Genomic DNA, 44,709 nt, shown 5'->3' on the forward strand with positions numbered 1-44,709 from the left:
TCCTGGCCGCCATAGAGGATGTCGATGCCGGTACCACCATCAAAGGTGTCACGACCGGTGTTGCCGTAAGCGAGGTTCGAGCCATTGGCGAAGTCGACATCATCATTGCCGCCTAGGCCAATATACTGGCTGCTCTCGGTATTGATGTTGAAGTCGGTGCCAAAATCGAAGGTGTTTGACACATCATCCAGCGCCAGGCCGGTGGTATTGTCACCAATGACAAAGGCAGATAGGTCGGCAAAGGTGATGTTGTCCGAGGTAAAGCCACCAATGCCGCCCACGATACGGATCGTGACACCGCCCGCATTAATGGTCGTACTTAAATCAGGATTATCGAAAATAAGCGTATCAGCGGCCGTGGCTGTATCGATGATGAGGACATCGTTTTCCGGATCGAAGGCAAGTGTCTGGCCGTCAGTTAGCTGGGAAAACAGGGTTACGGTCATGTCGCGGGACTCCTTAGCGTCCTTATCAATTTTCTGAACTTAGAAACCAACGGCCTATGCCAGTTGGTTAAACGGGTGGGGAATGCCGGATAACCGCCTAATTTGGGACGGTATCGCCCTCTCCTCGGCGGTTGGATTACCATAGTTCCCCGACAGCGCCATGCTTTTTTGCCGGACATGCGGCCGGGCGGGATTCACAAGCTCGGCAACCACCTCTCTGCGGCCGTTAAAGCAATGCAAACCCGGCGCTCACCAAACAAAAAGGGCGGCCCTCGGGCCGCCCTTTTCCGTATCTATGTCGGTTCGACTTAGACGATGTCGCCAGCCACGATGGCGGCCACACCGGTCAGAACCAGGCCGAGATCGGCGGTGCCGTCCAGGTCGGTATCGACAAACAGGAAGCCGTCGGTGGTGTCATCATCGAAGAAGTACTGAACCGTACCGTTGAACGCGGCGTTAGCTGCGGTCAGCGCGGTGCTGAAGGTTGCACCACCACCGGTGTTGGCATCGGTGAAGTTGGTACCGGTACCAGCATCGCCACCAAACTCGAAGAAGTCAGTGGTGGTGGTGAAGTTCTCAACCGTGTCAGCAGACAGGCTGGTGATACCGCTATCGCCAGCGGCGAAGACGAACACATCAGCATCGGCATCGGCAGAACCGTCGATGGTATCGACGCCCGTGCCACCGGTTAGGGTGTCAGCACCAGCACCACCAACGAGGCTGTCACCACCCTCGCCGCCGAGCAGGATGTCGTCGCCGGTACCGCCATCGATGATGTCGAGACCAGTGCCGCCGTCGATGACCGAGTTACCGGCACCATCCACGATGTTGTCGTCACCAGCATTACCATTAATGGTATCGGCACCACCGGTTGCGTCGGTGATGATGTCGGTACCGCTACCGCCATTGATCACGTTGTCGCCAGCGCCGTCATTGATGGTCAGGGTGCCGGATAGGGCGGACGCATCAACATTCAGGTTTGAGCCGGAGTCGATATCAATGGTCTCAAGACCGGTGGTCCCGGCATCGAGAACAAGGTCATCACTACCGCCCTTTGAGCCGAAGAAGAACAGGAGGTCGTCGCCGTCACCACCATCGATGATCTCACCGGCAACGTGCTCGGCAGCATCACGGATGACGAAGGTGTCGTCGCCAGCACCACCCAGCAGGGTGTCGAGGCCCTCACCACCATCAATGCTGTCATCGCCAGAGCCAGCAAGAATGCTGTCATTGCCTTCATCACCGTCGATGCTGTCATTGCCGTCGCCACCGGAGAGGCTATCAGCACCAGCGCCACCTTCAAGGCTGTCGTTACCGACACCACCGTCGAGGACGTCATCGCCATCTTCACCTTCGAGACGGTCATTGCCGTCAGCGCCGGTCAGAATGTCATTGCCGAGACCACCATACAGGCTGTCATCGCCAGCTGCGCCGGTGATGGTGTCAGCACCTTCACCACCGCGGACAGCGAGGTCTTCGTTGGTGATCAGCGGACCACCAGCAATGTTGAGAGCCGTGGTAACAGCCTGGAAGTCAACTTCGTTACCGCCTGATTGTTGGTGGATCAGAACGTTTTCGAAGCCAGCAAAGTCAGAGCTGAAGTCGACATCGCCGGTCAGCGTGCCAACAGCAGTGTCTTCACCGACGATCAGGGTGTCAGTACCAGCGCCACCCAGCAGGACAGAAGTCTGCGTGCCGTTGGTGACGTTAGCGATGAAGATATCGTCGCCGTCGTTACCGAACAGGGTGTCGTTACCGTTGGTGCCATCGAAGTTGTTCTGATCGATGCTTAGGGTGTCGTTGCCACGACCGCCGAGGATAACGTCTTGGCCAGTGGAGGCAGACAGAATGTCATCGTCAGCACCACCGTACAGGGCGTCGTTACCGGTACCACCGGACAGGGTGTCAGCGCCTTTGTTACCGTAAGCGGTAAGTTCGCCAGCGCCACCGCCGTTGAGCAGGTCATCGCCCTGACCACCGAAGCCGGTGTCATCATCAGCCAGGCTCAGGGAGTCAGCACCTTGGTTCCCATAAAGAATGTCGTTGTTAGCGCCACCGTCGATGCTGTCGTCGCCGGAACCACCGAGCAGCAGATCCTCACCGGCACCGCCGCTGATGCTGTCATTGTCGAGGTTACCGAACAGGGTGTCGTCGCCGCCACCGCCGGACAGGGTGTCATCGCCCTTACCGCCGTACAGAACGTCGTCGTCGTTACCGCCATCGATGCTGTCGTCGCCCTTGTTACCATAGAGCAAGTCGTTGCCATCGCTGCCGTTCAGCTCATCGTCGTCTTGACCGCCATAAAGCAGGTCGACGCCGGTGCCACCGTCAAAGGTGTCACGGCCGAGGTTACCGTAAGCGATGTTGTCGCCGTTAGCGAAGTCAACGTCGTCATTGCCGCCCAGACCGATGTACTGGCTGTTCTGGCTAGCGAGGTTGAATGGCGCGCCGGTGTAGTCGATGGCGTTGGAAACGTCATCCAGTGGCAGGCCAGTGTCGTTGTTACCGATCACCAAAACGGAACCGTCAGCGAAGGTCACGTTCGTGCTGGTGATGGAACCGCGTGGCGCGTCGAAAGTGATGGTGCTGGTGCCATCAGAGATCGAAAACGTGCTGTTGCCGTTATCGGTAACCGTGACAGCGTTAGCTGAAGCGGTATCGATGATCACAACATCGGTGTCTGGGTTGAATGCAACAGTGCCGGAACCCGACAGTTGCGAAAATAGAGAAACGGACATGTCGTAGAAGCTCCTTCGTGTCCTTATTCGAACATTTGGTTAACGCGCCACTGGTCTGTTTTCCAATGGTCTGCAGGCCATTTGCGCGCCTCAACCGCCACCCCAGATGCCCCGGTTTGAAACCTTCACCACAAGATTGATCATCAAAGTCGATGATCGACACTCATGAATTTCGTCACCAGGTGCGCGCCTTAAAGCCCTGAAGTCCGCCTGTACAAACACGCCGATCACCCACGGAAACCGAGGATTATCAACGTACTGACGGGCTTGGCCCCAAGGTACACGGCACCCAAGAAGGCGGGAGCGCGGTCTTAATCGCTGACCCTGATAGCTTTTCAAGGCCCCTAACGCAAGCGTGGATAACATAAGGTATTCTAAGCAGATGGTGCCCCCGGGCCCCGTGTTGCAGCCATGCAACAATGCTCCCCCACAGCGGGGCAAAAACGCTAAAAAACCCGGCAAATCCAAGCTTTTCTCGTGGCCAACCCATCACGATGCTGACTCGTTGGTAATGCCAACAGCATTTCAGACGAGAATCACAGCCTGCCAATTTCATTTGCATGCGATCGACTTAATTGCCGCGCCCTATTCGATGCGGGGCAGCGCCGATCAACGCTTTACTTTCAGGCCGCCTCCGCCATCTCGGGACAGAAGAAAACCAAACTCATCGTCCAATGGCTGCCTTAGCCCTTTCATTCGGGCGCGCCATTGCCTACAACCCCGCTACTGCGCTGGCGCCCTACCTGCCTTCATGGCATTCTGCGCGTTAGTGCACGCTAGCACGGATCAACAAAGGGTCGCTCCCTTTGATGGCGAAATGATCCAGCGAGAAACGGCGTTAAAAATCGCCACGCCAGCCCGGAAAACCGGGCCTTTATATATTGAGAGACGGGTTCAACGGAATTTCGACGAATGAGCAGTACCGCCCTTGCACCGGCATCCGCCGGGCCATCTAACGCCGGCGCGGCCGGTCAACCTGCCCCTGTAGGCAGCACGGATCTTAACGCTGAGAAGGCTATTAAGGCCTGCCGTAGCGTGTTTGCCGTGGTGGCCCTGTTCAGCTTCTTCGTTAACTTGCTGATGCTGACCGTGCCAATCTACATGATGCAGGTCTTTGACCGCGTCTTGTCGAGCCGGTCCGTCGATACGCTCTACCTGCTGACTGCGGTCGCTATCTTCTCCCTGCTGATCCTGGGGCTGCTGGATTGGGTCCGTTCAAAGGTACTGGTCCATATCTCATCGTGGTTGGACGATTCGCTCGGTCGCCATGTGCTTGCCACCTCCATTCGCGCGGCATCGCTTAACGCGGAAGCAACCAGCGTTCAGGGCCTGCGCGACCTTACTCAGCTGCGCAACTTTGCGGCGGGTCAGAACATCTTCCACTTCTTCGATGCCCCATGGGTGCCGCTCTACATCCTCGTGATCTACGCGGTGCACCCGGTCATGGGCATGGTCGCCCTGTTCGGCGCGATTGTTTTGTTCGGCATGGCACTCGCCAATGATCTGGCGACCCGTAAGCCACTGAACGAGGCTAATGGCCGAGCCATCCATCAGATGCAGAATGCCGAGGCCACCGTGCGCAATGCCGAGGTGGTCGAGGCCATGGGCATGCTCGACAGCCTGGTTGGTCGCTGGGATCGTGAGAATCGCGAGATCCTCGCCATTCAGGAAACCGCCAGCCGTAAGGCGGGGTCTATCGGCGCCTTTACTAAGTTCTTCCGCCTGGCGATCCAGCTCGGCATCCTTGGTATCGGTGTGTACCTGGCGCTGGGTCAGCACATCACGCCGGGTGCGATGATTGCTGGTTCGATTATCCTAGGCCGTGCCCTCGCCCCAATTGAGCAAATGATCGGGTCCTGGCGTAGCTTTATTGGCGCCCGCGAGTCATATGACCGCCTCAATAAAATCCTGCAGCGGGACCTGTCTGAGATCCGGGGTGAGATGACCTTCCCCGACCCAACTGGTCGCCTTACTGCCGAGTCGGTGACCTTTGGCATGCGCGGTTCGACCAAGCCGATCCTGCGCGGGGTTAGCTTTGCCCTGGAGCCCGGTGAAGCGTTAGGCCTGATCGGGCCGTCAGCGGCCGGTAAGTCTACCCTCGCCCGCCTGCTCTGCGGTGTTTGGATGCCAACCTCCGGCAAGGTGCGCCTGGATAATGTGGACGTATTCCACTGGAACCGTCGGGATTTTGGTCGGCATATGGGCTACCTGCCTCAGGACATCGAACTCTTCGCCGGAACGATCCGCGAGAATATCGCCCGGATGGGTCAGGCCAGTGATGAAGAGGTGATCGACGCGGCGGTTAAGGCCAATGCCCACGATCTAATCCTGCGTCTGCCCGAGGGCTATGACACGAAGATCGGCCCCGGTGGCCTTGGCCTCTCTGGTGGTCAGCGCCAACGGATCGGCCTTGCCCGTGCCCTGTTTGGCAAGCCAAGCCTGCTGATCCTGGATGAGCCGAACTCAAACCTTGATAGCGAGGGTGAAGCGGCCCTGATGGACGCGCTTAAGACCGCGCGCGATCAGGGTGTGACCATCGTTATCATCGCCCACCGCCCCAGCGTCCTGGCCTTCGTCGATAAGATGCTGGTCCTGCGTGACGGCATGGTTGAGATGTTTGGCGACCGCAATGAGGTAATGGCCAAACTTACCCGTGCGGTGCCCACCACCTCAGCGCCAGATGCGCCAGCGGTGACTGGCGGCACACAAGGCGGTGATAGCAAAGTGATTGGTGGTAACAGCTGATTGAGGGTGACAGCCCCTAGCGCCACCCCATCTATCGAGAGATGCTGACAAGCGACTGGCACTAAGCAGCCAGCAGCAAAACGAGGATCATAATGACCGAAGAGACCAAACAGCCCGAGGCTGAACAACAGCCAATCGCCGGTTTGAAACTCGCCCCAGCTGCCGCCGATCAAGACGGCGAGCAGGCAGCACCGTCGGGCATGACCTCCCCATTCCAACTGGCACGCAAGCCAGCGATGACCGGCATGATCATCGTTGCCCTATTCTTTGGCGGCGTTGGTGGCTGGGCAACCTTCGCCCCACTTGAAAGCGCCTCAATTGCCAGTGGCCAAGTGGCCGTTGATAGTCGCCGCCAGACGGTTCAGCACCTTGAGGGCGGCATCATCCAGGAAATCCTGATCGATGAGGGCAGCATTGTTCAGCAGGGTGATGTCCTAATCCGCCTGGACACTACCCGTGCGGCGGCCAATCTGGAGTTGCTTCGTGGTCAGTACCTGTCTGCCATTGGTTCAAAAGCACGGCTGCAAACCGAACGTGATGGCGCGGATCAGATTGCCTTCTTTGCCGAGCTTGCGGATGAAGACCTGACACAGGAAGAGCGCGCGATCATTGAAGGCCAGCAGAACGTCTTCGACACCCGCCAGCGCCACATGAATGGCCAGCGCGATATCCTGGATCAGCGCGTACTGCAGCTGAACGAACAAATCTCAGCATTCCAAGCGCAGGAGAAAGCCGAGACGGCTCAGCTCGCCCTGATCCGCGAAGAGATCGGCGCTGTTAAAGAGCTCGTTGAAAAAGGCCTGGAGCGTAAACCCCGCCTCCTCAGCCTCCAACGCGCTGCTGCTGAGATTGCGGGTAACCGTGGCGAGTATCGTGGTCGCATGGCACAGGTTGGTGAGCAGATCAGTGAAGTTCGTTCGCAGCTTATCGATTTGGAGAACCAGCGCCTTAATGAGGTCACCGAGCAGCTTCGTGAGACCGAGGACCAAATCTATGACCTTCGCCAGCGCCTAAGCGCGGCTGAGGATGTCATGCTTCGCACTGATATTGTCGCACCACGAAGCGGCACGGTGGTTAGCCTTCGTTTCCACACACCTGGCGGTGTTATCCGGGCCGGTGATGCGGTGCTCGACATGGTGCCAAGTGATGATCGCTTGCTGATCGATGCCCGGGTCAACCCGCTCGACATTGATGTGCTGACAACCGGCATGCAAGCACAGGTTCGCCTGTCGGCTTACAGCCAGCGAACGATGCCCGTACTTGGTGCCGAGCTCATCCACCTATCGGCCGATGCGCTGACTGATGAGGCAACTGGTACGTCCTACTACACCGCCCGTATTGAGGTTGATGCCGATGAGTTGGCAGCGGTTCAGGATGCCAAGCTAGTGCCCGGTATGCCGGCCGAGGTGATGCTGCTGACCGGTCGTCGGACCGCGATGGAGTACCTCTTGGATCCGATCACCAAGAGCATCGAGCGTGGCATGAAAGAGCGCTAGGGCCGTCTGAACTGCCCTGCCCGCTTAGGCTGCGATTCGATCAATCTCATCAAGCAGTGGTGTTAGGCCAGACATGGGCCGACGCTTATCCAAACGCTTGGCCAGATCATGCATGCTGGACTGCCATTTCTTGGCCCCCATCGCCTTGCTCAAGATCTGCTGGTACTGATCCATATCATCACCACGGATGATCTCGGCGATCTTGCGGTTACGCAGATTACCGGCGTTCAGGCTTTGCTCTAGATGACGTGGCATAAGCACCTGCGCACAGCCCATGGCCAGCGCGGTTTCCAGGGTCCCCATGCCACCATGGTGTAAAAGCACAGTAGCCCGCGACAGCACCTCAGACAGCGGCGGCGGCGTATCATGGACCGTCAGGCCATTGTTGCGGAGCGCAACCCGCAACTGCTCTGGCGCATCACGAATAAACGCCTCGGCGGGGACCTTCAGATTGGCAACGGCCTGCAGCGCCTTTCGGGTATTGGCGAAGTCCGCGGCCAGATAGATGAACAGATGCGGCTTGTCCGGCATATCACGAACGGCTGGTGGCTCATCAAGTGGGCCCACCGCCTCGGTTTTCCGATGGCTGCTATAGATATCCAACTCCGGCAAGGTGGTGATGACTTGGGCATCGCCAGCGATTAGCTGACCCAGACGATCAATCGGATCCTGGCCGCGGTCCTTAAGCAGCGCATTCACTTCTTCGGTGATTTGATCAACCGGTTTAATCGGCTCCCCTTCCGGCCGCAGGGGCGGAAAGGCATCAGGCTCATGGGGCGGCACCACAAAGCCATCCCCGAAGGCTAGGAAAGGCACACGCCCACGCACCGCCATTGGCAAGATTGGGCAGTAATCACCGATTACCACATCCGGCTTAACGTGGCTGACGATGCCATCCCAGGCATCCAAAATCGGACGAAGGACATCCATACGGGCATAGCCGCAGATCGCCATGATGTCGGCATAGGTCAGGGCACGGAAGGGTTGCCCCTTAGGAGCCAGTGAAATCTGTGGCGGGATCGGCAGCATGGGAATGCCCGCCTCCCGCACCTCATCAGCGAGGGTATGGATCGTGCGTTGGGCAATCACGGGCTCATAGCCACGTTCCTGCATCCCTTTGGCAACCGTCAGCAGGCGCCGAATATGGCCAAGACCTGCCCCCATCTCCCACGCCAATAGCGCCTTTTTCTTACCCGGCTTTGCCATATGCAGCCCGATCCCAGTCTGGGGTTAATCCGCCTTGCAACCAGCAAGGGGTTTCGCCCACTCAATTTCGTGATATCCAAGCGGCGCAGATCACCCGACACCCGGACCAAACCGGGCGAGCGACCATTACCGACATGACGAACGCCGCTCTCTATTACCATCCCGATGGCTATCGTACAGACGGGAAAAAGCTTATGGGCCGGCAAGCGGCCGGTGAAAGCTTCCTGAAAGGCTTCCTGCACTATGCCGAGGTGGATGAGCTGGTCGCGGTTTGCACCCGGAATGCCCATGCCGAAGACTTTAAGGCGTTCCGGCGTGAGGTCCTGGGCGATGCCGACACACGGCCAGCCAAGGCGATCTCTAAGAACAATCTGAAAGACCTTGAAGCCGTTGGCACCGTGTTCTGCCCCGGCCCAGGACTTGAGGACTATGTCTGGCGTCGGCGCCGCGCGAAGAGCAACAGCTTCTCCGTCACTGGCATCACCCATACCACGGCGAGTGAGCTGGCCATGTCAGCCATTGCCGGCTTACTCACGGCCCCTGTTGAGCCGTGGGACGCACTGATCTGTACCTCAAATGCGGTGCGCAACAGCGTTGATCGGCTGCATGAAATTTATGGGTCTTACCTGGCCGAGCGATATGGGGTGAAGCATGTCCCATGCCGCGCCCAGCTACCGGTTATCCCGCTGGGTATCTTTGCCGATGATTTTGACCTGCCCGACGATCAACGCCTGGGCCATCGCACCCGACTTCGGCAGAAGATGGGCATCGCAGAACAAGATATCGTGGTTCTGTTCGTTGGCCGCTTGAGCTTCCATGCCAAGGCAAACCCAGCCCCGATGCTGATCGCGCTTGAGCAGACGGTGAAGTCACTCGCCCCGGGCGTCCGGCTGCACCTGATCCAATCCGGTTGGTTTGCTAATGACGCCATTGAACGAGCCTTTAGGGAGGCGAACAAAACCTTCGCACCCTCCGTTGTTCATCACCTCGTTAATGGCCGCGACCCGGATTATCGGGCCAATGCCTGGCATGCCTCAGATATCTTCTGCTCCCTCTCAGACAATATCCAAGAGACCTTTGGCCTAACCCCGGTTGAGGCGATGGCGGCACAGCTGCCGCTCGTCGTGACTGATTGGAACGGCTACCGCGATACCATTCCCCATGGTGAGGCAGGGTTCCGGATCGCGACCGTGCTACCAGACCGGGAAGCAGGCCTAGCCTTTGCTGACCGATATGAGGACGGCACGATCTCATACGACCGGTATTGCGCTGAAAGCTCCATGGCGACGGCGGTTGATATTCGCCAGACCACCGAGGCCTTCACCACCCTGGCCAATGATCCGGACAAGCGGAAGGCGATGGGCCAAGCTGGCCGCAAGCGAGTTCGTGATCACTATGATTGGCGCGTTGTGGTGCGCCAGTACCAGGAACTATGGACCGAGCTTGCAGCACGCCGGGCGAAGAGCGAAGCGCCAGACAGCAAACCAACGAAGCCGGACCCTGAGCATATGGAGCTTTGGGGGCATCCAACGCGCCCGAACCCATTCCATATGTTTGCCGGTTACCCAACCCACCAGCTATCGCCTAAAACGCGGCTACACACCGGCCACATGGATACCAATGTGCTCCGGAACGCTAGCAAATCGATCATTCTGAGCGTCGATAACTCGCCCTATGTCGGGCCGAGTCAGCTTGGGCAAAACATCTTCAATCAGGTGCGACATGCCGGTGATGCTGGCGTCACCTTAGAAGAGATTTACGCCGCCAACGCCGATAAGGATCGGGCGATGGCAACCACCACCACTGGCTGGTTGCTGAAGATCGGTGCACTAAGGGTTGAAGAGGCCGCCCTCACCGTTCCAGAGGGCAGCACGGGACCTTAAAAACAGAGGTCGTTTAAGCGACTTTTTTCTGCTTCTTCGGCTTCTCAAAGACGGGCTTACCCGGCTCCCATTTGGGGCTGTTCATCACCGGGCGATGACCATTGACCAGGTTCTTGATCAGCGTGATCTGCGCAGCCATGCATTTCTCAAGATCGTAGTTGTCGAGAATGGTCTGACGCGCAGCATCCCGAACATCCTGCATCCGGTCTGGGTGTTCCATAACCCGCACGACCTGCTCAACCACCTCATCCGGCTTGAAGAAGTCGACCATCAGGCCGTTCTCACCGTCGCGGATAACCTCCTGAACGGGCGCTGTGTTTGAGCCAATAATCAGGCAACCGCTAGCCATGGCCTCCATCATCGACCAAGACAGGACGAACGGGTAGGTCAGGTAGATATGCGCCGATGAGATCTGCAGCACATTGACGAACTTGTCATATGGCACGGCATCGAGGAAATGCGCCCGCTCAAGATCGATTGGGGTTTCTTTCAGCACCTTTTCCTTCCAGGTGCCGCCCTCTTTTGGCTTACGGCCATAGCTGACGCCATCGGCGCCGACCACCACCACCTGGGCTTGCGGCCGTTCCTTCTGGATCTTCTGCACGGCCTCAACAAATTGCGGGAAACCGCGATAGGGCTCGAGGTTCCTGGCAACATATGTCACCACCTCATCCTTACGGCTCAACACCTGTCCATTCGGCAGGGTAAAGGTGGCGTCAGGATTTGGCTGGCAGGCCTTGGTATCTACGCCATCATGGATGACGGATACCTTGTAATGATATTCGGCCGGGTTCTGCTGGTACTGCCAATAAGTTGGCGACATGCCAGCATCCGCCGACTCCAACGACATGAAGTTGACGATGTTCTTCGTCCGGATCCGACAGCGATCATCAACGGACACGTTCTCATCTGGTGAGAAACCAACATCGGCACCGTCAGCGTGATAGTAAAATTCGAAATAGTTAAGCAGCGGGACATTCGGGAAAATGTCCTTCACATACAGCGCCTCACCCCAGCCTGGATGAGCAACGATCACGTCCGGGGTAAACCCCTTCTCCTTAATCGAGATGCAGGCACGGGCAACTTGCTGGCCGTGCAAGATGCCGTTTTCAGCCAGGCGTAGATAGTTGTGGGTCTGGTCCCCTGCCTCACGCTTGGGCTTGTAAACCACATGGGTACAGCCAGGAATGCGGCGGTCGTTGCGCTTCCCGATGAAGTACACCTCGTTCTTCTTATTCGCGGCCAGACGCTTCGCGATGTGCTTGTATTGGCCTGGGCAGTTTTGGTGGATGAACAGGATGCGCATAGCGGTGACTGTCAGCTAGTTTGGTAAGAAGGGACCAAGATCATCAGCCGCAATGTTAGGGCTGGACCGATTGGCCAGTAGCTTGATAGTCGGTGCACACCCAAAGCCGCAACCCTGTTCCAGCGCATAGCAACCTCTCCTGGGGTTAAAGCGCGGATTTTTTCACGAACTGAGCGCGAACCCGTGTCGTCATCCCCACCGGATACCGTCAATCAGGCAGAAACCACACCAACGGATCACCCTGGTGATGAGCTGCAGCTGCGTGGTGCCGGTCGCAAGCTCCTCTTCGTGATTACTGAGGATTGGTTCTTCTATTCCCACTTCATGCCGATGGCACAGGCAGCGATTGATGCGGGCTATACCGTGGCCGTTGCCGCGCGATACACGGACCATCGTAACGCGCTTGAGAAGATTGGGATCACCAGCTTTGAGCTGTCGTTGGATCGGGGACGTTTGAACCCTTTTGGTGCCGTCACCCTCATCTTCAGACTGTTCAGCCTATATCGGCGTCTGAAACCGGATGTGGTTCATCATATCTCCCTGAAACCGGTGGTTCTAGGGTCCCTCGCCGCCCGCCTGGCAGCTGTTCCGGTGATGGTGAACGCCGTGACGGGATTTGGCTTCCTCTTCACCAGTACTGACAAGCGCTTCGGCTATTTGCGCTGGATTGTTGGTTGGATGCTGCGCCGGACGGTGGGCGCCCCCAGCAGCTTTGTCCTACTGGAAAACGAGGATGATGCCAAAGCGCTGACCCAGCAGGGCATTGATGCCGGGCGCATTACCATTGTCGGTGGTGCTGGCGTTGACCCAGAGGCTTTCCCGGCCATGCCACTTGCGATGGAAAACGCGGCAGCTGAAGAGGGCCAACCGCTAAAGCTGGCGCTCGTCGCCCGCATGCTTTGGTCCAAAGGGATCGATGTGGCCGTGGCCGCCACCAAAAAGGCTTGGGATGCCGGCGCCAGTGTTGAGCTGACCCTGGTTGGTGCACCGGACCCGTTGAACCCAGCCGCCATCCCGGAAGACCAATTGGAAGAATGGGACGATGAGCCTGGCATCATCTGGGCTGGCCGCCGGGATGATATCGTTGCCGTCTGGGGGGCTGCCGATATCGCCCTACTCCCGTCCCGTGGCGGTGAGGGCTTACCTAGAAGCTTGATTGAAGCGGCAGCCTGTGGCCGTGCACTATTGACCACAAGCGTCCCCGGCTGCCGGGAGATCGTGGTTGAGGGTGAGACCGGCCATCTGGTGCCACCCAACGATGTTGATGCGCTGACCAATGTGATTGTAGCCCTGGCCGCCGAACCTGGGCGGGCGATTGAGATGGGCAAAGCCTCACGCCAGCATTTTGAGACACGGTTTACCGAGGCGCATGTGACCGGCAGCTTGTTGGACCTGTACGACCAGGCCACCAGCTGGGCCGTTCAGGCAGGGCGGCTATCATGAGCGCACTGACAATCGACCTAAAGGACCTGGTCGCGGCCTATGACCCCGTTGCTTTTGCCTTGGTTGTCTTTGCTGTCTTCCTTGGTGCGGCTTTTGCCGGGCGATTGGCCACTGGTTTTGTCCTAACCCGCCTTCGCCGCCAAGACATCCTGGACCATCCCAATGAGCGTTCAAGTCATGAGGCACCAACCCCAAGGGGTGGTGGCTGGGGCATCCTGCTGGTTGCCTTTCCCATCTGGATTATTGGCTTCACCTTAAGCGGCATGGTTGAGGAGGGTACGTTCCTCATGTTCGGTGCGGCACTTCTCGCCGCCGTGTCATGGATTGATGACCTCCGTACCATCTCAGCGAAACATCGGTTAGCGGTTCAGATCGTTGCGGTTCTGATCGGCCTCATTGCCCTCGCCCCTTTTGGCCCAGTGACCCAGGGATTCCTGCCACTTTGGGCGGATCGTGTTCTGGTGGCGATTGCCTGGCTTTGGTTCCTTAACCTCTACAATTTCATGGACGGCATTGATGGCCTGGCGGGTGTTCAGACCACCTGTGTTGGTGCCGGCATTGCCGCTGTGATCATTGGCCATCCTTTGCTCGCCATCTCACTGCCAACCTATGCCTGGATGGCGGCTGGTATGGCCGGGGCCGCTGCGGGTTTTTTGATGCTGAATTGGCATCCCGCCAAGTTGTTCATGGGAGATGTGGGCTCGGTACCCATCGGCTTCCTACTTGCCTGGATGTTGTTTGCCCTGGCGGCCAGCGGCCATCTACTCGCGGCCATCATCCTGCCGCTCTATTTTTGTGTTGATGCCACCTACACGCTGCTGCGCCGGATATCCCAAGGCAAGCGCCCTTGGGAAGCGCATCGGGAGCATTTCTATCAGCGGGCGGTTCAACGCGGTCTCGACCATGCCACGGTTAGCTATATCGTCTTATTCGGCAACATCCTGCTGATGCTGCTGGCAATGGCCTCGAAGCAGTTTGGGATCATCTGCCTAGCCGCCGCTGTCTTGGTTGTCCTCGGCACTATTTTGACCATGCGCCTCTTCCCGCCACAAACCACGCCACCCAGCGGGATGTGAGCCAATGAGCGTCGCCCAAAGGGTCCTCGTTACCGGCGCCAATGGCTTCATCGGCCAGGCCTTGCTGCCCCTCCTCATTGAAGAAGGTTTTGATGTGGTCGCTGGCACCCGCAACGGCGCCGCCGTTAATGGCAGCACTGGCGGACTAGCGCTCGGGGATATGGCGGATGCAAACTGGAGTGCACCCGAGCTGGACGGCATCAACTCCGTAGTGCATCTGGCAGCCATCGCACACCGTACGGGCGTGGATGCACAGGCCTATGAGCAGGTAAATGCCCAAGCGCCAATTCGCCTTGCCGAGGCAGCAGCGGTGGCAAACTGTGATCGCTTCATCTTCTTAAGCACGGCCAAGGTTTTGGGCGATGTAAGCCCACCCGGCGGCGCCTTTACCGATCAGTCCGCCCCCAACCCGCCAGATGATTATGCGAAGGCAAAACTGGCGGCGGAGACGCAGATCGAAGCCGTCGCTCGCAACACCGATATGACCGCGATCAGCCTACGGCCGCCGCTGGTTCATGGACCCAAACCATCGGGCAATCTGGCCAAGTTGATAGCGGTGATAAACCAGGGCGGCGTCTCTCCCCTCCGCCTCCCCCTGCCCCTTGGGAACACAGCGAACCACCGTAGCCTAATTGGCCGTGAGAGCCTGTGCCGGGCCATTGTCATGGCCTTGAAACACCCCGCGCCAACAGCTGGGCGGTACCTCTTCGCCGATCAACCCGCGATCAGTACGTCCGATCTGCTTAAAGCCCTAGCCGCGGGCCTAGGCAAATCAGCACCGCTGATCAACTTCTCACCAAGGCTTCTCGACACAATTCTGCGGCTGCTTGGACGTGGTGGGATGAGTGATCGGCTGCTAGGCAATTTCGTGGTCGAGAGCGATGGTTTCCAACAGCATTATGGTTGGGAACCTGATGCTGATACGATTGCAGCGCTAAAGAGCATGGCTGCCGAACAAGCCCAGCACTTGCAAAACCAAGGCGCGGACCGCTAAACCCACGGTCAATTGCGGTCGCCCTGGCAACCTATCAGATGACATATCTGGCGACATACAAGGCATGACGAGAGAGATGGCAGGCTGGAACCCAATTCCGATCCGATGGCGCCGGGCTGGCGTGGTGATGATCCACGACCTGTTCATGGCTGCTGCTGCCTTCTCAGCCGCCTTCTATCTGCGGGTGGCCGATGATGTATTCGGTGAATTTGAGGCAGCCTATCTACTGGGCCTCCCCCTATTCGTTTTGGTTTGCGGCATCGCCTTCCATGCCTTTGGCATGTATCGCGGGGTTTGGCGCTATGCCTCCCTGCCCGATTTGGTTGCGATCACCAAGGCCGTCTCCGCAGCCACCCTGACCTTTATTGGTGTTGCCTTCCTGATTAACCGGGTCGATGACATCCCACGGTCAGTGCCAATCATCTCCTGGTTTGTGCTGATGGCCTTTATCGGCGGGCCACGCTTCTTCTACCGGTTGGTTAAGGATGGCAGCATCTCTGGCCTGTTTGACACGGCTAAGCGTGATGGCATTCCGGTCCTTCTGGTCGGTGCCCGCGATGGTGCGGAGTTGTTCATCCGGGCGATGATCAATGACCGCGAAGCGCCCTACCGGGTTGTCGGCATCATTGATGACCGTAACCGCCGCGTTGGGCGAGAGATCCTGGGTGTGCCCGTGATGGGCTCCGGGGACGATCTAGCGGCCGTGGTTGCCAAGCTGACCAAGCGTGGGCAAAAGCCCCAGCGCCTGATCCTGACCCAAATCAATGGCCCAATCACCCCGGACCTGATCCGTGACATGCTCGACCAGGCCTCCGATCTCGGCCTGACCATTAGCCGCCTGCCGAGCCTGACCGACTTCAAGAAGGCCAGTGATGACGGCAAGCTTGAGCCACGACCGATTGATATTGAGGACCTGCTGGGCCGCCCGCAAAAGGCCCTCGACCGCACTGCAATGGCAGAGCTGGTTAAGGACAAACGGGTGGTGATCACCGGGGCCGGTGGCAGCATCGGCGGTGAGTTGGCGCATCAGCTGGCCGGGCTTGGCGCTTCAGAACTGATCATCGTCGATCAAGCCGAATACCTGCTTTATCAAACCAACCTCTCCCTGATCGAGAGCCACCCAGACATGCCACGCCGCAGCTTCATCTGCGATGTCCGTGACCAATCCCGGGTGAACCGCCTGTTCAAAGAGATTAAGCCGCAGGTGGTATTCCATGCCGCCGCGCTGAAGCATGTGCCAATCGTTGAGTTACAGCCTGCTGAGGGTGCCCTCACCAACGCTATCGGCACACGAAATGTGGCCGATGCCGCCCGCAGCGTGGACGCCGAGGCTATGGTCCTGATCTCAACCGATAAGGCCGTGCATCCCTCCAGCGTAATGGGCGCCACCAAGCGCCTGGCCGAGACCTATTGCCAGGCACTAGACCGGGATGAGGATTGCAAAACCCGTTTCGTTACCGTGCGGTTTGGCAATGTGCTGGGCTCCACCGGATCGGTTGTGCCGCTGTTTACCCGCCAGCTGCAGGCCGGTGGCCCACTGACGGTTACGCACCCCGATGCCTCCCGCTATTTCATGACCTTGCGTGAGGCGGTTGAGCTTGTCATCCATGCCTCGGCACATGCCATTGCCAATGGCAAAGAGCTTGGCAAAATCCTGGTTCTGGACATGGGTGAACCGGTAAAGATCGATGATCTGGCGCGCCAAATGATCCGCCTGGCTGGGCTGCAACCCGACCGCGATGTTGAGGTGAGCTATACCGGTCTCCGCCCTGGTGAAAAGCTCACCGAAGAGCTGCTCTACGAGAGCGAGCCGGTAAGCAAGACCAGCGCCGATGGCGTGCTAGTTGCCGATCCGCAGGCCGCCGATCGCGCCTTGGTAAGCCGCCAGTTTGATGAAATGGAGGAGGCCGCACGGGCCATGGATGAACCGGCAGTTTTAAGACTGCTTGAGCGGTTGGTCCCGACCTACAAGACGCCAGATCCATTGCCGCCGATCACAACGCCGGAAGAACCGGTACCCGTGGCCCGCAACGACCAGCAGGGCTAAATTCAGCTCTCGTCACCGCCATAAGGTTCGGTGCCATAGAGCGACTCAAATCGGGTCACATCATCCTCACCCAGATAGGCGCCGGACTGCACCTCGACGATCACCAGCGGTTCGGCGGCGGCGTTCTCAACACTGTGGGTTGAGCCAACTGGGATTAGGATGGATTCATCAATGCCAATGGTCTGAACGCTGTCATTGAGTGTGACGGTGGCCTGCCCCTCGACAACGACCCAATGCTCAGCCCGCTGGGCGTGTTTTTGCAGCTGAATGCGGGCGCCTGGCCGAATGAACAGCCGCTTGACCTGATAACGATCACCAACATGTAGACGCTGGAACCAGCCCCAGGGCCGGTGAACCGTTTGGTGCTGCAATGCCTCCGCACGGTTCTTGTTCTTTAGCTCATCAACGACCTTCTTGATGTCTTGGGAGCGCGAACGGTCCGCCGCTAGGACGGCATCCTCAGTCACGACCAAAACCAGGTCCTTAACCCCAACAGTGGCCACCAGCTTGCCATCAGTTCGAATATAGCTATCGCGGGTATCGATGGTGATGGCATCCCCCATCGCCGCATTACCATCATCGCTGCGCTCAGCGATTGACCAGAGCGCCTCAAACCCGCCGACATCGGTCCAGCCGAGGTCAACCGGCACAACCCGGGCGCGCTTCGTATGCTCCATCACCGCATAGTCGATTGAGATATCCGGCGAGGCGCTCATCGCTGGCTCATCAAGGCGGAAGAAGTCGAGATCATCCCGCCCCTTCTCAACCGACGCCTTCGCCGCTGCTAGAACCTCAGGCGCATAGACCTCAAGCTCATCCAAGAACGCTTTGGCCTGGAACAGAAACATGCCGCTGTTCCAAAGATAACGACCATCGGCCAGGTACCCGATAGCAAGCTCACGCGAGGGCTTCTCAACGAACGCAGCCACGTTGAAGACGTTAGCCCCGTCGCCGGTCATCTCCTGACCCAGCTTAATGTAGCCATAGCCGGTTTCGGGCGATGTTGGGCGGACACCAAAAGTGACCAGATTGCCAGCGGCGGCGGCTTTGGCCGCACTACGCACAACCTCGGCCAAACGCTCACCGCTAGTCATTGCATGGTCAGCCGGCATCAACAGCATCAACGCTGCCTCATCCTTCGCGTGAAGGATCAGCGCGGAAACCGCAGCAGCAAAGGCGGTATTTCGACTGCAGGGCTCAAGAACAATGGCCTCTGGGTTGATATCGGCAAGCCGCAGCTGTTCGGCAATTAGGAACCGATGCGCCTCGTTACAAACCATTAGTGGCGCCCCGAACCCGTCCGCCTCAGGCAGGCGTGATGCCGTCTCCTGAAGCATGGTTCGATCGGTAACTAGCGGCAGCAACTGTTTCGGGTGATGTGCCCGTGACAGTGGCCAGAGCCTCGACCCACTACCCCCAGACAGAATCACAGGGGTCACAGTGGGGGCTTTGGCCCCGGCTTTCGCCTGGGCCTGCATGTCTGGATCAGGGGTATCGAGCGGCATTTTGTTCATGTGCTAAGAGCATGTCTTCTATGTATCCCCTGTTTTAGCAAGCTGCGTGCCGTATTGGGCAAAGTTTCTTCGGCTTGCCCCCTAGCACTAAGGCCCGGCCAGCGTTAAAAACGCGACACTATCCACAGTTAAACCAAGCAGCACCGCATTCTGACGGTGAAGGCAACCATGGACCATTTAGACGAATTGGAAGCACGCTCGATCTACATCCTGCGTGAGGCCTATAACAAGATCGACCCGCTCGGCATGCTTTGGTCGATTGGCAAGGATTCCACCGCCATTCTTTGGCTGGCCCGGAAAGCCTTCTTTGGCCGCATCCCCTTCCCCGTGATCCAACTCGAAACCGAGATGGAGATGGATGAGGTCTATACCTACCGGGACGAGATTGCCGCCGCCTGGGATTTGGACCTGCGGATTGAGCTTTGCCCACCATTCGAAGACATGGACCCGGAGCTACCGGAGGCTAGCCGCCACGCCGCGCGCAAGACCATCGGCCTGTCCAACGCGCTAGAGCGTGACAAGTATCAAGGCATGGTTGTTGGCATTCGCCGGGATGAACAATCCATGCGGGCGAAAGAGCGTGTGTTCAGCCCACGCGGTGATGACGGCGCCTGGGACTTCAAGAACCAGCCGCCAGAGTTCTGGGACTTCTACAAAACCGACTTCCCACCAGAGACCCATGTGCGCATCCACCCGCTGCTGCACTGGACCGAGGTGGATATCTGGAAGTACTTCCGCCGCGAGAATATTCCGGTTGTGCCGCTCTACTACGCAAAGGACGGCAAGCGTTACCGCTCGCTGGGTGAGAAGAACATCACTTTCCCGATCGACAGCACCGCATCAAACCTTGATGAGATCATCGCTGAGCTGGAAGTGACCAAACAGCCTGAGCGCGCTGGCCGTGCCATGGACCATGATTCAGAGGACGCCTTTGAGCGCCTGCGTACCGGCGGCTACATGTAAGGCGGAATGACCATGACCCAACAAACCAACACCGAACGCCTACCACAGCTTCGCCTGGTCGTTGTCGGCCACGTGGATCACGGCAAATCGACCCTTATCGGTCGTCTGCTGCATGACACGGACAGCTTGCCCGATGGTAAGCTTGAGGAGCTAAAGCGCGTCTCAGAACGTCGCGGCATGCCGCTTGAGTGGTCCTTCGTCCTCGACAGCTTCCAAGCGGAGCGGGATCAGGCCGTCACCATCGATACCACGCAAATCTGGTTCAAAACCGATAAGCGCGATGTGGTCATCATCGACGCGCCTGGCCACCGTGAGTTCCTGAAGAACATGGTTAGCGGTGCCGCCAATGCCGATGCTGCCATCCTGGTGATCGATGCGGCTGAGGGTGTACGCGAGCAGACGCGTCGCCACGCCTATCTTCTGCATCTTCTTGGCATGCGCCAGATTCTGGTGGCCGTGAACAAGATGGACCTCATTGAACATAATGAGGAACGGTTCCGCGAAGTGACCGCCGAGATGTCGGCCTATCTGAAGGAGATTGGCCTGCAGGCCATCGCGATGGTCCCAATCTCAGCTCGTCATGGCGATAACATCGCCGCCACGGCCGAGAGCATGCCTTGGTATAACGGCACCACGCTGATCGATGGCCTGGATGCGCTTGAGCGTGCACCAAGCCCGGTTGACCAGCCGCTGCGCTTCCCGGTCCAAGACGTCTACAAGTTCGATGAGCGCCGGATCATTGCCGGGCGGATCGAGAGTGGCCGCCTAAAGGTCGGTGACGAGATTGTCTTCTCCCCCAGCAATCGCCGGGCCCGCGTCAAAACCATTGAGGCGTGGAATGAAGACACCCCGCCAATGGGCGCTTCCGCTGGTCAGTCTATCGGCATCACGTTGGATGAGCAGATCTATGTGGAGCGCGGCGACATCGCGAGCCATCAAGGGCGCGCCCCAATCCTAACCGACGTATTCCGTGCCACGGTGTTCTGGCTGCATGACAAGCCATTGGTTGTCGGTAATCAGTACAAGATGAAGCTGGGTACCGGTGAGGCAGTGGTGACCGTTCAGGCTATCGACCGTGCCATCGACACCCAATCCCTCAAAGGTGGTGAGGCAAGTGAGCTGAACCGCAATGATGTCGGTGAAATCACCTTCCGGGCAAAACGCCTGATCGCGGTTGACGAGTATTCGGACCTGCCAAAGACCGGCCAGTTTGTCCTGGTTGATCAGTACGACACCGCCGGCGGTGGTTCGATCAATATGGATGGCTACCCTGACCAACGTCAGGCCCTGACCGTTAAGGCCAGCAACATCCATGCGGTTGAGCACCTGCTAGACCCCGACACCCGTGCCCAACGGAACGGCCATTATGGCGCCGTGTTCTGGTTCACTGGCCTGTCGGGTGCCGGTAAATCCACCCTCGCCATGCTGGTTGAGCGCGCGCTCTTCAACCGGGGGCGCCAGGTTTATGTGCTGGATGGTGACAACGTCCGTCGTGGTTTGAATGCCGATCTCGGCTTCTCCCCGGATGATCGGACAGAGAATATCCGCCGGATTGGTGAGGTTGCGGGCCTGTTTGCCCGGGCTGGTTCGGTTTGTATCACGGCCTTCATCTCACCCTATCGGGCTGACCGTGACCGCGCCCGCGAGGCCGCACCAGAATCCTTCCATGAGATCTATATCAAGGCGGATCTGGAAACCTGTGAGGCGCGGGATCCCAAGGGCCTCTACAAGAAGGCACGAGCCGGCGAGATCCCAGAGTTTACCGGCATCTCAGCACCGTATGAGCCACCGATTGAGGCCGACCTGGAAGTCGACACCGACGGCTTGTCGGTCGAGCAATGTGTTGAGCTGATCGCTGATTACATCGAGGAAGAGATCAGCATCAACGCCGCCCATGCGCGGGTTGTCTGATCCCAACTCGATCTAACGGCTTAGTTGGCGGGGATTGAGTTCCCGCCTTGGCTGCCATTGTCATCCGTACCGGGGAAATCACCCGGGGCAACCAGGGCGCCGATGAAGCGCTCTTCTGGGCGTGGGAACGGCTGCGCGTAGCAGTTCGGATCACCGATCGTGTCATAGCAATAGATCGGGCCGCGATAGACAACCGGCACCCGGGTTGGTGCAACCGGTGGTGGCGGGTCAAAAATCTCAGCAACGCTGCGCTCTAGGTCACGCACCTGGGCGCACCCGGCAAGCAGGCTAACGGCGGCAACAGCCAGCATCATCCGTGGCATGGATCGCGGTTTTGGGGATCTGGTTTCGGTCATGGTCTTAAAACCTCTCGCGCACTCAACTCTCGGCGGCAAATCAACTAGCCAGATTAACAATTACCTGGCCGCGCACATCACCTTGCAAAAGTCGGGCCGCAATCTCAGGCACCTGTTCAAGAGATACGGTCCGACTCGCGATCAGTGAGGCCATCGCCTCATCTTGTGGCGCCGAAAGCACGGGGGACAGCCGCTCCCAGACCAACTGGCGGGCAGACTCTGTAAGGTTTTGTGGGTTCACCCCCATCATCCGGCAACCGCGCACGACAAAGGGTGACAGGTCGCCAGGCAAATCATGCCCAAGGGTCGGGGCGGCAACCACGGCGATACCGCCGCTGCGCAACTCAGACAGGGCCGCAGCAAGTAAGTTACCGCCCGCCGTATCAACGATAGCGGCCCAATTCTCTTTACCCAGCACCGGCCCCGACCGCTCAAGCAAGGCACGGTGGCTTACTACCTCGCCAACACCCAAGGCAGACAGTGCCTCATCCATCTCATCACTGTCTGTGGCTACTGCCGTCTCAAAACCATGATGGCGAAGCAGCTGGAAGACGGCGATGCCAACCTCACTCGACAGATGCGTCACCAGAACTGGCCCATGCTCAGGCTTGAAGCCTTGCTGGTTCAGGGCATCAAGAACCATCTGTGCCGTCACAAATGGTAGGCCGCCACGGATCATGGCGTCGGCGGAAACGCCCTGGGGCACTGGCATTAGCCAATCGCCAATCAATCGCACCCGTTCGGCAAATCCGCCCCAATACCGCTCACCGAGGCCATGGCCACCGGCAAAGACTTGCTGCCCCTTACTGAAACGGGGGTCATTGCTATCGATAACCGTGCCAACAAACTCACTACCCGCGATATGGGGATAGCGACCAACCCAGCGATCACGTCCCATCAAGGTCAGGCTATCGCGGAAGCTAAGCCTGGCCTCACCAACCTCTAAGGTGATGTCGGCGGCTGGCAGTGCAGCGAGCTCTAACTCCTCAACCGTCACATCGCCTGGCGTTGCCATGGCCTCGCCGGTTGAACCTGATGTCAGGGCACCACGTGGCCGCCCACGCATAACGAGGGCACGGAACTGCGCAGTTTCACTCACGATAGTCATCCATCATTTTCGGTGTTGGGGCGTTATCTGTGCCCTGACTGACCTCTGGGATTAGGTCTTCGTCCGTTGCCGGCCCTTTAAGGCAGTCGTCTTCATCTATCGTCAGGGTGTTCAAACCATGCCCGCCCATCAGCATGACGCCAAAGGTGGCTAGTGCTAGTGAGCACATGAACCAAGTATGCCAGATTGAGAATGAGGTGACAGACACCATGGCCAGGCAAGCCGCATAGGTGGCAAAGCCACTCGCCTGCATTTGAAGCGGGGCGCGCTTAAGTCGCCAAAGCATGCTTGCCGCAACACCGAAGGCCAGCAGCGCGCCGGCCAACCCAAGCTCATACCAAAACTGAAGGAACAAATTATGCGGATGCCGGTGCACCATATTGATGTCATGGGGGAGGAAATCGGAAATCTCACCCGCACGCGGGAAGCTAGCTTGGGCGGCCTCTAGACCGTATCCGAGCCAGGGCTGCGCCATGACTTGAGTGGCGGTGTAATGCCAAACCTCAACCCGGTGGCGGGCAGACAGCATTAGGCCATCAAGCTTGGCAATTCCGAGCCCATCGAGGGCAAAGGCCAACGGCACTGCACCCAAAGCGAGCACAGCGGTCCCAGCCAGCATCAGGCCAAAGGTCAAACGTGGCAGCTTAAGCGCCAAGGGATAACAGATGATCCCAGCGAGTAAGCCTAGAAGGGCTGTTTGGCTCTCAGTCTGCGAGAAAATCGCAGCGAGGGCGACCGGCAGGACAAAAGCGACATTGTTCTGCCCGCGGGCGATCAACAAACCAACTGCTGGGAAGATCAGGATCGCCATTCCAACCAGGCCACGGTTGAATTCATTGATGCTAAGCGCTTCTTCGGGCCCAAGTCCGGCCATCCAGCGATGAATGGCCTGGCCTTCCCGGATTTCAAAGACCAGGATCGTGGCACCGGCAATCACACCAAAGATGAAGGCAAGCTGTAGGTAACGGAGCAGCCTGGCCGACAGAAATGGCAGTATTCCCAACGCCAGGGCGATTGGCACCAGCGTATAGGCAAACTGGGTCAACTGGTGCTCCCCAGCCTCAAAATCCGGGGTCCAGCTGAGACTAAGCCCGCCCAAAGCCAAAAGGGTCACCACGGCGGCGATGGCACCAGGGGCGATAGGTATGTCACCAGGGCTGCGAACCATCCCACCGCTTATCGCGCCTAAGATAGTGAACACGGACAGGGCGATGGCGACGATAGGTGTCTGAAGCCCAACAATGGCCGTTATCAGGCCGATGGAGAGGAAACCAGTGATCAGGAGCGCGTACCAAATGGCACCCAGAATGACGCGCGGGCTGAACCCAGATCGCTCGTTATCAACAGAGCCTGCGGGGATCATGCAGCCCCCAATCGGTAACCATTGATCACATTACCCAAACGCGGTTTACGGAACCGCCATCGCCTTGCTACACAGGGGCCGGTTGGCACAGCCAACAGGTTTACCCCGCCCCGTCTCAAGGCACTGCATCCCATGACCACACTGCGCGTTCCTGTCTCGATCGGTGAAGTGATCGACAAAATCACCATTCTGGAGATCAAAGAGGAGCGCATCACCGATGCGGCCAAGGTTGAGAATATTCGCCTGGAACTGAGCATGCTGCGCGAGACGATTGCCAGTGAGATTGGTGACGATGCGGAACTGCCCCAATTGCATGCCAAACTAAAGGGCATCAATGAAGAGCTATGGGTGATTGAGGACGATATTCGGGACAAGGAACGGGCCAAAACCTTCGATGATGAGTTCGTCCGCCTAGCCCGCGCCGTCTATGTCACCAATGACCGCCGTGCCGCCGTAAAGCGGGAGATTAACGAGCATTTTGGTTCTACGTTGGTGGAAGAGAAATCCTACGCGGCCTACTAATCAGGCCGGATAGGCAGCGGTTTTTCCGCAATTCGCCGATTACATCACTTCTGAGAGCTAACCAGCCTTCGCACTGTCTTTAAGGCGCTGAAGCACCTTTTCCGCGACAGTTTTGGGGTCGATTCGTGCCATGCCATCCTGACGGCTGATGCCCCCTTGGTCGGGCTTAATCGCCTCAATCAGCGGTGAGAAGGTCAAAACCTCGGTCGCACCAAACAAACCAAAGGCCGGCACACCAACAGCGGCCGAGATGTTCAGGAACGAGGTGTCGTTGCCGACATAGACGTCGCTCGCGGCTTGGATCGCCACCATCTCAGACATCGGCGCGGTAAAGCCGGGTGCCAGAACAATCCGGTGCTTGCCGGCAACCTCAGTCGCGGCGGCTTGGAGTGCCCCTTCAAAAGCAGCCTCCCCTGGCCCGCCCATTAGGAAGAAGGTCGCTGAGGTCTGCTCACCAATGGCCTTGATCAGGGCGGCAAATCGCTCCGCCCCCCATTGCTTGAACGCCTCAGAACTTCCCAGCCCGAGGGCAATCCAGGGCTTGGGACAACCGGCATAGCGTTGCTGCACATCATTCGCGAGCGCGGGGGCCACCCTTAAGCGTTCGGCGTGATCTGGAATGCTAAAGCCACAGCGTTCGATGAACTGATCCGCCAGGCTAATCGGGTGATCCCGCCGGTGCTCAGAACCCAGATGCGGTGGTTCAGTAAACCAACGTGTCGGTGCGGTGGTGCCGTAACCAAAACGCTCAGGCACGCCCGCTAAAGCCAGGGCAGCGGCGTATCGCGCGCTGTGGTGTAGTTGGAACGACCGGGCAATACCCTCAGCCTTTAGATCGCGAACCAGCGCGATAAAGCCAGCGGGGCCACTATGCCGATCGGCCCGGTCGACCCAGATCACCCGGTCGATTGCCTTATCGGCTTTAAACATCTCGTCAGCCCGGCTACGGCTCTTGGTCAGCAGCACCTTCTCCCGCCCTGGATGGGCGGCGGCAATGGCGTGAACCGCCTTCAAGTGCCAAACAAGATCGCCAACCCCTGGCAAGGGCTGAAGGATCACAACCGGCCCGTCCTGGCTTGGTTCCGATAGGGGTTTCATGCTCAAGCTGACTGCTCTTGCGGCGTGGCTGGCTGGCCCTTGCCCTTCTCACGCTTAACCAGTGCTTCGGCCTTACCCGCTACCGTCGCAAAATCTAGCTCGTCCATCAGGCTTTCTAGGGGGCGTTCACCGCTATCCACGGCGCGGATCAGCTCTGCCTTTGAAACCGGGGAGCGGACCCAATCAGTGATGGGACCATAGGGGGCATAGATACGATCATCGGATGGGCCAAACAGGCCCAGCGTCGGTACACCAACAGCGGCCGCGATATGCATCAGACCGGAGTCATTGCCGACGTAAAGCGATGAGGATGCAAGGCATGCCGCGGCGAAGGCCGGGTCGGTATTGCGCATCAGGTCGATGCGACGCTCTTCCGGCACCACGGCCCATGCATCAACCGCGCGCTCACGCTCATTCGGTGCGGCTGAGACCGCGACACGGGCATTGGGTAGGGCCCCACCGGCGGCAGTCAGGCGTTCAATCAATGCCTTAAACCGGTCCATTGGCCATTCCTTACCGCCCCAATTCGCGGCGGGGCCAATCGACAAGATCGGCCCTAGCTCTGGCTGCATATGGGCCTTGGCTGCCTCAACCTGCTCATCAGAGAACCAAAGACGCGCGGAGAGTGGTGCGGGCAGCCGCAGCTTCTCAGAGAACTGCTCAACCTTATGCTTACCCATGCTGTCTGGCAGGGCACGGAACACCAGACGGGATTTGCTAGCAATCGCGCGGGAGACAAAGCTGTCCCGAAGATCGACAACCAGATCCCACGGCTCCCGTACCACCTGGCGCCATAGGCGCCACCAATGCCCGGCATAGGCACGCTTTGGCATGGGGATCAGGGCGCGAAGACCTGGCACGGTGGCGAATAACGGGGCCGGCAATGGACCACAGGCAATCGTCACCTCAGCGTCGGGGTGCTGCTCCAACAAATGGTTCAGCACGGCCGTGGACAACACAGCATCGCCCAAGCGGTTGGACGTGATGAACAGCAGGTTGAAAGCCATGAAGCCGTGATCTCAAGAAGTCGGAGAGGTGCCCGGGCACGATATCTTGCGCGCGGTTATAACCGGGCACCGAACCAACATCCAGCCTAGGCGCGCAATCCAAGGCGCTCCTCTGCCCAATTGGGTAGGAATAACAATCATTGTTGCAAGCAACCCGCGATCATCCCATGTAACTGCGGTAGCCAGACGGCCACGAATGCCCGCCAAATGTGAAGACCGAGTGATCCAAGCCGATGCCCCAGGAAAATGCTGCGCCACGCTATATCCCCCTGCCCGAACGCGCGGTTTTAGCCGTTAGCGGAGAGGATGCCGCCACTTTCCTACAAGGGCTGATCACGGTTGATACCGAGGGGCTTGAGGTTGGTAAGACCCGCTACGGCTGCCTGCTAACGCCCCAGGGTAAATTTGGCTTCGACTTCTTCCTGATCCGCCAGGCAGCGGACAGTTTTTGGCTGGAGACTGAGGCAGGGCAAGCCGCTGATCTGATGAAGCGGCTACGGATGTTTAAGCTCCGCTCTAAGGTTGATCTGGCGCTAAGTGATCCAGCCCCAGCCGTTTTCGCCTGCCTAAGTGCGCCAAGCGATGCACCCGATGGCGTTACCCTGTTTGAAGATCCGCGCATGGCTGCCCTTGGACACCGCGCTATCGGCGACGACGCTGTTATGCGGGGCTGGCTTGAGGCTGCAGGTTTCACCCAGGCGCCCATCGGCGATTACGATACCCACCGCCTGACCCTAGGTATTCCGGACGGCACCCGCGATATGGAGGTGGGTAAATCCACCATGCTGGAATGCAATATCGACCAGCTGAATGGCATCGACTGGGAAAAGGGCTGCTATATGGGTCAGGAGTTGACGGCCCGCACCCGCTATCGCGGCCTGGTTAAGAAACGCCTGATCCCGCTTGAGATTGATGGCTCCCTGCCCGAGCATGGTACGGCGGTCATGCGGGGCGATAAGTCGGTCGGCGAAACCCGATCCGCATTCGGCACCCACGCCCTGGCACTCATGCGGATTGCCGGGATTGAGGATGCGGAACCCGGCGCCTTCCAGATCGGTGATGCCAATGCCAGCCTCATCGTGCCGGACTGGTTGCGGCTCGAGAAGGAAGAGATTTAGGCAGCTTTAGAAGCTATAGCGAGAGCGAGCCCGTCATCATGGTCACGCATTGACCAGTGACGGTTATCGCCTCTGCCTGGCCTGCTTGATCAACGCGCACCTCGGTCTCAATGACACTTGGGCGGCCCATATCAACACCTTGGGAAATGCGGAGCCGGGTCGGCGCGTCCTTAGCCGCCCTTTGCAGATGTCCAGCTAGAATGGCCGAGGCTGAACCCGTCGCCGGGTCCTCGGTCAGGCCAGCCATTTCTGGATCCAGCGGGAACATACGCGCTGAGACCGGCGCCGGATCGCCCTCCCCATCACGAACAAACAACATCAGTCCAATGCTGCCATCGCGCAGAACCGGCGGCATATCGACATTGGGGTTTGCGGTCTTGGCCCGGGCCAAGGCTTCCCGGCTTGTGATTGGCACCATTACGAAGGATGGCCCGGCCTCCAGCAGCGTTGGTTCAGTATCGCTAAGGTCGATATCAGCTGCCGTCAGGCCAACCGCCTCCGCCACTGGCGCGGCGGGAACCGTTACCGGGTCACCTGGCAGTTTAGGCGCGGTGATGCGTATGCCAGCGATTTGACCAGCCGCGTCACGCTCAACCTCAATCGGCACCAGACCGGCAATCTCCTCGAACACCATCTGGTCACCAATCGCCTTGCCGAACAGTTCACCACGCTGGGCCAGCACGAAGCCGGTACCCACATTGGGGTGGCCCGCGAATGGCATCTCATAACCAGGCGTGAAGATACGAACCTGGGCGGTATTGGCCGGGTCCTTTGGCGGCAGGACAAAGGTAGTTTCGGAGTAGCTAAACTCCGCCGCGATGGCCTGCAGCGTTTCGGTTGGCAAGCCCTCAGCACCGAAAACAACAGCGAGCGGATTGCCACCAAAGGCCTGATCCGTGAACACGTCACAGGTTACATAGTCGAGCGTTTTCATGGACTTCGACTCAATAACTCAGATTTTGAAGAACTAGGCTTAACCCTTCTGGGCGAGGCTAGCCTGGGCTGCGGCGAGACGAGCAATCGGCACCCGGTAAGGCGAGCAGGAAACGTAGTCGAGGCCGGTTTCTTCACAGAAACGGATCGAGGCTGGATCGCCGCCATGCTCACCACAGATGCCGAGCTTGATGTCCGGACGCGTTGCCTTGCCCTTCTCACAGCCAATGGCAACCAACTGGCCAACACCCTGCGGGTCGAGGCTAACGAATGGGTCCTTCTCAACGATGCCCTTATCCTGATAGAGCGGCAGGAAGCTACCGGCATCATCGCGGCTGATCCCAAAGGTGGTCTGGGTCAGATCATTGGTACCAAAGCTGAAGAACTCAGCACTCTCTGCAATCTGATCAGCACAGAGCGCAGCACGCGGCAGCTCAATCATCGTCCCAACCATATAACCGAGTGAAACGCCTGATTTTTCAACAGCTTCTGCAGCAACTTTATCAACAAGCGCTTTCAGGATCGCGAGTTCTTTCGGCATGCCGACCAGCGGGATCATGATCTCAGGCACAACGGTCTCACCGCTCTCCTGCTGGACCGAGATGGCGCCCTCAATGATCGCCCGGGCCTGCATCTCGTAAATCTCAGGGTAGGAGACGCCGAGGCGGCAGCCACGGTGGCCAAGCATTGGGTTGCTCTCAGACAGCTGCAGAACCCGGTGGCGAACCTCTTCCACATCGGTTTTCAGCGCCGTCGCCACATCTTCAATCTCATGGGCTTGGTGCGGTAGGAACTCATGCAGCGGTGGGTCTAGCAGACGGATCGTCACTGGCAGGCCGCGCATAATCTGGAACAGCTCAACGAAGTCTTGGCGCTGCATCGGTTCAATGCGGGACAGGGCATCCCGACGGCCAGCCTCATCAGCGGCGAGGATCATTTCCCGCACCGTCAGAATACGGTCAGCCTCGAAGAACATATGCTCAGTACGGCAGAGGCCGATGCCCTCAGCGCCGAACTTAACGGCCGTGCGGGCATCTGCTGGCGTTTCGGCGTTGGTGCGGATCCGCATACGGCGGCTCTTATCCGCCCAGCCCATAAGCATGGCGAAATCACCGGACAGCTCTGGCTGCTTGGTGGGGATCTCACCCAGCATCACCTCACCGGTGCCACCATCGATGGTGATCACATCGCCCTCTTTCAGGGTGATGTCACGGACATGCAGGGTCTTCGCCTTATAGTCGATGCGGATATCACCAGCGCCGGCCACACAAGCGCGGCCCATGCCGCGGGCAACAACCGCCGCGTGGCTGGTCATACCGCCACGGGTGGTAAGAATACCGCGAGCCGCATGCATGCCGTGAATGTCTTCCGGGCTGGTTTCAATCCGGACCAGGATAGCGTTGTGCCCTTCCTTAACCAGGCGTTCGGTTTCGTCTGAGCTGAAGGCGATCATGCCAGACGCCGCCCCAGGAGATGCCGGCAAGCCCTTGGAAAGAATCGTCTTTTCCGCGGTTGGATCGAGGGTTGGGTGTAGCAGCTGATCGAGTGAGGCCGGGTCGACGCGCATTACCGCCTCTTCCTCGGTGATCAGGCCTTCCTTAGCCATTTCAATTGCGATCTTGAGGGCCGCAGGTGCCGTGCGCTTACCGCTACGGGTCTGCAGCATGAAGAGTTTGCCGCTTTGGACGGTGAACTCGATATCCTGCATGTCGCGATAATGCTTCTCGAGGCGCAAGCGCACATCGTTCAGCTGGCCAAAGACCTCAGGCATCACCTCTTCCATGGCAGGCATGGTTGAGTCCTGCTTTTCCTTACCGCGAATGGTCAGATGCTGTGGGGTCCGGATGCCCGCCACCACGTCCTCGCCCTGGGCGTTGACGAGATACTCGCCATAGAACTCGTTATCGCCGGTTGATGGGTCACGGGTGAAGGCAACGCCGGTGGCGCAATCCTCGCCCATATTGCCGAACACCATGGCTTGGACGTTAACCGCGGTGCCCCACTCCTCAGGAATGTCGTGTAGGCGGCGATAGGTCTTGGCGCGTGGCGTATCCCAGGATTGGAAGACGGCCTTAACGGCGCCCATCAGCTGTTCTTGAACATCTTGCGGGAAGTCACGGCCAAGGGCGCGCTTCACCACCGCTTTGTACTCAGGCAGCAGCTCTTGCCAATCTTCAGCGGTCAGCTGGGTGTCGAGGCTGTAATCACGGTCACGCTTCAAGGTGTCGAGCAGATCCTCAAACTCGTAGTGATCAATGCCCAGCACCACATCGGAATACATGGTGATGAAGCGACGATAGCTGTCATAGGCGAAACGTGGATCGCCGGAGCGTTTGGCCAGGCCCTCAACACTGACATCATTGAGGCCCAGGTTCAGGACCGTGTCCATCATACCCGGCATGGACACCCGAGAACCGGAGCGGACAGAGACCAACAGTGGGTTCTCAGCATCACCAAATTTGGTGCCAACCAGCGCTTCAATCTGGCCCAAAGCGGCAGCAATTTGCCCATCAAGTTCGGGCGGTAAGCTCTTGTTATTCTGATAATAATAGGTGCAGGCGTCAGTTGGAATGGTGAAGCCTGGCGGGACCGGCAGTCCCAGTGATGACATCTCGGCAAGGTTGGCACCTTTACCACCCAGCAGGTTCTTCATCCCGGCGGCGCCATCGGCCTTTCCGTCCCCGAAGAAATAGGTCCACTTACCGGTGGTGGCGGTATCAGCAGAAGCAACAGCACTCATGGCGAGTTATCCCTCAATCTTCGAGAAATCGGCGATTTGATCATAGGCACTGGAGAACTTCTCCAGCATGGCTAGGCGGTTGGTGCGCAGGTCAGCGTCATCGACATTGACCATCACCTCTTCAAAAAATCGATCAACGGGCTGGCGTAACTCAGCGAAGGCACGCATCGCCCCGGCATAGTCCTCATCCCCAAGGCGTTTGGAGACTTCGCCATCAACCTTGGCAAGTGCGGTGAACAGGCCTTTCTCAGCGTCTTCAGCCAGCAGCGCCTCATTTGGTGCGCCGAGGCCGTTTACGCCACCCTTCTCCCGCTCTTTGCGAACGATATTGGCACCACGGCGATAGGCGGCCAGCAGATTAGCGCCGGCATCACTGCCCAGCAGCTCTTGCAGAGCCTCAACCCGGGCAACCAGGCCAACGAGATCATCGCCACCATCCTTGGCAAAGACGGCATCGATCAGATCGTGGCGAATGCCCCGCTCGCGTAACGCCACCTTAAGACGGTCAGCGAAGAAGGCTGGCAGTTCCTCAACGGCTTTCTGGACAGCCTCTTGGAAGGCCATGGCCCGCACGCGGAACTTCTCCCGCTGCGCATCTTTAAGCTCGTCAGCCAGTTCCTCGATATCCACCTTGGACGCGGTCTTGGAGTATTCCTCGAGCACTTCGCGATAGGCGGTCTCACCGCTCGCTTCCCGCATGAACTGCAGGACACGTACGCCGAGATAGTTCTCCTTCGAGAAGGTCAGCAGCTGGTTCAGCGATAGCCGCAGGTCATTTTCAAGAATGATACGGATGATGCCCAGAGCGGCGCGGCGCAGGGCAAACGGGTCGCGGCTCCCAGTTGGCTTTTCATCAATGGCAAAGAAGCCAACCAACGTGTCTAGCTTCTCGGCCAAGGCAACGGCAATGCTGACCGGTGCGGTTGGCACGGCATCTGACTGGCCAGCCGGCTTGTAATGGTCGGCAATTGCATCAGAGATTGCCTGGGGCTCACCAGCGGCTGCCGCGTAGTAGCGGCCCATCAGGCCCTGCAGCTCGGGGAACTCCCCAACCATACCGGTGACGAGATCAGCCTTTGCTAGCTTGGCAGCACGCAAGGCATCGTTTGGCTCAGCACCCTCAAGCAAACCCGCGATATCGAAGGACAACCCTTGAAGGCGGTTCACCCGCTCAGCGACCGTGCCCAGCTTCTCATGGAATGTGATGGCGCGGAGTTGCGGCACGTAGTCTTCCAGCGCGGTCTTACGATCCTGGTCCCAGAAGAATTTGGCGTCGGATAGGCGGGCCCGCAGGACGCGCTCATTCCCCGCAACAATCTTCGCCCCGCCATCACTGGCGGTCATGTTTGAGACAACACCAAAATTGGCAGCCATGGAGCCGTCAGCAGCCTCAAGCGCAAAGTACTTTTGGTGGCTACGCATGGAGGTGATCAGAACCTCTGGCGGCAAACCCATGAAATCATTGTCGATTTGGCCAACCAATGGCATTGGCCACTCGACCAGTCCCATCACCTCTGTAACCAGACCTGGATCGGCCTTCACGGTTAACCCTTTGGCCTTTGCAGCCTCAGCGAGCGCACTCTCGATGGCCTCACGACGCTCAGCCGGATCGGCCATAACCTTGGCGGCACGCAGCTGATCCAGATAATGGGCCGGATCGGCGATCTCGATCTCACCAGGGGCGAGGAAGCGGTGGCCTTGGGTCACGGTGCCGAAGCTCAGCTCCTGACCATTGCCAAGCTCAACTCTACCGGGCACAGGCTTGCCATCGAATAGCGCTAGAATGCTCTGCAGCGGTCGAACCCAACGGGCGGTAGAGCGAGCCCAGCGCATGGATTTCGGCCACGGCATGGCGCCAACCACCTGCGCAATAATACCGGGTAGCAACTCGGCGGTTTGTTGGGCCGGGGTCTCTAGGACCACGAACCAGAACTCGCCCTTTGGCGTTTCCCGCTTCTCACACTGATCAAGGCTGTCCAGGCCATTGCCACGCAGGAAGCCGTTGATGGCCTGTTCAGGCGCATCGGCACGTGGGCCGCGTCGCTCTTCCTTCACCGCCTCGGTCGCAACCAGCAAATCAGGGATAATCGCGGTTAGGCGGCGTGGGCCGTAATACAGGGTTGGCTCGCCATGCTTGATGCCAGCAGCCTTAAACTGCTCACCCAACAGCTTGCCCAGCTGCTTGGCCGCGTCGGCCTGCATGCGGGCGGGGATTTCTTCAGAGAAGAGTTCGAGGAGGAAATCAGCCATGGTCCCTACTCCGCTGCCACAGCTGGTTGAGTCATGGCGCTGGCTGGCTTAGAGACCCAAATCTCACAACATTGCCGCGCAAGCTCACGCACTCGCAGGATATAGGATTGGCGCTCAACCACGCTGATCACGCCGCGCGCATCCAACAGGTTGAAGACATGGCTCGCCTTGATGCACTGGTCATAGGCGGGCAGCGCCAGCTTTTGCTCAATCAGATTGGCGCATTCAGCCTCGGCATCCTTGAAGTGCTGAAGCAGCGTCTCCGTGTTCGCATGCTCGAAGTTGAAGGCTGAGAACTCTTGCTCGGCGCGCAGGAACACATCGCCATAGCGAACCCCCTGACCGTTGAAGTCGAGGTCATAGACGTTCTCAACGCCCTGCAGATACATCGCCAGGCGTTCTAGGCCGTAAGTCAGCTCAACCGGCACGGGATCACATTCGATGCCGCCGACCTGCTGGAAATAAGTGAATTGGGTGACTTCCATCCCATCGCACCAGACTTCCCAGCCGAGACCCCAAGCGCCGAGGGTTGGGCTTTCCCAATCATCCTCAACGAAACGGATATCGTGTTGGTTCAAGTCGAGGCCAATGGCGCGCAGGCTATCGAGATACAGATCCTGGCTATTGCCCGGGCTTGGCTTCATCAGCACCTGGTATTGGTAATAGTGCTGCAGCCGGTTTGGGTTCTCACCGTAGCGGCCATCCGTTGGGCGGCGGGATGGCTGAACGTAAGCGGTATTCCAGGTTTCGGGCCCAAGGGCGCGCAGGGTTGTCGCCGGGTGAAATGTGCCCGCGCCAACTTCCATGTCATAGGGCTGAAGGATTACGCAGCCTTTGTCTGACCAAAACTGGTGCAGGCGCAGGATCAACTCCTGAAAGCTGGGAGCGTCTGGATTGGTTTTCGTCACGGACCAAATGGGGCGTCCTGGGCGCCTTACTGCATTGCCAAACTACGGGCGAAGTGGCGCGCACATTAAAGGCCGCAAAGGCGCAAATCAACCAACCAAGCCCCTTGGAATTGCGGCATTTCCACATGCCAGACCCGCAAAGTTGGTTGACCTTCCAGGATCGAAATTCAAGTCGCTGATTTTTCGGCGGGTTTTAGTAGCAATCGAGATCGATGGCTTGCCCATCTTCCAGCACCGCGCGCGCCTCCGCTGTGTACTTATCGATCTGATCATGCAGCACAAGACCGGGCAGGATTCGCGCTGGCCCTCGGCTGGCCTTTAGCCCCTGAACAATGACGCGCCGGGCTGGGCGCCCAGGTCGTGGCCATAGGGGTAGGATGTTGATATCGCCAAAGCGTTTGGCGACGGCGGCCACCACCTCATGCACCCGGTCGGCGCGGTGGATCATGGTCATACAGCCGCGATCCTTCACCCAGCGGCTGGCGGCTTTGACCCAGTCTTCCAGTGTGGCCTCTTCAATATGGGCCGTTGCCTTGCTGGCATCACCGGGCGGGGTGTGTGAGCCGCCAATGAAATGCGGTGGGTTCGCCATAATGTGGTCGAAGCTTTTGGGCTCAAACAGGCTGGGGTCGCGGAGGTCACCGGTCACAAAGGAGATGCGATCCTCAAACCCGTTGCGGCTGGCATTCTCAACCGCCAGGGCCAACAGCTCTGATTGAATATCCAAGCCCGTCACCGTAATGCCAGGTGATCGGCTCATCAGGCAGAAGCTGGCCGTGCCAACGCCACTGCCGATATCGAGAACCTTACCTTCAGGATGGGCCTTTACGGCCGCTGCCATCAAGACAGGGTCGATGGCAAAGCGATAGCCGACGCTCGGCTGCCGAAGTGACAGCCGCCCCCCTAAAACCCTATCAACCGTAACATCATCTGACATTTGGGGTAGGCCATCAGGACCCTCCCCAAGCTTATGCCATGGTGCCATTGGTTTACTCGCCCCCAGCAAAGCAAATTCAATTTGTGGTCACCGGCCTCCTGTCCCCTGGCCGATAATCACCAAATCGCTCTGCAGCTTCCTCACATAGGCAGTATCTAGCCCCCACCTAACCCGTTTTGTTGTGCCGATTTCATCAACCAGCAAAACAAGGCATGTACCAATCAACCGTTACCGGGGTTACCCGCGATATCTGCCAATGCCTCATCAACCAACCGTTTGGCGGCATCGTAATCCTCATCGATCACTGCCAAACGCCGGGGGATTGCGCCAATACTGCCCTCCAAGATGCTGGTATGGACATCCAGGATCACAGCATCGAACCCAGCGTCCACCAGTACTGATTCCAGCCAACTCAACGCGACTGGGTCATTGGTGGTATAAACTGCCCGCACAGGCCCGACCTTGATCTAACGCAATCAATGCGCCCCTTCTCACACCGGTATCCTATAGAAAACTAGGTCAAAAATCGATGCCCGGCGCACCACCGGATATGCGCCCTTATGCCCCAGAGGCAGTTTTGGCCGGTTTTCCCGTGCTGATTTGCGCCTTGATTGGTTCAGGTAATCCGCCCCAATTCATTGCCGAGACCGAGACATCAGGGTAAGAGACGCCCACAGTTATTTGGCCGAAACACCGACCTACAGCATGCCCCCTGCCACCAATCCACAAAGAGCACCCGACGTCGCCGAGGGCGGGCTTGAGCGCCTACACGCCGCGTTCACCGATGATTTGGCGCTGGTCAATAAGCTGATTATTGAGCGGATGCAGTCGCCCGTCGCACTGATCCCACAGCTTGCCGGGTACATCGTGGCCGCCGGTGGCAAGCGCTTGCGCCCTCTCCTCACCCTCGCCAGTGCCAAACTCTGCGGCTATCAGGGTGATCGCCATTACGGTCTGGCCACCTGTGTTGAGTTCATCCACACCGCAACCCTACTCCATGACGATGTGGTCGATGAGAGCCTAGCACGCCGTGGGCAGGCATCAGCCAATGCCGAATTTGGCAATCAAGCCAGCGTGTTAGTTGGCGATTTTCTGTTCACCCGCGCCTTCCAGTTAATGATCGGCGACGGCTCTCTCGAAGTACTCGATGTACTATGCCAGGCCTCCGCCACTATCGCTGAGGGCGAGGTGATGCAGCTGATCACCACCAATGATTTGGAGACCGATGAAGCCCGGTATCTTGAGGTTATCGAGGGCAAGACCGCCGTGCTATTCGCCGCCGCCTGCCAGGTTGGCGCCATGGTTGCCGAGCGTCCAGCCAATGAAGTTGAAGCCCTTCGTCTGTTCGGAGAGAAGCTGGGCATGGCCTTCCAGTTGATTGATGACATTCTCGATTACTCCGCTGACCGGCGGTCCTGGGGCAAGCAAATCGGGGACGACTTCAAAGAGGGTAAGATGACCCTGCCGGTCGTCCTATCGCTCGCCGCCGCTGACCAGGAACAGAATGTTGATGAGCGGGCATTTTGGGAGCGGACAATTGGCCGACAAGAGCAAGATGAGAGTGACCTTGATAAGGCCCTAGAGCTCATGTCCCGTCATAACAGCCTGGAATTGGCGCGCGACCGGGCCAAGCAATATGCCGAGGCAGCGGTTGAAGCCCTCGCCCCATTTGATGCGACAGACCCAACCTACCAATTGCTGGTGGATGCCGTGATGGCATCGGTTCAGCGCCAGCGATAACAGAGTAATAGTCGGTGCTTTAACACCGGATAAGCCAGAGCGAACGCGCCATGCATGAAAGCCTCGATTTCTTCGCCCCGTTGATTGATCAACTGCTTGAGTTTGTTGATGAGGCGATGCGCCTGCTCCCGCAGCTGACGCTCGCAGTTGTTGTCATAGTCATCACCTCGATTGCTGTGTTCCTAACCCGGCGGTCGCTGGAGACGGTGCTGACCCGCGGCGCCATGCGCCCTGCCCTGGTTATGGCAATCCGGACCCTTGCCGGCATCTCGGTTTGGATCTTGGGCATTCTGCTCGCGATCACCATCGCCTTCCCCTCGGTCACCCCGGCCAAGATGCTGGGCGCCATTGGCTTGGGTGGTGTCGCAATCGGCCTCGCCTTCCGCGAGATGCTGGAGAACTTTATGGCCGGCATCATGATCATGGTGCGCAAGCCCATGCGGATCGGCGATGTGATCGTGGTCGATGACGTCTATGGCCAGATCGAACAGATCACCATGCGCGACACCTATGTCCGCCAGATCAGCAATGAGTTGATCCTGGTTCCAAATGCCAAGATCTACAAAAACCCAGTTGAGATCATTACCGACCTACCGCTGCGTCGACACCAGATCGTTGTTGGTGTTGCCTATGGTGAGGATGCGGACAACGCCCTCAAGGTGATTGAGAAGGCGGTTAACAGCGTCGATGAGATCGATAAGAGCGTGACACCAGAAGTCTTTGCGCGGGAGTTCAATGCCTCCTCAATCGACTTCACGGTGCGGTGGTGGGCAGGCTCCCAGCCCGAAGACATGCATCGCAGCCGCTCCGCCGTGGTGCTGGCGGTTAAGCGCGCCCTTGATGATGCTGGGATTGAGATCCCCTTCCCCTACCGTACGCTTACATTCAAAGGGCCGGTGCCAGTTGAAATGGCCGATCAGGGTCAGGAATAACGCTGGGGATCAGGTCTAGTTGAGGCCGAACTTGCCCGGTTTGCTGTCGGCGCGGATATCATTCATATCCAGGCCGAGCTCAGCCAGGTCATCCGCCGTAACACCCGTGATCAGCTCCTGATCCAACCCAAGCACCAGATGACGGTTCAGGGTTTGCCGGATGGCATTTTCCAACATTCGCGCATGGCTCTCGATTGGCTGATGAAGATAACCTATCTCTTGGCTCTCAGTCGTAATGTGACCAAACATTATATTATCGATAAAGTACCAAGCGGCTCGACGTTCTGCGTCGTTTTCTAGTTCCCTACCGATTGCAGGCAGTTCACCAACCAAATCTGGTCGGAATTCGGCCATGAGCCGCATTCCCATCGCCTGTTGTAGCTTATGCGTCGCCTCATGGCCGGCTATTGCCAGGGCCTCAACTGGGTCGTCCCAGCTAGCGGCCGCATGAGTGTTCTGCCAGAGCACATCATCCAAGGGGCGGTATTCACCTGTTTGGATCCGGCCGTTTTCATCTGGTGGAATTTCATCAGTCTCAATCCTTGAGGGCGGTGCAAAACCGCTCTCGTGACCAAATGCGTGCATCAACCCAACGACAATGTCCAAGCGTTGATCCTCATTGCGATTGGCCCATTCAGCCTTCAGATCAGCGCCACTCAAAGCCTCAAAAAAGCGCCGAGCAATGCGCTGACCCAACCTGGTGTGAATGTTTGCTGCGGCTAAGTCTACCTTCAGTCCCGCGTAAAGCTTCATACGCGCATATTGTGCTGCTGGGGCCACCGGCGCTCCGGGAGTAGGTGGCCTTAAAGCAATCAGCATGCGCATCCGCAAATTGTCGCCAGCCTGTCTCAGAACTGACTGATCCACCCCAGATACAAGCTTGGCAACAGCGGCATCAGGCTGACGCTTGTTCAAAGCGCTTTCAAAAGCCAATTCCAAGCGGTGCACAGGTTTAGGCAGCACATTCGCAGGCACTTGTGGCGTAAACTTATCGATGTCGATCAGGGCTTGGGGAGGCAGCGTCATAGGGTATTAGGTACATGTCAGCGTTGTGAAAACTGCATAGCTGTTACGCTACGGGCGCCTTACGAAAACGCCGAAACAAAACTGTCATGATTTCGAATCCCCACGGCCATTCCACGGCTTGGGCTTTCATCAGGCCTGCTGAACAAGGGAAACGGCAGGCAAGTTCTGCCCAAAGTGGCGCAACAGCCACCGCCATCGTCGCCAAGCAGCGGTTTACGAACGTCGGCGAAGGTGTGACCCCAGCTTGTCGCCCAGCTCTGCTATGACGGTAGTAAGGATATTTGCGATGCTATGGCCTGTGCAGCGTGGGTTCGTTGCCAGACAAGTTTGTCGCTAGACGCATGAGGACACCATGGGACAGCCGTCAGTCTCCCCAGTATTTGCCACCGGCGATAATCGGATCGATGCCCTGCTCGCCCCCAGCGGGCTTGCCACCAAATGGGGCGGACCAGCGGGAACGGGCGCAACGCTGACCTACTCCGTCAGGACCGATGGCTCTACCTACGCCGATGACTATTCAGAGCTGGATGAGCCGGTTCGCGGCCAAGGCTTCAACGTCAATCAGGCGCAAGCCGATGCATTTGATGCGGCCATCGCTGCCTGGGCAGCCGTTGCCAATATCAACTTCGTCCCTGTGGTTGAGAGTGCGGATGTCACCGCCGATATCCGCTTTGGCTTCTCGCAGGCCACCGATCTGGTTAACCAGGACAATGACTTCGCCTTTGAAACCCAGGCTATTGTCCGCCAGCCCTCTTTTGCCCCTGCAGCTGGTGACATCTGGTTTGCACCCGATCTTCAGGATCTGGATTACTCCGTCAGCACATCCGGCGGTGGCTACAACCTAATGCTGCGAACGGTTGGCACGGCGGTGTTTAGCTTTGCAGCCACGACCAGCCCAGGCATCAACGGCGCCACGCTGTCTGAGGTTGAGAACACCCAGAGCTTCACCGTGATGTCGGAGAATGCGTCCGTCGGGGTTGAGGTGGATGAGCGGAACCCTGTTATCACGCTGCCGACCTCGCCAATGCTCTATGACATTCTGGCGGCCCAGGAGCTCTATGGCCCGAACCTGACCCATAATGCTGGGGACACCGTCTACATCTTTGCCCCGGGTCAGCAGCTTTATCAGACCATCTGGGATGCCGGCGGCACTGATGTACTCGATTGGTCAAACCAAACCCAGCCAGTGCTGATCGATCTAAACGATGGCAGCTACAGCACCCTCGGCCCACCACGAAGCGATGGCGTGACGGCAAACGAGTTTACCGTCGCAATCGCCTTCAACGCGTTTATCGAGAATGCCCGTGGCGGCGTGGATTCAGACACCATCATCGGTAACGAGCTCGACAACTTTATCCTGGCAAATTCCGGGGCTGACAGTGTCCGCGGCTTCACCGGCAATGACGTTATCTATGGCAATATCGGCAATGACATCCTCTACGGAAACCAGGATGCCGATGTGCTGTTTGGCGGCCAGGATGCCGACATCCTTTACGGTGGGCAGGATGGCGACCTGATCTATGGCAATTTCGCCAATGATATTCTCTACGGCAACTTCGCCTCTGACATACTGTTCGGCGGCGGCGATGGTGACATTCTGTATGGCGGTAAGGGCCCTGATCAGCTGCTTGGCAATAAGGGCAATGACATCATTTACGGCAACAAGGATGCGGATCTGCTATCCGGCGGGCCAGATTCTGACCTACTGATCGGTGGTAGTGGCAACGACACCCTCAACGGTGATTCCGGCAATGATGAGCTGCGCGGCGGCTCCGGCCTTGATGTGCTCAGCGGCGCGGATGGCGACGACACTATCGATGGCGGCATTGAAGATGACCTGATCACAGGCGATGCCGGTAACGACCAGATCAATGGCGGCGATAATGACGACACCATCTATGGTGGCGATGGTTCCGACATTATTGATGGCGGCCCTGGTTCAGACTTCATCGATGGCGGTGAAGGGGCCGACCAACTCTTCGGTGGTCTCGGCAACGACACCTTCATCGTATCCAACCTAAGTCAGGTTGTGACAGATGAGGTGAATGGCGGCACAGACCTGATCAGAAGCCAGGTTAACGTCACGCTGAGCCAAAACGTTGAGAACGCAACCGCCCTGGGTCCAAACAGCATCATCCTGACCGGCAATGCACTGGATAATCGCCTGGAAGGCAACGACCGGGATAACAGCCTAATTGGCCAAGCTGGTGACGACACGCTGATCGGCGGGCTTGGCGATGACACCCTAAATGGCGGCCAGGGCAGCGACCAGCTGGATGGTGGCTTCGGCAACGACACCTATGAGATCACGGACGATGCCGACACGATTATCGAGGGCGCGACCGGCGGTTTCGATACGGTACTCGTCAACTTCAACTTCACGGTGCCAGAGAACATTGAGAGCTTGATCCTAACAGGACAGGCAGAGGCAACCGGCAGCGAAGGTAACAACATCATCACCGGCAGCAGTGGCAGCGATCAGATCTCTGGCCGCGGTGGCGCCGATACGATTGATGGCGCGGATGGGGCCGACACCATTGTCGGCGGCAGCGGCGATGACAGCCTAACCGGCGGTGGCGGTGTTGATCGGTTTGTCTACACAACCGGCAACACGGGCAATGACACCATCACCGATTACGAGGCTGGGTTGGACCTGATCACCATTGATAACGGCATCAGCGTCGTGAGCAGTAACCCGGTTGGTGTCGATACGGTCCTGACATTGAGCAGCGGCACGGTTCTGACGCTACTAGGCGTCAACCCGGCTGATATCACGATCGAAGATCTGGACATGATGTAGGGCTGGCTGACTTCGGCCAGCCGAGATGCTCTGCCTTAAGCTGGCTGCATCGCTGGCTCGCCTGCCAACGCTCTGGCCTCGGCCAGGAAGTCGACCGGCGCCAGGCTATCAAGCTTGGCGATCAGGTAATCCAGATCGTCATCATTGAGCGCATCAACCTGGGTCAACACACGCTCCAACACCCGCCGGCGGCGACGTTCGATATCACCTTCAGCGCCATCGAACAGCGTCTCGCGAACCACGTTCAACGCGGCGCGTGTCGCCGGAAGCAGCGATAGCGCAACCTCTGAGCGTTCATAAATCGTCTTCAACCCAAGCGGCCCCTCATCATAGATCAGGAGGCGGGAGTTCACGATTGGCAGACCGGACATATGGGCGAGCGCCGCCTCGAAGAAGTCCAGATCACCCATGCAAAGCGAACGCAGTATCAGCGAACCACTTAGGTGCCCGGCTTCATCCAGTGTCTTCACCAAGTTGTTCAGGTTGTTCTGCTGATCATCATCACCGAACAGGTTCATGGTGGCGCGTTGACGGGTGCGCAGCAGCATGTCGGCCGCCACCTCATCAGGCACATCTTCACGCTGAACCAGATAATCGAGGAGTTGGTCAGACACCATACTGACCAGCCGCTCAGTGATATTGCCTGGCAGGGTATTCTGACGCTGCAGGATCGAGCCGTGAACCTGGTCACTGTCCGGGAACCGATTTAGTGCGGTGTCATACCCCTTTGCATTGATCTGCGCCGTCGCGTTACGCATCAACTCTGCCACTGCCGTCTCAGCACCGGTCGAAACCAACGCTGACGACACGTCTTCGGATAAATGCATCCGCTGCGCGACAGCAGTCTGTTTGGATTCCGATCCTGAATTCACGATCCCGATAAGCTCTTCATCGCTCAATGTCGGGGTGTATTGCAGGATTGGGAGGGCAACCTCCTCCACATCGCGGGCCAGGGTCTGGGCGACATCATCGGGAAGGTTGGGTGAATTTTTAAGGCTCTCGGAAAGCGCCTGACGAACCGTCACCGCAACATCATGGGCCAATGAACGGACGATATCTTCGGCGATTGCACGCTCACCGTCGCTGAGGCCAGAGTCTAATTCCTGGCCCAGCTTCGCTGCCACATCGGAACGGGTGGCCGCTGACTTGTCTTCAGTCAGTTTATCGACGTCGGCTTCCGTCAGATGGATGCCGGATGGCGGTGCCTGGCGTTCGGTCATGGCAGTGCAAAGTGGGTTAGATGATACATGTTTAATCGACGGTTTTGTTTATCATAGCGTTAACACCCGGCTCATTCGATGCTTTCCTGCGTTTCCTCGCCCGGGCTTACCTCGTCTGTGGCAGCACCGATATCGAGGCCGAGCCACAAATCCGCTTCAAACTTTGACAGAAGGCCAGGTTCCCGGCCTACCAAGCTACCAAGATAATCAACAAACTGGTCACGACCAGCATTGTCAGTGGCGGTTGGATCGGGCTGAACGAGAGCAACAGCAGAGCCAAGGCTGGTGATGTCCTGGTTCAGCCAGCCATAAGTCTCAGAATCTACTTCGTAGCGCATCACCCCTGGGCCGGCATCGGTTTGCGGCGGCATGGTGGGGAATGACATTAGCCGCAACTCACAAGGCAGGGCGCCAGCAAAAGCGGGGAATGGATGGATCACCATATCCACCCGGACGTCATAGTCCGATTGGCACAGCCGTAAGAACGGGTCGGTCCGGCGGCTCAAAGGATCACCGGAGGAGGTATAGCTGCCCGATGGCATGCTGATACCAAAGCGGGCAAGCACTTGGTTCATGCGCTCAACTACCCGGTCCGCCCGCTCTGCTGGGATCTCAACATCTAGGCCACGAAGTTGACGCGGGTCGCGGACAAGGCGAGCCCTGCGTGTTGCAATGGTAAGAACCTCAACCGCAATTGGCCGCACCCAACCATTGGCCAGGTCATATTCCTTGTCAAACAGCTCAACGGTGGCGAGGGCCATATCCGCCTGCCCACCATCCACGGCGGTCATTGCGGTCGACATATCGTCCACGGGAATGATTGCCACGCTGTGACGCTCACCAATACCGCCAACGCCATCGCGGGTATTGTAGCGCTTAACTA

33 protein-coding genes are annotated in these 44,709 nt (G+C 58.2%); 14 read left to right on the forward strand and 19 right to left on the reverse strand.

The features are described from left to right. Both KI792_00005 and KI792_00010 read right to left on the reverse strand, forming a co-directional pair. On the reverse strand, positions 1–446 hold a 446-nt coding region (locus KI792_00005; GenBank protein MBV6631390.1), incomplete at its 3' end, for a hypothetical protein. A gap of 308 nt (positions 447–754) precedes the next feature. Beyond that, positions 755–3,184 (reverse strand): hypothetical protein, encoded by a 2,430-nt coding sequence (locus KI792_00010; GenBank protein ID MBV6631391.1) that lies wholly within the window; start codon positions 3,182–3,184, stop codon positions 755–757. 912 nt (positions 3,185–4,096) lie between these two features. Here KI792_00010 and KI792_00015 point away from each other — a divergent pair. Together KI792_00015 and KI792_00020 are read left to right on the forward strand one after the other, a co-directional pair. After that, positions 4,097–5,929: a type I secretion system permease/ATPase gene (locus KI792_00015; GenBank protein ID MBV6631392.1), complete on the forward strand. Its 1,833-nt coding sequence runs from the start codon at positions 4,097–4,099 to the stop codon at positions 5,927–5,929. Between the two features lie 92 nt (positions 5,930–6,021). Further along, on the forward strand, positions 6,022–7,425 hold the full coding sequence (locus tag KI792_00020) for an HlyD family type I secretion periplasmic adaptor subunit (protein ID MBV6631393.1): 1,404 nt from the start codon (positions 6,022–6,024) through the stop codon (positions 7,423–7,425). Positions 7,426–7,449: 24 nt separating this feature from the next. Here the strand turns inward: KI792_00020 and KI792_00025 are convergent, their stop codons facing one another. Then, on the reverse strand, positions 7,450–8,631 hold the full coding sequence (locus KI792_00025) for a hypothetical protein (GenBank protein MBV6631394.1): 1,182 nt from the start codon (positions 8,629–8,631) through the stop codon (positions 7,450–7,452). Between the two features lie 134 nt (positions 8,632–8,765). Between KI792_00025 and KI792_00030 the strand changes: the two genes are divergently transcribed. Continuing rightward, positions 8,766–10,514, forward strand: a complete 1,749-nt coding sequence (locus KI792_00030) for a glycosyltransferase family 4 protein (GenBank protein MBV6631395.1) — start codon at positions 8,766–8,768, stop codon at positions 10,512–10,514. Between the two features lie 13 nt (positions 10,515–10,527). On the opposite strand, the gene KI792_00035 is transcribed toward KI792_00030, so the two are convergent. Next, complete coding sequence (locus KI792_00035) at positions 10,528–11,820, reverse strand: glycosyltransferase family 4 protein (GenBank protein MBV6631396.1); 1,293 nt, start codon at positions 11,818–11,820, stop codon at positions 10,528–10,530. 183 nt (positions 11,821–12,003) lie between these two features. Here KI792_00035 and KI792_00040 point away from each other — a divergent pair, with 183 nt between their 5' ends. From KI792_00040 to KI792_00055, 4 genes are all read left to right on the forward strand, one after another. Next, a complete protein-coding gene (locus KI792_00040) occupies positions 12,004–13,263 on the forward strand; it encodes a glycosyltransferase family 4 protein (GenBank protein ID MBV6631397.1) in 1,260 nt (419 codons plus the stop codon). Beyond that, a complete protein-coding gene (locus KI792_00045) occupies positions 13,260–14,339 on the forward strand; it encodes a glycosyltransferase family 4 protein (GenBank protein ID MBV6631398.1) in 1,080 nt (359 codons plus the stop codon). Before KI792_00040 ends, KI792_00045 begins: the two co-directional genes overlap by 4 nt. A 4-nt stretch (positions 14,340–14,343) precedes the next feature. Next, a complete protein-coding gene (locus tag KI792_00050; protein ID MBV6631399.1) occupies positions 14,344–15,333 on the forward strand; it encodes an NAD-dependent epimerase/dehydratase family protein in 990 nt (329 codons plus the stop codon). 76 nt (positions 15,334–15,409) lie between these two features. Beyond that, positions 15,410–17,380, forward strand: a complete 1,971-nt coding sequence (locus KI792_00055) for a polysaccharide biosynthesis protein (protein ID MBV6631400.1) — start codon at positions 15,410–15,412, stop codon at positions 17,378–17,380. A 2-nt stretch (positions 17,381–17,382) separates the two neighbouring features. Here the strand turns inward: KI792_00055 and KI792_00060 are convergent, their stop codons facing one another. Next, positions 17,383–18,858, reverse strand: coding sequence for a mannose-1-phosphate guanylyltransferase/mannose-6-phosphate isomerase (locus KI792_00060; GenBank protein ID MBV6631401.1), 1,476 nt, complete (start codon positions 18,856–18,858; stop codon positions 17,383–17,385). Between the two features lie 204 nt (positions 18,859–19,062). Between KI792_00060 and cysD the strand changes: the two genes are divergently transcribed. Together cysD and cysC are read left to right on the forward strand one after the other, a co-directional pair. Then, positions 19,063–19,857 carry a sulfate adenylyltransferase subunit CysD gene (gene cysD / locus KI792_00065; GenBank protein ID MBV6631402.1) on the forward strand — a complete coding sequence of 265 codons (795 nt, stop codon included), beginning with the start codon at positions 19,063–19,065 and terminating at the stop codon, positions 19,855–19,857. Positions 19,858–19,869: 12 nt separating this feature from the next. Further along, on the forward strand, positions 19,870–21,768 hold the full coding sequence (cysC, locus tag KI792_00070) for an adenylyl-sulfate kinase (GenBank protein MBV6631403.1): 1,899 nt from the start codon (positions 19,870–19,872) through the stop codon (positions 21,766–21,768). A 20-nt stretch (positions 21,769–21,788) separates the two neighbouring features. Here the strand turns inward: cysC and KI792_00075 are convergent, their stop codons facing one another. From KI792_00075 to KI792_00085, 3 genes are read right to left on the reverse strand one after another with little or no spacing between them, the layout of a single operon-like run. Beyond that, positions 21,789–22,124, reverse strand: coding sequence for a hypothetical protein (locus tag KI792_00075; protein MBV6631404.1), 336 nt, complete (start codon positions 22,122–22,124; stop codon positions 21,789–21,791). 40 nt (positions 22,125–22,164) lie between these two features. Further along, positions 22,165–23,223: a zinc-binding dehydrogenase gene (locus tag KI792_00080; protein MBV6631405.1), complete on the reverse strand. Its 1,059-nt coding sequence runs from the start codon at positions 23,221–23,223 to the stop codon at positions 22,165–22,167. Further along, entirely contained in the window at positions 23,216–24,595 is a 1,380-nt protein-coding gene (locus tag KI792_00085; protein ID MBV6631406.1) for an O-antigen ligase family protein, read from the reverse strand. The genes KI792_00080 and KI792_00085 overlap by 8 nt, the downstream gene beginning before the upstream one ends. 132 nt (positions 24,596–24,727) lie before the next feature. On the opposite strand from KI792_00085, the gene KI792_00090 reads away from it, so the two are divergent. After that, positions 24,728–25,117, forward strand: a complete 390-nt coding sequence (locus tag KI792_00090) for a hypothetical protein (protein MBV6631407.1) — start codon at positions 24,728–24,730, stop codon at positions 25,115–25,117. A gap of 57 nt (positions 25,118–25,174) precedes the next feature. Here the strand turns inward: KI792_00090 and KI792_00095 are convergent, their stop codons facing one another. Together KI792_00095 and KI792_00100 are read right to left on the reverse strand one after the other, a co-directional pair. Then, a complete protein-coding gene (locus KI792_00095) occupies positions 25,175–26,221 on the reverse strand; it encodes a glycosyltransferase family 9 protein (protein ID MBV6631408.1) in 1,047 nt (348 codons plus the stop codon). After that, positions 26,218–27,222, reverse strand: a complete 1,005-nt coding sequence (locus KI792_00100) for a glycosyltransferase family 9 protein (GenBank protein MBV6631409.1) — start codon at positions 27,220–27,222, stop codon at positions 26,218–26,220. The genes KI792_00095 and KI792_00100 overlap by 4 nt, the downstream gene beginning before the upstream one ends. A 233-nt stretch (positions 27,223–27,455) precedes the next feature. Between KI792_00100 and KI792_00105 the strand changes: the two genes are divergently transcribed. Continuing rightward, positions 27,456–28,340 (forward strand): folate-binding protein YgfZ, encoded by an 885-nt coding sequence (locus tag KI792_00105; GenBank protein MBV6631410.1) that lies wholly within the window; start codon positions 27,456–27,458, stop codon positions 28,338–28,340. A 13-nt stretch (positions 28,341–28,353) separates the two neighbouring features. Here KI792_00105 and KI792_00110 read toward each other — a convergent pair whose 3' ends face one another. From KI792_00110 to KI792_00135, 6 genes are all read right to left on the reverse strand, one after another. After that, on the reverse strand, positions 28,354–29,274 hold the full coding sequence (locus tag KI792_00110) for a PhzF family phenazine biosynthesis protein (protein ID MBV6631411.1): 921 nt from the start codon (positions 29,272–29,274) through the stop codon (positions 28,354–28,356). A gap of 39 nt (positions 29,275–29,313) precedes the next feature. Next, positions 29,314–32,013: a pyruvate, phosphate dikinase gene (gene ppdK, locus KI792_00115; GenBank protein ID MBV6631412.1), complete on the reverse strand. Its 2,700-nt coding sequence runs from the start codon at positions 32,011–32,013 to the stop codon at positions 29,314–29,316. A gap of 6 nt (positions 32,014–32,019) precedes the next feature. Further along, a complete protein-coding gene (glyS, locus tag KI792_00120; protein MBV6631413.1) occupies positions 32,020–34,263 on the reverse strand; it encodes a glycine--tRNA ligase subunit beta in 2,244 nt (747 codons plus the stop codon). Positions 34,264–34,268: 5 nt separating this feature from the next. Continuing rightward, the gene (locus KI792_00125) at positions 34,269–35,180 is read right to left on the reverse strand and encodes a glycine--tRNA ligase subunit alpha (GenBank protein MBV6631414.1); all 912 of its coding nucleotides are present in this window, start codon (positions 35,178–35,180) and stop codon (positions 34,269–34,271) included. A gap of 184 nt (positions 35,181–35,364) precedes the next feature. Continuing rightward, complete coding sequence (locus KI792_00130) at positions 35,365–36,108, reverse strand: methyltransferase (GenBank protein ID MBV6631415.1); 744 nt, start codon at positions 36,106–36,108, stop codon at positions 35,365–35,367. Positions 36,109–36,329: 221 nt separating this feature from the next. After that, positions 36,330–36,560 (reverse strand): DUF2007 domain-containing protein, encoded by a 231-nt coding sequence (locus tag KI792_00135; protein ID MBV6631416.1) that lies wholly within the window; start codon positions 36,558–36,560, stop codon positions 36,330–36,332. 253 nt (positions 36,561–36,813) lie between these two features. Between KI792_00135 and KI792_00140 the strand changes: the two genes are divergently transcribed. Next, positions 36,814–37,848 carry a polyprenyl synthetase family protein gene (locus tag KI792_00140; protein MBV6631417.1) on the forward strand — a complete coding sequence of 345 codons (1,035 nt, stop codon included), beginning with the start codon at positions 36,814–36,816 and terminating at the stop codon, positions 37,846–37,848. Positions 37,849–37,964: 116 nt separating this feature from the next. Then, entirely contained in the window at positions 37,965–38,780 is an 816-nt protein-coding gene (locus KI792_00145; GenBank protein ID MBV6631418.1) for a mechanosensitive ion channel family protein, read from the forward strand. Between the two features lie 15 nt (positions 38,781–38,795). On the opposite strand, the gene KI792_00150 is transcribed toward KI792_00145, so the two are convergent. Further along, positions 38,796–39,806, reverse strand: coding sequence for a hypothetical protein (locus KI792_00150; protein ID MBV6631419.1), 1,011 nt, complete (start codon positions 39,804–39,806; stop codon positions 38,796–38,798). A 352-nt stretch (positions 39,807–40,158) separates the two neighbouring features. Here KI792_00150 and KI792_00155 point away from each other — a divergent pair, with 352 nt between their 5' ends. Then, complete coding sequence (locus tag KI792_00155) at positions 40,159–42,606, forward strand: M10 family metallopeptidase C-terminal domain-containing protein (GenBank protein MBV6631420.1); 2,448 nt, start codon at positions 40,159–40,161, stop codon at positions 42,604–42,606. Positions 42,607–42,641: 35 nt separating this feature from the next. On the opposite strand, the gene KI792_00160 is transcribed toward KI792_00155, so the two are convergent. Both KI792_00160 and KI792_00165 read right to left on the reverse strand, forming a co-directional pair. After that, complete coding sequence (locus KI792_00160; protein ID MBV6631421.1) at positions 42,642–43,826, reverse strand: DUF2336 domain-containing protein; 1,185 nt, start codon at positions 43,824–43,826, stop codon at positions 42,642–42,644. Between the two features lie 71 nt (positions 43,827–43,897). Then, positions 43,898–44,709: hypothetical protein (locus tag KI792_00165; protein MBV6631422.1), on the reverse strand; the 812-nt coding region annotated here is incomplete at its 5' end.

The organism is Alphaproteobacteria bacterium SS10, assembly GCA_019192455.1.
In the GTDB taxonomy this organism is placed as follows: Bacteria; Pseudomonadota; Alphaproteobacteria; order TMED2; family TMED2; genus TMED2.

What these genes read in the sequence shown, in the direction of transcription:
- KI792_00010 (MBV6631391.1), bottom strand. Translation starts at nt 3,184, where the DNA reads ATGTCCGTTTCTCTATTTTCGCAACTGTCGGGTTCCGGCACTGTTGCA.
- KI792_00015 (MBV6631392.1), top strand. Translation starts at nt 4,097, where the DNA reads ATGAGCAGTACCGCCCTTGCACCGGCATCCGCCGGGCCATCTAACGCC.
- KI792_00020 (MBV6631393.1), top strand. Translation starts at nt 6,022, where the DNA reads ATGACCGAAGAGACCAAACAGCCCGAGGCTGAACAACAGCCAATCGCC.
- KI792_00025 (MBV6631394.1), bottom strand. Translation starts at nt 8,631, where the DNA reads ATGGCAAAGCCGGGTAAGAAAAAGGCGCTATTGGCGTGGGAGATGGGG.
- KI792_00030 (MBV6631395.1), top strand. Translation starts at nt 8,766, where the DNA reads ATGACGAACGCCGCTCTCTATTACCATCCCGATGGCTATCGTACAGAC.
- KI792_00035 (MBV6631396.1), bottom strand. Translation starts at nt 11,820, where the DNA reads ATGCGCATCCTGTTCATCCACCAAAACTGCCCAGGCCAATACAAGCAC.
- KI792_00045 (MBV6631398.1), top strand. Translation starts at nt 13,260, where the DNA reads ATGAGCGCACTGACAATCGACCTAAAGGACCTGGTCGCGGCCTATGAC.
- KI792_00050 (MBV6631399.1), top strand. Translation starts at nt 14,344, where the DNA reads ATGAGCGTCGCCCAAAGGGTCCTCGTTACCGGCGCCAATGGCTTCATC.
- KI792_00055 (MBV6631400.1), top strand. Translation starts at nt 15,410, where the DNA reads ATGGCAGGCTGGAACCCAATTCCGATCCGATGGCGCCGGGCTGGCGTG.
- KI792_00060 (MBV6631401.1), bottom strand. Translation starts at nt 18,858, where the DNA reads ATGCAGGCCCAGGCGAAAGCCGGGGCCAAAGCCCCCACTGTGACCCCT.
- cysD (MBV6631402.1), top strand. Translation starts at nt 19,063, where the DNA reads ATGGACCATTTAGACGAATTGGAAGCACGCTCGATCTACATCCTGCGT.
- cysC (MBV6631403.1), top strand. Translation starts at nt 19,870, where the DNA reads ATGACCCAACAAACCAACACCGAACGCCTACCACAGCTTCGCCTGGTC.
- KI792_00075 (MBV6631404.1), bottom strand. Translation starts at nt 22,124, where the DNA reads ATGACCGAAACCAGATCCCCAAAACCGCGATCCATGCCACGGATGATG.
- KI792_00085 (MBV6631406.1), bottom strand. Translation starts at nt 24,595, where the DNA reads ATGATCCCCGCAGGCTCTGTTGATAACGAGCGATCTGGGTTCAGCCCG.
- KI792_00090 (MBV6631407.1), top strand. Translation starts at nt 24,728, where the DNA reads ATGACCACACTGCGCGTTCCTGTCTCGATCGGTGAAGTGATCGACAAA.
- KI792_00100 (MBV6631409.1), bottom strand. Translation starts at nt 27,222, where the DNA reads ATGGCTTTCAACCTGCTGTTCATCACGTCCAACCGCTTGGGCGATGCT.
- KI792_00105 (MBV6631410.1), top strand. Translation starts at nt 27,456, where the DNA reads ATGCCCCAGGAAAATGCTGCGCCACGCTATATCCCCCTGCCCGAACGC.
- KI792_00110 (MBV6631411.1), bottom strand. Translation starts at nt 29,274, where the DNA reads ATGAAAACGCTCGACTATGTAACCTGTGACGTGTTCACGGATCAGGCC.
- ppdK (MBV6631412.1), bottom strand. Translation starts at nt 32,013, where the DNA reads ATGAGTGCTGTTGCTTCTGCTGATACCGCCACCACCGGTAAGTGGACC.
- glyS (MBV6631413.1), bottom strand. Translation starts at nt 34,263, where the DNA reads ATGGCTGATTTCCTCCTCGAACTCTTCTCTGAAGAAATCCCCGCCCGC.
- KI792_00130 (MBV6631415.1), bottom strand. Translation starts at nt 36,108, where the DNA reads ATGTCAGATGATGTTACGGTTGATAGGGTTTTAGGGGGGCGGCTGTCA.
- KI792_00140 (MBV6631417.1), top strand. Translation starts at nt 36,814, where the DNA reads ATGCCCCCTGCCACCAATCCACAAAGAGCACCCGACGTCGCCGAGGGC.
- KI792_00145 (MBV6631418.1), top strand. Translation starts at nt 37,965, where the DNA reads ATGCGCCTGCTCCCGCAGCTGACGCTCGCAGTTGTTGTCATAGTCATC.
- KI792_00150 (MBV6631419.1), bottom strand. Translation starts at nt 39,806, where the DNA reads ATGACGCTGCCTCCCCAAGCCCTGATCGACATCGATAAGTTTACGCCA.
- KI792_00155 (MBV6631420.1), top strand. Translation starts at nt 40,159, where the DNA reads ATGGGACAGCCGTCAGTCTCCCCAGTATTTGCCACCGGCGATAATCGG.
- KI792_00160 (MBV6631421.1), bottom strand. Translation starts at nt 43,826, where the DNA reads ATGACCGAACGCCAGGCACCGCCATCCGGCATCCATCTGACGGAAGCC.